Source organism: Salinispora mooreana (genome assembly GCF_000379065.1).
In the GTDB taxonomy this organism is placed as follows: Bacteria; Actinomycetota; Actinomycetes; order Mycobacteriales; family Micromonosporaceae; genus Micromonospora; species Micromonospora mooreana.
The window spans coordinates 2,607,354-2,663,805 of record NZ_KB900614.1; the positions used below are offsets into that span (position 1 = coordinate 2,607,354).

The 56,452-nt window shown below is 69.7% G+C and carries 53 protein-coding genes, 3 tRNA genes and 4 pseudogenes (2 of these 60 only partly in view); 23 read left to right on the plus strand and 37 right to left on the minus strand.

All coding sequences use genetic code 11. The features are described from left to right. Nucleotides 1-1,515, minus strand: the 5' portion of a protein-coding gene (gene recG, locus SALPAC6_RS0112300) for an ATP-dependent DNA helicase RecG (protein ID WP_018253713.1). It extends 687 nt beyond the left edge of the window; the window shows 1,515 of its 2,202 coding nt (coding positions 1-1,515); the start codon lies at nt 1,513-1,515; its stop codon lies off the left edge, out of view. Beyond that, the gene (locus SALPAC6_RS0112305) at nt 1,512-3,131 is read right to left on the minus strand and encodes a DAK2 domain-containing protein (protein WP_018253714.1); all 1,620 of its coding nucleotides are present in this window, start codon (nt 3,129-3,131) and stop codon (nt 1,512-1,514) included. Before SALPAC6_RS0112305 ends, recG begins: the two co-directional genes overlap by 4 nt. A gap of 206 nt (nt 3,132-3,337) precedes the next feature. On the opposite strand from SALPAC6_RS0112305, the gene rpmB reads away from it, so the two are divergent. Then, nucleotides 3,338-3,529: a 50S ribosomal protein L28 gene (gene rpmB / locus SALPAC6_RS0112310; RefSeq protein ID WP_011905179.1), complete on the plus strand. Its 192-nt coding sequence runs from the start codon at nt 3,338-3,340 to the stop codon at nt 3,527-3,529. Between the two features lie 121 nt (nt 3,530-3,650). Here the strand turns inward: rpmB and SALPAC6_RS0112315 are convergent, their stop codons facing one another. After that, a complete protein-coding gene (locus tag SALPAC6_RS0112315) occupies nt 3,651-4,118 on the minus strand; it encodes a GNAT family N-acetyltransferase (RefSeq protein WP_018253716.1) in 468 nt (155 codons plus the stop codon). A 29-nt stretch (nt 4,119-4,147) separates the two neighbouring features. Further along, nucleotides 4,148-5,101: a thiamine-phosphate kinase gene (locus SALPAC6_RS0112320; protein ID WP_018253717.1), complete on the minus strand. Its 954-nt coding sequence runs from the start codon at nt 5,099-5,101 to the stop codon at nt 4,148-4,150. A 96-nt stretch (nt 5,102-5,197) separates the two neighbouring features. Between SALPAC6_RS0112320 and SALPAC6_RS0112325 the strand changes: the two genes are divergently transcribed. Both SALPAC6_RS0112325 and SALPAC6_RS0112330 read left to right on the plus strand, forming a co-directional pair. After that, the gene (locus SALPAC6_RS0112325) at nt 5,198-5,431 is read left to right on the plus strand and encodes an Lrp/AsnC ligand binding domain-containing protein (protein ID WP_018253718.1); all 234 of its coding nucleotides are present in this window, start codon (nt 5,198-5,200) and stop codon (nt 5,429-5,431) included. Then, complete coding sequence (locus SALPAC6_RS0112330) at nt 5,432-6,103, plus strand: DUF3515 family protein (RefSeq protein WP_018253719.1); 672 nt, start codon at nt 5,432-5,434, stop codon at nt 6,101-6,103. Between the two features lie 75 nt (nt 6,104-6,178). Here SALPAC6_RS0112330 and SALPAC6_RS0112335 read toward each other — a convergent pair whose 3' ends face one another. Together SALPAC6_RS0112335 and SALPAC6_RS0112340 are read right to left on the minus strand one after the other, a co-directional pair. Next, nucleotides 6,179-7,285 carry a D-alanine--D-alanine ligase family protein gene (locus SALPAC6_RS0112335; RefSeq protein ID WP_018253720.1) on the minus strand — a complete coding sequence of 369 codons (1,107 nt, stop codon included), beginning with the start codon at nt 7,283-7,285 and terminating at the stop codon, nt 6,179-6,181. 224 nt (nt 7,286-7,509) lie between these two features. Beyond that, nucleotides 7,510-7,785 (minus strand): hypothetical protein, encoded by a 276-nt coding sequence (locus tag SALPAC6_RS0112340; RefSeq protein WP_018253721.1) that lies wholly within the window; start codon nt 7,783-7,785, stop codon nt 7,510-7,512. Between the two features lie 229 nt (nt 7,786-8,014). Between SALPAC6_RS0112340 and SALPAC6_RS0112345 the strand changes: the two genes are divergently transcribed. Both SALPAC6_RS0112345 and SALPAC6_RS0112350 read left to right on the plus strand, forming a co-directional pair. Beyond that, a complete protein-coding gene (locus SALPAC6_RS0112345) occupies nt 8,015-8,860 on the plus strand; it encodes a helix-turn-helix domain-containing protein (protein WP_018253722.1) in 846 nt (281 codons plus the stop codon). Nucleotides 8,861-8,864: 4 nt separating this feature from the next. Beyond that, the gene (locus SALPAC6_RS0112350) at nt 8,865-9,065 is read left to right on the plus strand and encodes a DUF397 domain-containing protein (protein ID WP_018253723.1); all 201 of its coding nucleotides are present in this window, start codon (nt 8,865-8,867) and stop codon (nt 9,063-9,065) included. Nucleotides 9,066-9,131: 66 nt separating this feature from the next. Here the strand turns inward: SALPAC6_RS0112350 and SALPAC6_RS0112355 are convergent, their stop codons facing one another. The 4 genes from SALPAC6_RS0112355 to SALPAC6_RS0112370 form a co-directional block, all read right to left on the minus strand. Continuing rightward, on the minus strand, nt 9,132-10,163 hold the full coding sequence (locus tag SALPAC6_RS0112355; protein ID WP_018253724.1) for an ROK family protein: 1,032 nt from the start codon (nt 10,161-10,163) through the stop codon (nt 9,132-9,134). Between the two features lie 78 nt (nt 10,164-10,241). Further along, a complete protein-coding gene (locus SALPAC6_RS0112360) occupies nt 10,242-11,357 on the minus strand; it encodes a cystathionine gamma-lyase (protein WP_018253725.1) in 1,116 nt (371 codons plus the stop codon). A 4-nt stretch (nt 11,358-11,361) separates the two neighbouring features. Further along, nucleotides 11,362-12,360, minus strand: coding sequence for an NAD(P)H-dependent glycerol-3-phosphate dehydrogenase (locus SALPAC6_RS0112365; RefSeq protein WP_018253726.1), 999 nt, complete (start codon nt 12,358-12,360; stop codon nt 11,362-11,364). Further along, complete coding sequence (locus SALPAC6_RS0112370) at nt 12,357-13,082, minus strand: lysophospholipid acyltransferase family protein (protein WP_018253727.1); 726 nt, start codon at nt 13,080-13,082, stop codon at nt 12,357-12,359. Before SALPAC6_RS0112370 ends, SALPAC6_RS0112365 begins: the two co-directional genes overlap by 4 nt. A gap of 143 nt (nt 13,083-13,225) precedes the next feature. Here SALPAC6_RS0112370 and cofC point away from each other — a divergent pair. The 3 genes and pseudogenes from cofC to SALPAC6_RS0112390 all read left to right on the plus strand — a co-directional run. Further along, a pseudogene (gene cofC, locus SALPAC6_RS25835) lies at nt 13,226-13,855 on the plus strand (2-phospho-L-lactate guanylyltransferase); the annotation flags it as partial. A 266-nt stretch (nt 13,856-14,121) separates the two neighbouring features. After that, nucleotides 14,122-16,443, plus strand: coding sequence for an RNA degradosome polyphosphate kinase (locus SALPAC6_RS0112385; protein WP_018253729.1), 2,322 nt, complete (start codon nt 14,122-14,124; stop codon nt 16,441-16,443). Between the two features lie 4 nt (nt 16,444-16,447). Continuing rightward, the gene (locus SALPAC6_RS0112390; RefSeq protein ID WP_026189604.1) at nt 16,448-17,317 is read left to right on the plus strand and encodes an NUDIX hydrolase; all 870 of its coding nucleotides are present in this window, start codon (nt 16,448-16,450) and stop codon (nt 17,315-17,317) included. 50 nt (nt 17,318-17,367) lie between these two features. On the opposite strand, the gene SALPAC6_RS0112395 is transcribed toward SALPAC6_RS0112390, so the two are convergent. The 3 genes from SALPAC6_RS0112395 to leuC all read right to left on the minus strand — a co-directional run bounded on the left by SALPAC6_RS0112395 (nt 17,368) and on the right by leuC (nt 20,256). Beyond that, on the minus strand, nt 17,368-18,036 hold the full coding sequence (locus SALPAC6_RS0112395; RefSeq protein WP_018253731.1) for an HU family DNA-binding protein: 669 nt from the start codon (nt 18,034-18,036) through the stop codon (nt 17,368-17,370). A 171-nt stretch (nt 18,037-18,207) separates the two neighbouring features. Beyond that, nucleotides 18,208-18,795: a 3-isopropylmalate dehydratase small subunit gene (gene leuD, locus SALPAC6_RS0112400; RefSeq protein WP_018253732.1), complete on the minus strand. Its 588-nt coding sequence runs from the start codon at nt 18,793-18,795 to the stop codon at nt 18,208-18,210. Nucleotides 18,796-18,810: 15 nt separating this feature from the next. Beyond that, a complete protein-coding gene (gene leuC, locus SALPAC6_RS0112405) occupies nt 18,811-20,256 on the minus strand; it encodes a 3-isopropylmalate dehydratase large subunit (protein WP_018253733.1) in 1,446 nt (481 codons plus the stop codon). Nucleotides 20,257-20,305: 49 nt separating this feature from the next. On the opposite strand from leuC, the gene SALPAC6_RS0112410 reads away from it, so the two are divergent. Then, nucleotides 20,306-20,992: an IclR family transcriptional regulator gene (locus SALPAC6_RS0112410; protein ID WP_018253734.1), complete on the plus strand. Its 687-nt coding sequence runs from the start codon at nt 20,306-20,308 to the stop codon at nt 20,990-20,992. Nucleotides 20,993-21,061: 69 nt separating this feature from the next. On the opposite strand, the gene SALPAC6_RS0112415 is transcribed toward SALPAC6_RS0112410, so the two are convergent. From SALPAC6_RS0112415 to SALPAC6_RS0112430, 4 genes are all read right to left on the minus strand, one after another. After that, a tRNA-Glu gene (locus tag SALPAC6_RS0112415) sits at nt 21,062-21,134 on the minus strand. 241 nt (nt 21,135-21,375) lie between these two features. Then, nucleotides 21,376-21,448, minus strand: a tRNA-Glu gene (locus tag SALPAC6_RS0112420). A 100-nt stretch (nt 21,449-21,548) separates the two neighbouring features. After that, nucleotides 21,549-21,620, minus strand: a tRNA-Gln gene (locus tag SALPAC6_RS0112425). Between the two features lie 102 nt (nt 21,621-21,722). After that, nucleotides 21,723-22,526 (minus strand): fumarylacetoacetate hydrolase family protein, encoded by an 804-nt coding sequence (locus tag SALPAC6_RS0112430; protein ID WP_080636036.1) that lies wholly within the window; start codon nt 22,524-22,526, stop codon nt 21,723-21,725. 164 nt (nt 22,527-22,690) lie between these two features. Between SALPAC6_RS0112430 and SALPAC6_RS0112435 the strand changes: the two genes are divergently transcribed. Then, entirely contained in the window at nt 22,691-24,010 is a 1,320-nt protein-coding gene (locus SALPAC6_RS0112435) for a hypothetical protein (RefSeq protein ID WP_026189605.1), read from the plus strand. 122 nt (nt 24,011-24,132) lie between these two features. Here SALPAC6_RS0112435 and SALPAC6_RS0112440 read toward each other — a convergent pair whose 3' ends face one another. From SALPAC6_RS0112440 to SALPAC6_RS0112450, 3 genes are all read right to left on the minus strand, one after another. After that, nucleotides 24,133-24,636 carry a hypothetical protein gene (locus SALPAC6_RS0112440; protein ID WP_033666350.1) on the minus strand — a complete coding sequence of 168 codons (504 nt, stop codon included), beginning with the start codon at nt 24,634-24,636 and terminating at the stop codon, nt 24,133-24,135. A gap of 95 nt (nt 24,637-24,731) precedes the next feature. Then, nucleotides 24,732-25,898, minus strand: coding sequence for an FAD-dependent monooxygenase (locus SALPAC6_RS0112445; RefSeq protein ID WP_018253737.1), 1,167 nt, complete (start codon nt 25,896-25,898; stop codon nt 24,732-24,734). A 2-nt stretch (nt 25,899-25,900) separates the two neighbouring features. Continuing rightward, complete coding sequence (locus SALPAC6_RS0112450; protein ID WP_018253738.1) at nt 25,901-26,503, minus strand: TetR/AcrR family transcriptional regulator; 603 nt, start codon at nt 26,501-26,503, stop codon at nt 25,901-25,903. 193 nt (nt 26,504-26,696) lie between these two features. Here SALPAC6_RS0112450 and SALPAC6_RS25840 point away from each other — a divergent pair. Further along, nucleotides 26,697-27,323, plus strand: a pseudogene (locus tag SALPAC6_RS25840) (3-methyladenine DNA glycosylase); the annotation flags it as partial. 19 nt (nt 27,324-27,342) lie between these two features. Here the strand turns inward: SALPAC6_RS25840 and SALPAC6_RS27665 are convergent. Then, nucleotides 27,343-28,917 carry a recombinase family protein gene (locus tag SALPAC6_RS27665; protein WP_080636037.1) on the minus strand — a complete coding sequence of 525 codons (1,575 nt, stop codon included), beginning with the start codon at nt 28,915-28,917 and terminating at the stop codon, nt 27,343-27,345. Between the two features lie 280 nt (nt 28,918-29,197). Between SALPAC6_RS27665 and SALPAC6_RS0112460 the strand changes: the two genes are divergently transcribed. From SALPAC6_RS0112460 to SALPAC6_RS30760, 4 genes are all read left to right on the plus strand, one after another. Beyond that, nucleotides 29,198-29,584: a hypothetical protein gene (locus SALPAC6_RS0112460; RefSeq protein ID WP_018253740.1), complete on the plus strand. Its 387-nt coding sequence runs from the start codon at nt 29,198-29,200 to the stop codon at nt 29,582-29,584. Between the two features lie 1,722 nt (nt 29,585-31,306). Continuing rightward, on the plus strand, nt 31,307-32,560 hold the full coding sequence (locus SALPAC6_RS0112475) for a phage major capsid protein (RefSeq protein WP_080636038.1): 1,254 nt from the start codon (nt 31,307-31,309) through the stop codon (nt 32,558-32,560). Nucleotides 32,561-32,725: 165 nt separating this feature from the next. Next, a complete protein-coding gene (locus tag SALPAC6_RS30755; protein ID WP_018253744.1) occupies nt 32,726-33,298 on the plus strand; it encodes a phage portal protein in 573 nt (190 codons plus the stop codon). Continuing rightward, complete coding sequence (locus SALPAC6_RS30760; RefSeq protein WP_162561510.1) at nt 33,274-33,798, plus strand: phage portal protein; 525 nt, start codon at nt 33,274-33,276, stop codon at nt 33,796-33,798. The genes SALPAC6_RS30755 and SALPAC6_RS30760 overlap by 25 nt, the downstream gene beginning before the upstream one ends. 134 nt (nt 33,799-33,932) lie before the next feature. Here the strand turns inward: SALPAC6_RS30760 and SALPAC6_RS0112490 are convergent, their stop codons facing one another. From SALPAC6_RS0112490 to SALPAC6_RS31215, 3 genes are all read right to left on the minus strand, one after another. Then, complete coding sequence (locus SALPAC6_RS0112490) at nt 33,933-34,097, minus strand: DUF397 domain-containing protein (RefSeq protein WP_080636040.1); 165 nt, start codon at nt 34,095-34,097, stop codon at nt 33,933-33,935. Between the two features lie 258 nt (nt 34,098-34,355). Continuing rightward, on the minus strand, nt 34,356-34,547 hold the full coding sequence (locus tag SALPAC6_RS0112495; RefSeq protein WP_026189608.1) for a hypothetical protein: 192 nt from the start codon (nt 34,545-34,547) through the stop codon (nt 34,356-34,358). Then, complete coding sequence (locus tag SALPAC6_RS31215; protein WP_080636158.1) at nt 34,547-34,765, minus strand: hypothetical protein; 219 nt, start codon at nt 34,763-34,765, stop codon at nt 34,547-34,549. Before SALPAC6_RS31215 ends, SALPAC6_RS0112495 begins: the two co-directional genes overlap by 1 nt. 204 nt (nt 34,766-34,969) lie before the next feature. Between SALPAC6_RS31215 and SALPAC6_RS31220 the strand changes: the two are divergent. The 3 genes and pseudogenes from SALPAC6_RS31220 to SALPAC6_RS0112505 form a co-directional block, all read left to right on the plus strand. Further along, nucleotides 34,970-35,125 (plus strand): annotated as a pseudogene (locus tag SALPAC6_RS31220) (helix-turn-helix domain-containing protein); the annotation flags it as partial. 441 nt (nt 35,126-35,566) lie between these two features. Next, complete coding sequence (locus tag SALPAC6_RS30150; RefSeq protein WP_223874470.1) at nt 35,567-36,055, plus strand: hypothetical protein; 489 nt, start codon at nt 35,567-35,569, stop codon at nt 36,053-36,055. 160 nt (nt 36,056-36,215) lie between these two features. Next, nucleotides 36,216-36,491 (plus strand): annotated as a pseudogene (locus SALPAC6_RS0112505) (3-methyladenine DNA glycosylase); the annotation flags it as partial. Nucleotides 36,492-36,500: 9 nt separating this feature from the next. Here SALPAC6_RS0112505 and arfB read toward each other — a convergent pair. The 5 genes from arfB to SALPAC6_RS0112530 all read right to left on the minus strand — a co-directional run bounded on the left by arfB (nt 36,501) and on the right by SALPAC6_RS0112530 (nt 40,930). Next, complete coding sequence (gene arfB, locus SALPAC6_RS0112510; protein WP_018253750.1) at nt 36,501-36,926, minus strand: alternative ribosome rescue aminoacyl-tRNA hydrolase ArfB; 426 nt, start codon at nt 36,924-36,926, stop codon at nt 36,501-36,503. A gap of 73 nt (nt 36,927-36,999) precedes the next feature. Beyond that, complete coding sequence (locus SALPAC6_RS0112515) at nt 37,000-37,863, minus strand: S1C family serine protease (RefSeq protein ID WP_018253751.1); 864 nt, start codon at nt 37,861-37,863, stop codon at nt 37,000-37,002. A 51-nt stretch (nt 37,864-37,914) separates the two neighbouring features. Then, nucleotides 37,915-38,874 carry a VWA domain-containing protein gene (locus SALPAC6_RS0112520; RefSeq protein WP_018253752.1) on the minus strand — a complete coding sequence of 320 codons (960 nt, stop codon included), beginning with the start codon at nt 38,872-38,874 and terminating at the stop codon, nt 37,915-37,917. Further along, on the minus strand, nt 38,871-39,857 hold the full coding sequence (locus tag SALPAC6_RS0112525; RefSeq protein WP_018253753.1) for a DUF58 domain-containing protein: 987 nt from the start codon (nt 39,855-39,857) through the stop codon (nt 38,871-38,873). Before SALPAC6_RS0112525 ends, SALPAC6_RS0112520 begins: the two co-directional genes overlap by 4 nt. A 26-nt stretch (nt 39,858-39,883) precedes the next feature. Continuing rightward, nucleotides 39,884-40,930, minus strand: coding sequence for an AAA family ATPase (locus SALPAC6_RS0112530; RefSeq protein WP_018253754.1), 1,047 nt, complete (start codon nt 40,928-40,930; stop codon nt 39,884-39,886). A gap of 212 nt (nt 40,931-41,142) precedes the next feature. On the opposite strand from SALPAC6_RS0112530, the gene SALPAC6_RS0112535 reads away from it, so the two are divergent. Further along, nucleotides 41,143-42,084 carry an endonuclease/exonuclease/phosphatase family protein gene (locus tag SALPAC6_RS0112535; protein ID WP_397539746.1) on the plus strand — a complete coding sequence of 314 codons (942 nt, stop codon included), beginning with the start codon at nt 41,143-41,145 and terminating at the stop codon, nt 42,082-42,084. A 1-nt stretch (nt 42,085) separates the two neighbouring features. On the opposite strand, the gene cimA is transcribed toward SALPAC6_RS0112535, so the two are convergent. Continuing rightward, complete coding sequence (gene cimA, locus SALPAC6_RS0112540; protein ID WP_018253756.1) at nt 42,086-43,678, minus strand: citramalate synthase; 1,593 nt, start codon at nt 43,676-43,678, stop codon at nt 42,086-42,088. A gap of 356 nt (nt 43,679-44,034) precedes the next feature. Here cimA and SALPAC6_RS0112545 point away from each other — a divergent pair, with 356 nt between their 5' ends. Both SALPAC6_RS0112545 and SALPAC6_RS0112550 read left to right on the plus strand, forming a co-directional pair. Further along, entirely contained in the window at nt 44,035-44,499 is a 465-nt protein-coding gene (locus SALPAC6_RS0112545; RefSeq protein WP_018253757.1) for a hypothetical protein, read from the plus strand. A gap of 43 nt (nt 44,500-44,542) precedes the next feature. Further along, complete coding sequence (locus SALPAC6_RS0112550) at nt 44,543-45,271, plus strand: tyrosine-protein phosphatase (protein ID WP_188115264.1); 729 nt, start codon at nt 44,543-44,545, stop codon at nt 45,269-45,271. A 9-nt stretch (nt 45,272-45,280) separates the two neighbouring features. Here SALPAC6_RS0112550 and SALPAC6_RS0112555 read toward each other — a convergent pair whose 3' ends face one another. After that, on the minus strand, nt 45,281-46,378 hold the full coding sequence (locus SALPAC6_RS0112555; RefSeq protein WP_018253759.1) for a branched-chain amino acid aminotransferase: 1,098 nt from the start codon (nt 46,376-46,378) through the stop codon (nt 45,281-45,283). Between the two features lie 241 nt (nt 46,379-46,619). Further along, complete coding sequence (locus SALPAC6_RS0112560) at nt 46,620-47,651, minus strand: 3-isopropylmalate dehydrogenase (RefSeq protein ID WP_026189611.1); 1,032 nt, start codon at nt 47,649-47,651, stop codon at nt 46,620-46,622. A 212-nt stretch (nt 47,652-47,863) separates the two neighbouring features. Here SALPAC6_RS0112560 and SALPAC6_RS0112565 point away from each other — a divergent pair, with 212 nt between their 5' ends. Continuing rightward, complete coding sequence (locus tag SALPAC6_RS0112565; protein ID WP_026189612.1) at nt 47,864-48,718, plus strand: FAD:protein FMN transferase; 855 nt, start codon at nt 47,864-47,866, stop codon at nt 48,716-48,718. 328 nt (nt 48,719-49,046) lie between these two features. After that, nucleotides 49,047-49,403: a hypothetical protein gene (locus SALPAC6_RS0112570; protein ID WP_109746717.1), complete on the plus strand. Its 357-nt coding sequence runs from the start codon at nt 49,047-49,049 to the stop codon at nt 49,401-49,403. A 94-nt stretch (nt 49,404-49,497) separates the two neighbouring features. On the opposite strand, the gene serA is transcribed toward SALPAC6_RS0112570, so the two are convergent. The 5 genes from serA to SALPAC6_RS0112595 all read right to left on the minus strand — a co-directional run. Further along, complete coding sequence (gene serA, locus SALPAC6_RS0112575; RefSeq protein WP_020493579.1) at nt 49,498-51,093, minus strand: phosphoglycerate dehydrogenase; 1,596 nt, start codon at nt 51,091-51,093, stop codon at nt 49,498-49,500. Between the two features lie 319 nt (nt 51,094-51,412). Then, nucleotides 51,413-52,426 carry a ketol-acid reductoisomerase gene (gene ilvC / locus SALPAC6_RS0112580; protein WP_018253765.1) on the minus strand — a complete coding sequence of 338 codons (1,014 nt, stop codon included), beginning with the start codon at nt 52,424-52,426 and terminating at the stop codon, nt 51,413-51,415. 59 nt (nt 52,427-52,485) lie between these two features. After that, nucleotides 52,486-53,001 (minus strand): acetolactate synthase small subunit, encoded by a 516-nt coding sequence (gene ilvN, locus SALPAC6_RS0112585; protein ID WP_018253766.1) that lies wholly within the window; start codon nt 52,999-53,001, stop codon nt 52,486-52,488. A gap of 61 nt (nt 53,002-53,062) precedes the next feature. Continuing rightward, the gene (locus SALPAC6_RS0112590; protein WP_018253767.1) at nt 53,063-54,946 is read right to left on the minus strand and encodes an acetolactate synthase large subunit; all 1,884 of its coding nucleotides are present in this window, start codon (nt 54,944-54,946) and stop codon (nt 53,063-53,065) included. Nucleotides 54,947-55,224: 278 nt separating this feature from the next. After that, nucleotides 55,225-56,452, minus strand: partial view of a putative bifunctional diguanylate cyclase/phosphodiesterase gene (locus tag SALPAC6_RS0112595; RefSeq protein ID WP_026189613.1) — the 3' portion only. 1,076 nt of this gene lie beyond the right edge of the window; only the last 1,228 of its 2,304 coding nucleotides appear in the window; the start codon falls outside the window, past its right edge; it ends in the stop codon at nt 55,225-55,227.

Below are 56,452 nucleotides of genomic sequence, written 5' to 3' on the forward strand. Positions count from 1 at the left end.
ATACGCCTGGTGGCCGGCGGTGACCTCCTCCCGCAGCCGACGCCACGCCCGGTCCAGGAACGCCGGCTTCTCCGCGGCTGGAACCACGTGCGACGCGATCGGCGAGCGCCCCCGCGGTAGCTGCGACAGGGTGGAGACCTCCAGGTCTCCATAGACGGTCATGGCCACCGTACGCGGAATCGGGGTGGCCGTCATGACCAGCACGTGCGGCGGCTGCTCCGCCTTCGCCCGCAGCGCGTCCCGCTGCTCGACGCCGAAGCGGTGCTGCTCGTCCACCACCACCAGACCGAGATCGGCGAAGTCGACGCCCTCGTACAGCAGGGCGTGCGTGCCCAGCACGATCCCGGCGGCGCCGCTGCGCACCTCGCCCAGCGCCCGGCGGCGGGCCGCGGCACCCAACGATCCGGTGACCAGCTCCACCCGAGTGGCGTGCTCGGCGGCGTCCAGCTCGCCCGCCCGCCCCAGCGACCCAAGCAGGTCGAGGATGCCGCGGTAGTGCTGGGCGGCGAGCACCTCGGTCGGGGCCAGCAGCGCGGCCTGGCCACCGGCATCCACCACCTGCAGCATCGCACGCAGCGCGACCACCGTCTTGCCGGAACCGACCTCGCCCTGAAGTAGCCGGTGCATCGGATGGGCGGCGGCCAGGTCCGTGGCGATCTCGGTGCCGACCTCCCGTTGGCCGTCGGTCAGCTGGTAGGGCAGGCGGGCGTCGAAGGCGTCTCGCAGGCCACCGTCCACCCCGGGCCGTGGTCGGGCTGGACGGTCGGCCGCCTGCCGCTTGCGCCGCACCAGGGTGAGCTGCACCGCGAAGGCCTCATCCCACTTGAGCCGGCGGCGGGCCCGGTAGAGCGCCTCCTTACTGGAGGGCCGGTGCACCTCGCGCAGGGCGACGCCGAGGCCGACCAGGTTACGAGCGCTCCGCACGGTAGCCGGTACCGGATCCGCCGGTGGGTCGACAGTGTCCAGTACGACCCGCACGCACCGGGCGATCACCCACGTCGGCACCGCCGCGGCGGCCGGGTAGACCGGGATCAACGCACCCGCGAACTCCTCGACCTCCTCGCTGGCCGCCACCTCACCCTCGTCGCCGGCGCCGAGGAGCACGTACTCCGGGCCGTTGAGCTGCCGGCGGCCCCGAAACTCGGTGACCTTGCCGGCGAACAGTCCCCACCGGCCGGGGCGCAGATCCCGCTCGCGCCAGACCTGGTTGCCGAAGAAGGTCAGGGACAACGTGCCTCCCGAGCCGTCGCCGACCGTCACCTCCAGCAGATTTCCGCGGCGCTGGCGCATCGGACGTACGGCGGTGCGCTGCACCTGGGCCAGCACGGTGACCTGCTCACCGACCTCAAGCGACCGAATGTCGGTGTGCTCACCGCGCTCGTCGTACCGGCGGGGGACGTGGTAGAGCAGGTCACCCGCCGTGTGCAGGTCGAGATGGGTGGCGAGCGCCTTGGCCGTCTTCGCCCCGACCAGCTTGCCCAACGGAGTGTCGACGGTGGCCTGGTCGGCGGTCATTCGACCCCCACCAGGAGCGGGTGGTGCGGCTGCCCGCCCTGGTACACCTGCACCTCGACGAACGGCCAGGAGTGGACCACGTGCTCGCGGACCGCCTCGGTCAGGCCGGCGGGGGCGTCCGCCCCGACCAACAGGGTCACCAGCTCGCCACCGCCGCCGAGCATCCGGTCGACCACGGCGGTGCAGGTGTCGAGCAGGTCCACCCCGATGAGGTGCACCTCGCCGTCAACCAGGGCGAGCACGTCCCCCGGGCGGCAGGGGCCGGCGACGGTCAGGGCCGCCCGGCTGGCACGGCAGACCTCCGCGTACCGGCAGGCGCCGGCGGCCTCGGCCATCGCGATCACGTCGTCCTCGAAGCGCCGACCCGGATCCCGGACGGCGAGCGCGGCGAGCGCCTGCACCGGCGACCGGGTCGGGACCACGCTGACCTTGACGCCGAGCAGCGATGCCGCCCGGGCCGCGTCGTTCGCCATCGCCTGGGTGTCCGGGTCGTTGGGCAGCACCACGACGTGGGCAGCGCCGGTGGCACGGACGGCGGTCAACAGCTCATCGGCGGAGGAGATGTCCTCCAGCACCGTCGCCTCCGCCGCGGTGCAGAGCTCGACGATGCCAACCCCGGTGGCCACCACCACCGCCGCCCGGCGGTCCGGGGCCGGGTCGGGCCCGGGCGACGCGGGCGGCCGGGGCAGGTCGGCGAAGCGGGTCACCACGATCCGGTGCGGACGACCGGCGACCACTCCCGCCTCGATTGCCGCGCCGACATCGTCAACGTGCACGTGCACGTTCCAGGTGCCGACCGCGCCGTCGCCGACGACCGCCAGCGAGTCGCCCAGGGCACCGAGCTCCTCGCGCAGCCGGGCCACCGCCGCCGGTTCGGCGTCGAGCAGGTACTGCACCTCGTAGGCGTACGTTGACCACCTGCTCTCGCGGGCGTCGTCGGCCGGCGGGTGGGACGACCGGCCGGTGAGCTCCGGACGCGCCGGACGCTCCCCGGTGACCACCTCGACCAGGGCGTCGAGCAGCAGGCAGAGGCCCCGCCCACCGGCATCAACCACACGGGCGCGGGCCAACGCCGGTAGCTGCTGGGGCGTTCGGCCGAGGGCTTGGGCGGCCTCGTCGGCCGCGGCCCGGGCCACCGTGCCCAGCTCGTCCCGGCCGGCCCGCTCGGCGGCGCGCGCTGCGGCGGTGGCCACGCTGAGCAGCGTCCCCTCGACCGGAGCGGCGACGGCGGCGTAGGCGGCGCTGGCGGCGGCGCGCAGGGCGGCGGCCAGCGCCCGGCCCCGCACCACCGGGACCGCGGCCAGCGCGTCAGCAAAGCCGCGCAGGATCTGCGCCAGGATCACGCCCGAGTTGCCCCGGGCGCCGAGCAGCGCGCCCCGGGCCATCAGCCGGAGCGCCCGCCCGTGCGGGGTGGGCCCGTCCTCGGGGAGCGGGTCCAGCTCCATCGCCAACGCCTGCTGCGCCGAGGTAAGGGTGAGTACCAGGTTGGTGCCGGTATCACCGTCGGGTACCGGGTAGACATTGAGGTGGTCGATCTCGCCCTGGTGGCGCTTCAACGCGACCAGCCCACCTGCGCACCAACGGCGGACCGCGGCGGCATCGAGGGTGTCCAGCACGGGGAGTAGCCTACTGGCGCGCTCCGACCCGCGTCTGGCCCGGCGACACGTGCCGGGCGTGTCCGCGCGAGGCCAACTGGTTCGTGCCGAGCCGGGTGGGTCGGAGGGGGGTTGGGCGCCGCCAGCAGGCATCGGGTAACCTGGCCGGGTTGCCCGGGCAGCGCCTGGTGACGACCTCATGAACGGATCAATCCCAGGAGTATCCCGTGGCTAGCGTGTGCGACGTCTGTGGTAAGGGGCCGGGCTTCGGCCACAACGTGTCCCACTCGCACCGGCGGACCAACCGCCGCTGGAACCCGAACATCCAGTCGGTGCGCACCCCGGCCGGTGGCGGCAACACCAAGAAGCTGAAGGTCTGCACGTCCTGCATCAAGGCCGGCAAGGTTACCCGCGCCTGACGCGGTAACCCAGCCGGACCGCGCCGGCGGACCCCGACGGGTCCGCCGGTTTCGCGTTACCGGGGCCGGGCGTCTCCGCACGCGGAGCCGGGGCCGGACACCTTCCGAGCAGGGCGCGGAGTCAGAGAGCACGGCCGAACGAGACGCAGCCCGGGGCATCCTTGTAGAAGCCGAAGTTCGGGATCTGCGCGTAGCCGGATGAACGGTACAGTGCGAGCGCCTCGGGTTGCCGATCGCCGCACTCCAGAACGATCCGCTGCCGGCCCTGCTCGCGCGCGGACTGTTCCACCGCCGCCAGGACGGCTCGGGCCACGCCCCGCCCCCGGGCGTGTGGTGCCACGTACATCCGCTTCAGCTCGGCGGTCTCGACCGACCCACCGTGGCTGCGCCAGCCGCCACAGGCCACCGACTCGCCGTCGAGGTGGGCGATGAGGAAGGTCCCGGCGGGCGGCTCGAACTCGACCGCGTCCACCGGGGTCTCGTCGCCGCTGCCGCCGTATCGCACGCCCAGATCGGCGAGGGCCGCCTTGATCAGCCGCTGCGCCGTCGGCGAGTCGAATCGGGTGGGGTAGATCCGCAGGTTCCGCACCAGTGCAGGGTACGACCCGTCCGGTGCGCCTACCGGAAGTGGTCCCAGCCGGCGGGCCCCTCCCACTGCCGACGGTCAACGGTCACCCCGGAGCCAGCGGTGACCGCACCGATCGGCTGCCAACCCGCCGGCAGCACCGCCGTCGGGGGGAAGGTCGCCACGAGGGCGTGGTCGTCCCCGCCGGTCAACAGCCAGGTGTACGGGTCAACGCCGAGCGCCTGGGCCGCGTCGCGCATCTGCCGGGGCACCGCGAAGGCGTCCCGCCGCACATCCACCGCCACCCCGCTCGCCTGGGCCACATGCCCCAGGTCGGCGAGGAGCCCGTCCGAAACATCGATCATTGCGGTCGCCCCGGCCCCGGCCGCCGTCGGTCCGGCCTGGTACGGCACCTCGGGTCGTCGGTACGCCTCGACCAGCAGCCGCGGTGTCCGGAAGCCTCGGGACAGGACGGTGAGGCCAGCCGCCGCGTACCCGGTCCGACCGGCGAGCGCCACGACGTCACCGGGCTGGGCCCCGGCCCGGGTCACCGGCGCCCGGCCGCCGAGATCACCGAGTGCGGTCACCGCGATGGTCAGGGTGGGACTCGCCGACATGTCCCCGCCCACCACGCTGGCCCCCACGACGGCGGCCTCCGCGGCCAGGCCGTCGGCGGTCTCCTCCGCCCACTCGGACGGCAGCTCCGGTGGCATGCAGAGGGCGACCAGCAGGGCGGTCGTGCGCGCACCCATCGCCGCGATGTCGGCGAGGTTCGCCGCGGCTGCCCGGTGCCCAATGTCCCGCGCTGCGGACCAGTCCCGGCGGAAGTGCCGCCCCTCCACCAACACGTCGGTGGAGGCGACAACCCGGGCGTCCGCGGCGGCCACCACCGCCGCATCGTCTCCGGGGCCGAGCAGGACGGTCGGTCCGTACGACAACCGAGCGGTAACCCGGTCGATCAGACCGAACTCGCCCAGCCCCACGACACCGTTGCCGCGTTCGCTCACCGCTTCTCCTTCTCCGCCGATCGGAATCCGGCCTGGTCGGTAGGGTATTTTCTCCCTTCGGGCCGCTCATCCGGCGGCGATGGAGGGAGGTCGAACGTGGTACAGGCGTACATACTCATCCAGACAGAGGTCGGCCAGGCGCGTGACGTGGCCGGTCAGATCGCGAAGATTACCGGCGTTGTCCGCGTCGACGCCGTCACCGGGCCCTATGACGTGGTGCTGCTCTGCGAAGCGAAGACCGTGGACGAGCTCGGCGACCTCATCGTCAGCAAGGTGCAGATGGTGCCCGGAATCACCCGCACCCTCACCTGTTCGGTGGTGCGTCTCTAAGTGAGCAGGCTGCCCGACGAATCCGATACCACCACCGCCCACCACGACGCACCCGTCCCGGAGGACGACACCGCTACCGACGGCGCCGAAGGGTCCCCGCAGGGCGGCCGGGACCGCTCCAACCGCGGCGCGGCCCTGATCGCGACGGCGGTCGCGCTCCCGGCGACCGTGCTGGCCGGCGTCGTGGCGTTCACCCAGTTCGCCCCGGATCAGCCGGAGCCCGGGTCGAATTCGGCGACCACCCCCGCGCCGCTGTCGACCGCCGCGGTGGAGATGGCCGCTCCGGCCCTGGCCGAGCGCCCCGCCACCGTCTGCCGTGCCCTGCTCTCCCAGCTTCCGCCGGCGATCCGGGAACTGCCGCAGCGTCCGGTCACCGCCGGCCCCGAGCAGAACGCCGCGTACGGTGACCCAGCCCTCACCGTGGCCTGCGGCGGCGCGGCACCGACCTTCGCCGACACCGACAAGCTCTGGTTGGTCAACCGGGTCTGCTGGTACGGCAGTGAAGCGGAGGGCAGCACCGTGCTGAGCACCGTCGACCGGGAGACGACGGTCACGGTCCGGGTGCCCGACGGCTACGACCAGCCGCTCCAGTGGGTCTCCCCCGTCTCGGAAACGATCATCTCTACGGTCCCCTCCATTGACGATGCCCCGACCGGCTGCCGCCCCGGGTAGACCCCGTCAACGGGCCGCCGCCACGGCGACCGGACCTGCCGGAACGGCAACCCTGGCGCGCGGCGGCGGGGCGGGTCAACGCAGGCCGCCCCCACGGTGCAGTGCGGTCCGGATGAGGCGGTTGATCAGCTTCGGGTACTCCAGACCGGCGGCCGCCCACATCCGCGGGAACATCGACGACGGGGTGAAGCCGGGCATCGTGTTCACCTCGTTGAGGTAGACATCCAGCTCGGGGGTGACGAAGAAGTCAGCCCGCGCCAGTCCGGCGCAGTCGAGCGCGGTGAAGGCGCGGACCGCGTACTCCTGTACCTGGCGGGTCACCCGCTCCGGCAGGTTGGCGGGGATGTCGTACTCAGAGGCGAGATCGGCGTCGATATACTTCGCCTCGAAGTCGTAGAAGTCGTGCTCCCCGACCACCCGGATCTCGGCGAGCACGGACGCTTCCGGTGCCCCACCGGCCTCGCCCTCCAGCACCCCGCACTCGATCTCGCGGCCGACGACCGCGCCCTCGACGAGGACCTTGGAATCGATCTCCCGGGCAGTGGCGACCGCGTCGTCCAGGGCCGCCCAGTCGCTGATCTTGGTGATCCCGAAGGACGAACCGGCCCGGGAGGGCTTGATGAAGACCGGCAGGCCGAGGCGCTGCTTGTCCTGCTCGGTCAAGGTCATGCCGCTGCGCAGCACCACGTAGGGGCCAACCGGAATCCCCTCGGCGGCGCAGAGTTTCTTGGTGAACTCCTTGTCCATGGCGGCGGCGGAGGCGAAGACGTTCGCCCCGACGTACGGGATGCCGGCCATTTCCAGCATCCCCTGGATGCTGCCGTCCTCCCCGTAAGCTCCGTGCAGGACCGGAAACACCACGTCCACGTCGGCGAGGGCGCGGGGCCCCGCGGTCGCGTCGAGTACCAGCAGCCCACTGTTGCTCGGGTCAGCGTTCAGCATGACGGCGTCCCCGGACTCCGCGGTGATCTCCGGCAACCGCCGGGCACTGATCGCGAGCTGGTCCGGATCACCTCCGGTCAACACCCACTGGCCGGCGCGGCTGATCCCTACCGGCACGATGTCGTACTCGTCGGGGTCGAGCGCCGCCAACACGCTGCCGGCACTGACACAGGAAATGCCGTGTTCCGGGCTGCGTCCGCCGAACACGACCGCCACGCGGGTCTTGCCTGGGGTGGTCACTGGCCCTCACCTCTTTGTCGGCTCGTCGCATCTGCCGGGGCGCTCACCTTGGTGACCTTACTGTGCGTGGCGAACGTCGGCGGGCGATACCCCGTTGAGAGCCCGCGGGCCGAGCAACTAGCCGCCCCACAATACGGTGGGTAACCGAATTGTGGGGATGTATCGGTTTAGCTGGGTAGGAAGGAGACGATCCACCGACTTCCGGCAGCATGCCCGGCCGTCGGCTACCGGCGACTGCGCCGCCGGCCGATCGCAATGAGCTTGACCCGCTGCCGCCCCGCCCGCACCATGCCCAGCGCCATGAAGGCTCCCGCGATGCGCTCGGCCGCCTCGCGGCTACTCGCGCCCACCACCTGCCGGCGCCGCTCCGGGCTGGCCTGTTCGTCCCGGCCACAGTCCTGGGCGCGCACATCGGTGAGCACCACCAGGAACCGGGTCAGCGCCACCGGGCCGGGCTCGATGGCGCCACCGCGCTGTCGGGGCAACTGGGCAGTTCGCATGTCGAGTCCCTCCGGACGGCGAGCCATCGGGACGGCGCGCGGCAACCGGGTCCGGGGGAGGTTACCCGACCACCGCGCGCCTCATCCCTCCGAGTCGCTCGCCGCCACCGTCGCCACGACAACCGTCAGCGAGGACCTGACAACAGAGTGACACTGCGACAGTCGTGAATGCAACTCTCACCCACGTTCTCTCATTTACCGCCTCCCAAATATGTGCAAGGATCGATACATGGCCCCGAAAACCGCCCGTGCCCGCCGGCTGGGCATCGCCCTGCGCACGCACCGGGAGGCCGCCGGCCTGACCCTGGAGTCCGCTGCGGACGAAATCAGCAGCACCCGCAGCACCCTGTCCCGCTACGAGAACGCGCAGACGCTGGTGAGCCCGGCGGTCGTCCGCGCGCTCCTGACCCTCTACGGTGTCGGACCAGACGAGATCACGGCCGCAACACAGCTCGCCAAGGACGCCCGCAAGCCCGGCTGGTGGGTCTCCTACTCATACCTTCTCGACCGGCGCACCATCGACTTCATCGCGCTGGAGGCCGAGGCCACCGCGATCGCCAACTTCGAGCCCTCCGTGGTGCCCGGCCTGCTCCAGACCGCCGACTACATCCGCGGAGTGATGCGGGGCGGTCCGCACACCCTGACTGACGACGAGGTCGAACAGCGGGTCCAGCTCCGGCTCGACCGGCAGCAGCGGCTCACCGCACCGCGCCCGCCGATCCTCGACGCCATCATCGACGAAGGCGCCCTACTCCGACCGGTGGGCGACCGGGCGGTGATGGCGGCGCAGCTCGGCCACCTCCTGAAGGCGAGCGAGCTGCCCAACGTCACCGTCCAGGTGATCCCACTGGCCGCCGGCTACCACCGCGGCACCCGCGGCTCGCTGCACATCCTGGAGTTCGCGGACCCCGAAGACCCCTTCATCGCCTCGGTGGAGACGGTCGCCGGCCAGATGGTCCTCGATCGCCCCGGCGACCTCCGCACCTGCACCAAGATCATGGATCATCTGCGGAGCGTGGCTCTCAGCCCGGCAGACAGCCGGAACCAGCTTCGGCACCTCATGGAGGGACGGTAGGACGATGACCCCGACGATCGACCCAGAGCTGACCCGGGCCCACTGGCGCACCAGCAGCCACAGCGGAGATGAGGGGGCGTGCGTCGAGATCGCGACGCTGCCGCGGGCGGTGGGGGTGCGCGACTCGAAGGACCGAGGCGGCCCGGTGCTGCTCTTCACACCCGCTGCCTGGATGGCCTTCGCCGCCACGCCACCACGTCGGTGACCGGTCGGGCGGCGGTACCGGTCCCACCGTCGCCCGACCACCGGAAGCCAACTCCGGCCGCCCCGGTCACCGCCCCGGTGCCGACGACACCCGCAACGCCGCGAGGGCCACCCCGCGCGCCCCGGCCATGTCCCGCTCCGGCACCAGCGCAAACCTCGCCACCGCCGCCTGTTCCTTCCGCAGCACGGTGTGCTCGCGGACGATGGCGAGGAACCAGTCGCGAAACTCCGGAGCCGCCTCCACCACGCCCCCACCGACGAAGTACGCATGCGGATCAGTCAGATTCGCCGCGAGGGTGAAGAGCCGGCCGATCGCCTTCGCCTGCTGAGTGAAGATCTCCCGGGCCAGCGGGTCGCCCCGCTCGCCCAGCCCGCGGACCAGCTTCGCCGCCCGCACCAGCGGCTCGGCGGCCAGCGGATGCCCGGGAAACCGGGTCAGCCAGTACGGCAGCAGGTTACGGGCGATCCCGGTCAGCGACGCGATGCTCTCCGCGTCGCCGACGAACCCACAGCCGCAGACCGGATCCGGTTGACCGGGGCCAAGCAGGCCGGTCAACGGCAGCCGCACATGCCCCAGCTCCCCCGCCATGCCGGCCGCACCGGCGATCACCCGCCCGCCTTCGACCAGCCCGCCACCGAGACCGGTACCGACCACCACGGAGACCGACGAGCGACGCGCCGCATCCGCGCCAAAGTGCGACTGGTGCGCGTACAGGGCGGCGGCGTTGCCATCGTTGAGATACACCACCGGCAGGCCGAGCCGCCGCTGAAGCGCACCCCGCACGTCGTAACCCCGCCACTGCGGCTGGGAGAAGTTGGTCGAACCACGCGAGGAGATCACCCCGGTGGCGCTGGCCGGACCGGGGGTGTCCAGCCCCACCGCCCGGACCAGATCCCGAGTCACACCGACCGATGCCAATGCCCCGGTGAAGGCACCCGCGAGGGCCTCGATCGCTGCCTGCGGACCGGCCTGGACCTCGCTCGGACTCTCGAGCAACCCGTCCACGAGAAAGCGTCCATCCACCGTCAGAACAGTGGCGTTGTTGCTGGTGCCGCCGTTGTCCAGACCAACGACCACCGGCGTTGCCGCGCTGCCCACGTTCCGCCCTCCCACTCCGGAGACGATGACGTGAGGTTAGTTCCCGCACCGGCGACCCGCCATGGGCAACCGGCAGGGTCAGCCGTCAACGACCCGCAGCGCGGCAGCCACGTCGGCGACCAGGTCGGCCGTGTCCTCGACGCCGCAGGAGAGCCGGACGAAGCCGGGCGGTGTGTCGTCACCCCATTGGGCCCGCCGGTCGACCGTGGTGTGCAGCCCACCAAACGAGGTGGCCGCCGACACCAGCCGGGCCGCGGCGACGAAGCGGGCGACGCGGTCGGCGTCGCCGAGATCACACGAGAGCACCCCCGGCATCCGGCGCAACTGCGCCACGGCCACTGGGTAGGCCGGGTCCTCCGGCCGACCCGGCCAGCGCAGCCCGGTCACTCCCGGTTGCGCCGCCAGCAACCCGGCGAGGGCCTCGGCGTTCGCGGTCTGCCGGGCCAGCCGCAGGTCGAGGGTGGCCAGGGACCGGTGCGCCAGCCAGGCGTCGAAGGCCCCCGGGACCGCCCCGGTGTGATCCCGCCACCGGGTCACCGCCGCGAGCAACTCGGCCGACCGGGTGCCGACATAGCCGAGCAGCAGGTCCGAGTGGCCGGTGAGCGCCTTCGTGCCGGAGGCCACCACCAGGTCGGCGCCGAGTTCCAACGGACACTGCCCAAGCGGGGTCGCGGTGGTGTTGTCCACTACCAGCAAGGCCCCGGCCGCCCGCGTCCGCGCCGCCAACGCGGGCAGGTCAACGACGTCGAGGCCCGGGTTCGCCGGGGTCTCCACCAACACCAGACGTACGCCGGCGAGGTCCGGATACGGCCCGGCGGTCGGCGCGAGGAGCACCCGTACCCCAACGCCGGCCAGGGTCTCGGTGGCGAACGCCCGCACCGAAAAGTAGCCGTCGGCGGGGAGCAGCACCGTGTCGCCGGGGCGCAACACACTCAGCAGCAGCCCGGTGATCGCCGCCTGGCCGCTGGCGAAGACCCGGCAGTCACCCCCCTCCAGCTCACCGATCGCCGCCTCCAACCGCCGCCGGGTCGGATTGTCCGACCGGCCGTAGCCGTTCGGCGTGCCTGCCGGCCCGGCCCACGGATCGAGGTGGTACGGCGCGGCAAAGACCGGGCCGGGCAGGAACGGCTCCCCGGGTGCGGGCTCCGGCAGCCCGGCGCGGACACAGCGGGTTCCATCGCGGTCGGCTGGCACCGTGTCACTCCGGCTTCGTCGTACGGCTCATCAGGGCCGCGACCGCACGCCGCGGATCCCCGCCCTCGTGGCAGATCACCTCGACCTGCTCGGTGATCGGCATCTCGATCTCGTGTGCCCGGGCCAGATCCCGGATCGCCAGCGCGCTCTTGACCCCCTCGGCGGTCTGCCGGGTGGCGATCCGGGCCTCCTCCAGGGTTGCCCCCCGGCCGAGGTGCTCGCCGAAGGTGCGGTTGCGGGCCGACGGGGAGGAGCAGGACGCCACCAGATCACCCATACCGGCGAGGCCGGCGAAGGTGAGTGGGTCGGCGCCGAGCGCTACCCCGAGCCGGGCGGTCTCGGCCAGCCCGCGGGTGACCAGCATCGCCCGGGTGTTGTGGCCGAAGCCCATCGCGGTGGCGATGCCGTACGCGAGGGCAATGACGTTCTTGACCGCGCCCCCCAGCTCGCAGCCGATCACGTCGTCGTTGGTGTACGGGCGGAAGTACGGGGTGGTGATCGCCCGCTGCACGAGGGTGGCCCGGTCCACATCGGGGCAGGCGACCACGGTGGCGGCAGGCTGCTCGGCGGCGATCTCGGGGGCCAGGTTCGGCCCGGAGACCACGACCACCCGCTCGGCGGGGACCTGGGCGGTCTCCATGACCACCTCGCTCATCCGCTTGGTGGTGCCGAGCTCGATCCCCTTCATCAGGGAGACCAGCGTGGCGTCGCGGTGCAGGTGGGGGAGCCACTCGGCGAGATTGCCGCGCAGCGTCTGGGACGGGACCGCGAGTACCACCAGCTCGGCACCCGTGATCGCCTCCCCGGCGTCACCGGTGGCCGTCACCCGCTCCGGCAGGACCAGACCCGGCAGGTACTCCGGGTTACTCCGCTCGGCCCGCAGTGCCGCCACGACCGACTGTCGCCGGGCCCAGAGGGTGACCTCCCGGCCCGCGTCACCGAGGATTTTGGCGAAGGAGGTCCCCCAGGACCCGGCCCCCAATACGGCCACGTGCCCGCTCACGCCGCCGCTCCCGGGTGTTCGGCGCGGTGGGGGCGTTCCCAGAGCGGGGGCGGCTCAGCCTGCCTGACCTCACCCAGCAGATCGCGCAGACGCAGCATGATGACCTCGGTCATCTCCTCAAGCACCGCCTTTGTTGGGGGGACACCGGCCCACCGGTCCAGATCGACCGGGGGCCCGGCGACGACGGTCACCGGGATCCGGGGACGCGGGTTCAGCCGGGAGGTCCGGGGATCGAACATCCGCTCGGGCCCCCACATCGCCACCGGAATGACCGGGGCGCCGGTGGCCAGGGCGAGCCGCGCCACACCGGTCTTGGCCTTCATCGGCCACAGCTCGGGTTCCCGGGTCGTGGTCCCCTCCGGGTAGATCACCACCGCACCGCCGCCGTTCACCACCTCGACCAGCAGGTCCAACGACTGGACCGCGGCCGCGGTACCGCGCTCGACCGGGATCTGCCAGCAGCGGCGCAGGATCCCGCCGACCAGCGGAATTCGGAACAGGCTGACCTTACCGAGAAACCGCGGCCAGCGCCCGGAGTCGTAGACGAAGTGCGCGGCGACCAGCGGATCGGCGTGCGAGATGTGGTTCGGCACGATGATCATTCCGCCGGGGCGACGGAGGTGTTCCATGCCGTGCCAACTCCGCCGCGTCCAGATCGTCATCACGGACTTGATCAGCACCACGGCGAACCGTGGCCAGAACCCGATCCTGCGCCGCGCCACCCGCGCCTCCTTCTACCGCCACTGTCCGGCCCGCCGGTACGCCGGTACGCCCACCCGGTTCAACGCCCGCGAGGTGAAATCATGCCTGCTCCCCCGGGGTCCGGCCAGTGAGGGTACCGGCACCGGGCTGGCAGGATTGCGGCGTGACCCAGGTATGGACCGTAGTGGTGCCGGTGAAGCGGCTGGACGCGGCGAAGAGCCGGCTCCGCGGCGCGCTGCCAGGCCACCCCCACGCGGCGTTGGCGCTGGCGTTGGCGGTCGACACGGTCGAGGCGGTACGGGCCTGCCCGGTGGTTGCCGAGGTGGTGGTGGTGACGGACGACCCGGCGGTGACGGCGGTGATCGACGCCCGGGTGGTACCGGACCGCCCCGCCGCCGGGCTCAACCCCGCCTTCCGGTACGGCGCGGCCGCCGCCGGGGCCGGCTGGGTCGCGGGCCTCACCGCGGACCTGCCCGCACTCCGCCCGATGGAGCTGGCGGCCGCCCTGTCGGCGGCGCAGTCCGGACCCACGACCCGCCGGTACGTGCCCGATGCCCCCGGCACCGGCACCGTGCTGCTGGCCGCGCCGCCCGGCGTGCCCCTGGATCCACGCTTCGGTGGCAGCTCCGCGGCCGCCCACGCGGCCAGTGGTGCGCTCCCCCTGCTCGGTGGCTGGCCGAGCCTGCGTCGGGATGTCGACACCGCCGCCGATCTCGCCGCGGCCGCCCGGCTCGGGCTGGGGGCGCGCACCGCATCACTGTGTGGCACGGCCACCCGACCGCCAGCCGGCCGGTGTAGCGTGCCGGTCATGCAGGGCACGGTGGCCACCTACGACGCGACGACCCGCAGCGGCGTACTCCTTCTCGACGACGGCACCGAGCTGGCGCTTCCAGCTCCGGCCTTCGACGCCTCCGGCCTGCGGCTACTCCGCCTCGGCCAACGGGTGCGGGTGGAGACCGACGGGGCGGGAACGGTGATTCGCGTGACGTTGCCGACGATGAGCTGAGCAACCCGGCCAAGTTCATCTGGCGTTAACCGGGCTCAGGTCAAGATGGGCGGGTGAGCACCCCTGGCGAGCACCCCGCTGACTCCGTCGCCGGCCGACCGGCGGTTCCATCCCACAACGGCTCCCGCCCCCGCGGGGCCGACGGCCGCTTCCTGTCCGCCCGGGGCACCGGCACCGCCGACTCCCCGGGCGAGCCGACCAGCGCCGACCCGGGCGAGCCGACGGGCGCCGACCCGGCCGACGGCGCAGCCGGTCTGGACGAGGTACTCGACCCGGTGCCGGACCAGCCGGCACCGCCCGCCGCGCAACCGCTGCCGGACGACCGGTTCCTCAATCGGGAGCTCTCCTGGCTGGACTTCAACGCGCGGGTCCTCGCGCTCGCCGAGGACCCGCGCACCCCGTTGCTGGAACGGGCGAAGTTCCTCGCCATCTTCGCCAGCAATCTCGACGAGTTCTACATGGTGCGGGTCGCCGGGCTGAAGCGACGGCTCTCCGCGGGGCTGCCGGTCCGCGGTGGTGACCGGATGCCGCTGCGCACCCAGCTCGAGCTGATCGCGGCGAAGACCGCCACCCTGGTTTCCCGGCAGGCCGCCTGCTTCGTTGACGACCTCCTGCCGAAGCTGGCCGCCACGGGTCTGCGCATCCTCCGCTGGGGCGACCTGACCGACGCCGAGCACACTCGGTTGCGCACCTACTTCGGGGAGCACATCTTCCCCGTACTCACCCCCCTTGCGGTTGACCCGGCACACCCGTTCCCGTACATCTCCGGGCGTTCCCTCAACCTGGCGGTCTCCGTCTGCGCCCCGGACGGCGGATCGGAGCTGTTCGCCCGGGTCAAGGTGCCCAACAACGTGCCCCGGTTCGTCCGCGTCCACCGCGACCAGCCCGGCGTCCAGGTGCTGCCGGTGGAGGATCTGATCTCGGTGCACCTGGGCCAGCTCTTCTCCGGGATGCAGGTGGTGGAGTGCCACCTTTTCCGGGTGACCCGCAACGCCGAAGTGGAGGTTGACGAGGACCGGGACGAGGACCTGCTGCAGGCCCTCGAACGGGAACTCGCCCGGCGTCGATTCGGCCCGTCGGTACGCCTGGAGGTGGCCGCCTCGATCTCCGAACACATGCTGGAGCTCCTCGTCCGCGAACTGGACATGGACGCCCAGGATGTCCAGCGGGTCAACGGCCTGCTCGACCTGTCGGCGCTGTGGCAGCTCTACGGCGAGGCGGATCGGCCGGACCTGAAGGATCCGCCCTTCGTACCGGCCACCCACCCGCGGCTCGCCGAGGGGGAGGTGCCGCGCAGCGTCTTCGCCACGCTGCGCGATGGTGACGTGCTGGTACACCACCCGTACCGCTCCTTCGCCACCAGCGTGCAGCGCTTCATCGAGCAGGCTGCCGCAGACCCGGATGTGCTGGCCATCAAGCAGACCCTCTACCGCACCAGCGGCGACTCCCCCATCGTGGACGCCCTGGTAGACGCGGCGGAGGCCGGCAAACAGGTGGTGGTGCTGGTCGAGTTGAAGGCCCGGTTCGACGAGATCGCCAACATCGGCTGGGCGCGGACGCTCGAACGCGCCGGGTGCCACGTCGTCTACGGCCTGGTGGGGCTCAAGACGCACTGCAAGACGGCGTTGGTGGTCCGGCAGGAAGGCAACCAGATCCGCCGCTACTGCCATATCGGCACCGGCAACTATCATCCCAAGACCGCCCGGCTCTACGAGGACTTCGGTCTACTCACCGCCGATCCGCAGATCGGCGCCGACCTGACCGACCTGTTCAACGTGCTGACCGGCTACAGCCGGCAGACGGCGTACCGGCAGCTGCTCGTGGCGCCGCAGGGAATCCGCAGCGGCCTGATCGAGCGGATCGAGCGGGAGATCTCACATGTTCGACTCGGCCTGTCGGGGCTGGTCCAGTTCAAGGTGAACTCGCTGGTTGACGAGGAGATCACCGACGCGCTCTACCGGGCTTCCCAGGCCGGCGTCCACGTGGACCTGCTGATCCGGGGGATGTGCACGCTCCGTCCCGGGGTACCAGGCCTGTCGGAGAACATCCGGGTCCGGTCGGTTCTCGGCCGATTCTTGGAGCATTCGCGAATCTTCCGGTTCGGCAACGACGGCGACGCCGAGTTCTGGATGGGCTCGGCCGATCTGATGCACCGCAATCTGGACCGGCGGGTCGAGGCGCTGGTCCGGGTCACCGACCCGGTGGCCCGAGCCGAGCTGGATCACGTGCTGACCGCCGCGTTCAGCCCCGACGTGGAGGCGTTCGAGCTGGACGCGGAGGGCATCTGGCACCGGCGTTCCGGCACCGGGGACGAACCCGGTGCACACCTGCAGGAGTTGCTGCTCTGCCGAGGTGGCGGCACGGCCGTACGCTGACCAGATGGCGAGCGGGATCCGAGCGGCCGGTGGGGTCCTCTGGCGGCCGGGCCAGGGCGGCATCGAGGTCTGCCTGGTGCACCGCCCCCGCTACGGCGACTGGTCGCTGCCGAAGGGAAAACTCGAGCCGGGCGAGCACCCGCTCCGCGCCGCCCTCCGGGAGGTCGCCGAGGAGACCGACGTGAGGGCGGTGCCGCAGGCCCGGCTGCCGAGCGTGCGTTACCGCAGCCAGGACCGGCCGAAGGTGGTCGACTACTGGTCGATGCGGGCGGTCACGACCGGCGGCTTTCAACCCGACACCGAGGTTGATGAGGTGCGCTGGCTCGCGGTGGACAAGGCGGTGCGGTTGGTCAGCTATCCGCACGACGCGGCGGTGGTCCGCGCGTTCGCGGCCCTGCCACCGGTGACCGCGACGGTCATGCTGGTGCGGCACGCGGACGCGGGTGGGCGGAGCGGCTGGGCCGGCTCCCCGCACGGCCGACCGCTCTCCGGTGCCGGCTGGGCCCAGGCACGAGAGCTGGCACCGCTGGTGGCCGTGGTTGCGCCGGTCCGCCTGCTCGCCGCGTCGGCCCGGCGCTGCGTTCAGACCCTCAGCCCGGTGGCGGACTTGCTCGACCTGCCCATCGCGGTAACCGGGGATCTGGACGAGCCGCGGGCGGGCCAGAGCCAGGACGAGTGCGCGTTGGCCGCTGCCGCCCGCCTGGCCGCCTTCGGCGCGGCCGCTATGCCGGCCGTGGTGTGCAGCCCGGGCTCGATGGTTTCGGGGGCGCTGGGGCGCCTCTCCGGCCGCGACGCGGACTTCACCACCCAGCCCGGGGGCGGTTGGCTGCTCGCCTTCTCCGGCGCGACTCTCCTCGCCCCGGATCCCTTGTAACGCGTCGGGGGCACCCACCGTGCTGGTGGACGCCCCCCGATGGTGCCGGCTCAGCGCTTGGTCGCCCGCTTCGCAGGTGCCTTCCGCACGGTGGCCTTCGTGGCGGCGGCACTCTTCCGGGCCGCCGTGGACGTCGCGGCCGGCGCCGCCTTCTTCGCCGCGGACTTCCGCGCCGCGGTGGCCTTCGTCACGGTGGCGCGCTTCGCCGGAGCTGCCTTGGCGGCGGTGGTCTTCTTCGCCGCGGTCTTCTTCGCCGCGGTGGCCTTGGCCGCGGTGGTCTTCTTCGCCGCGGTGGCCTTCGCGGCAGTCGTCTTCTTCGCCGCGGTGACCTTCGCGGCAGTCGTCTTCTTCGCGGCGGTGGTCTTCTTGGCCGCGGCGCCCGTGGTCCTGGCCCCGGCAGCCTTGGCGGCGGTGGTCTTCTTCACCGCCGTGGCCTTCGGCACCTTGCCGCTGGCCACCATCTCCTTGAACCCGGTACCCGGGCGGAACGTCGGGACGGAGGTCTTCTTGACCTTCACCGCCTCGCCGGTCCGTGGATTGCGCGCTGTTCGGGCTCCCCGGACACGCTTCTCGAACGCTCCGAAGCCGGTGATCGATACCTTCTCACCCTTGGTAACCGCAGCCTGGACCTCCGTGAGGACCGCGTCGAGCGCGGCCGTCGCCGTCTTCCGGTCCCCCAGGCGAACGGCGAGCGTCTCGATTAGCTCGGCCTTGTTCACGACTTCCTCCCGATTGTGCAACTGACTCGACGCGAGCCATTCTGCGCGCACGTTATGCCCTGTGCTGGCGCTACACAAACATTCGACAGAAAAAGACCCTTGTGTCGCAACAGATTAGCCCCACCAGCGACGCCGGTGGGGGCGACTTCCCCGCGCGGGACGGGCGGGCGGCTATGTGATGGTCGGCAGGAACGGCCGCCGAGATGCCTCGAAGGCACCGATCAGAGGTTCGTGCCGAAGCGTGAGTCCAATGTCGTCCAAACCCTCCATCAGCCGCCAGCGGCTGAACTCGTCCAGTGGGAACATCCAGGTCGCCTCCGCGACCTGGACCTGGCGGGCAGCGAGGTCGACGGTGATCGGCGTGCTGGGATCGGCCTCGACGCGATCCCAGATCTCTTCGACCACCTCCAATTCCAACTCCACCGGCAGCAGCCCTCCCTTGAGCGCGTTGCCCCGGAAGATGTCCCCGAAGCGCGGGGCCAGCACGACCCGAAACCCCCAGTCCCGCAAGGCCCAGACGGCATGCTCCCGGGAGGAGCCGGTGCCGAACTCGGGGCCAGCAACAAGAATCGAGGCACCGGAATATGATTCATTATTGAGAACAAACGCCTGATCCTCCCGCCACGCACTGAACAGGGCATCCGCGAAGCCTGTTCGCGTTACCCGCTTCAGATGCACGGCCGGAATAATCTGATCTGTGTCCACATTCGAATGACGTAGTGGCACGGCGGTGCCGGTGTGGATGGTGAACTTCTCCATCAGCGGTGTCCCTTGCTACAGATCGGCGGGAGCCGTCAGCCGGCCCGCCACCGCGGTGGCGGCGGCGACCGGCGGGGAGACCAGGTGAGTGCGCCCACCCCGGCCCTGGCGGCCCTCGAAGTTACGGTTCGAGGTCGAGGCGGCACGCTGGCCCGGCCGGAGCGTGTCCGGGTTCATCCCCAGACACATCGAGCAGCCCGCGAAGCGCCACTCAGCACCTGCCTCGGTGAAGACCTTGTCCAGCCCCTCCGCCTCGGCGCTCTCCCGCACCGCGGCGGAGCCCGGCACGACGAGCATCCGCACGCCCGGGGCCACCCGGCGCCCGCGCAGCACGTCGGCGGCCGCCCGCAGGTCCTCAATCCGGCCGTTGGTGCAGGAGCCGACGAAGACCACGTCAACGGTGAGATCTCGGAGCGGAGTGCCCACGGCGAGGTCCATGTACTCCAGGGCCCGACGGGCGGCGGCCCGCTCCGGCTCGGTGGTGAACTCCTCCGGGTGTGGCACCCGCGCGTCCAGCGGCGCGCCCTGCCCTGGGTTGGTGCCCCAGGTCACGAACGGCGTGATCCGGCTCGCGTCCAGGGTCACCTCGGAGTCGAACGTCGCGCCCGCGTCAGTGGGTAGCGTCCGCCAGTACGCGACCGCCGCCTCCCAGTCGGCGCCGGAGGGTGCGTTCGGCCGCCCCTTGAGGTAGTCGAACGTCGTCTCGTCAGGGGCGATCAACCCGGCCTTGGCGCCCCACTCGATGGACATGTTGGCGACGGTCATCCGCCCCTCCATGGACAGCTTCCTGATCGCCTCGCCCCGGTACTCCACGACGTGCCCGCGGCCACCACCCGTACCGACCTGGGCGATCAGCGCGAGCACCACGTCCTTCGCGGTAACGCCCGGCGCGAGTTCACCGACGACGTTCACCGCCATCGTCTTCGGTCGGGTCTGCGGCAGCGTCTGGGTGGCGAGCACGTGCTCGACCTCACTGGTGCCGATTCCGAAGGCCAGCGCGCCGAAGGCCCCGTGCGTGGCGGTGTGTGAGTCACCGCAGACGATCGTCATCCCAGGTTGGGTCAGGCCCAGCTGCGGGCCGATGACGTGGACGATTCCCTGGTTCCGGTCACCCAACGGGTGCAGCCGGACACCGAACTCGGCGCAGTTGCGGCGCAACGTCTCGATCTGCGTCCGAGAGGTGGGATCGGCGATCGTCAACAGGTCACCGCGGCGGGACTGGTACGACGGGTCCGCGTACCCGGTGGGGGTGTTGTGATCCTCGGTCGCGATCGTCAGATCGGTGCGGCGGACCCGGCGGCCGGCGAGGCGCAGCCCGTCGAAGGCTTGCGGGCTGGTCACCTCGTGGAGCAGGTGCAGGTCGATGAAGAGCAGGTCGGGCTCGCCCTCGGCGGAACGGACGACGTGCGAGGCCCAGACCTTCTCGGCCAGGGTCCTCGGCTCAGGAGTGACTCCCACCATCTGGACATCCTAAATTCTGGGAGGTAGGTTTCGGTTTGTGGGACACAGTATGAGCGGTGTCGGCGTTCTCGACAAGGCGGTGGGCATCCTGGCTGCCTGCGTGGACGGCGCCAGCCTGGCCGAACTCGTTGAACGCACGAAGCTGCCCCGGGCAACAGCACATCGGTTGGCGCAGGCATTGGAGATCCACCGAATGCTGGTACGCGACACCCAGGGACGGTGGCGTCCCGGTCCCCGCCTGGGGGAGCTGGCCAACGCCGCGCCCGACGTGCTGCTGACCGCGGCCGAGCCCCTGCTCTGCGCGCTCCGAGACGCCACCGGGGAGAGCGCCCAGCTCTACCTACGCCGGGCCGACGAGCGGGTCTGCGTAGCCGCCGCCGAGCGGGCCAGCGGGCTGCGGGACACCGTGCCGGTGGGCTCGGTGCTACCCATGACCGCCGGCTCCGCGGCGCAGATCCTGCTGGCCTGGGAGCCACCGGAGGCGGTCATGCCGCTCCTGCCCCGCTCGAAGTTCACCGGCCGAGCACTCGCCGAGGTCCGGCGCCGTGGCTGGGCGCAGAGCGTGGCGGAACGGGAGGCGGGGGTGGCGAGCGTCTCCGCACCGATCCGAGATCGCACCGGACGAGTCATCGCCGCCGTCAGCGTCAGCGGTCCCATCGAACGGCTCGGCCGCCGCCCCGGCGAGCGCCACGCGATGGCGGTCGTCCGGGCCGGCCAGCGGCTCTCCGGCCTGTAGTCCACTGCCCCGGTGACCGAAACCAACAGGCCCGTCTCGCGGTGGCGAGACGGGCCTGTTGCGGAGAAGTAGCCCCGACCGGATTCGAACCGGCGCTACCGCCTTGAGAGGGCGGCGTCCTGGGCCGCTAGACGACGGGGCCAGGAAATTTCCCAAACGACCGCCCAGGCTGAGCGGTACGGAGATAGTCTACCGGCACCGGCCGGATGACCCACGCCGGGGGCCGGCAACCCGGCTGGGCAGCCACCCTGAGGCGAGCCGGCGCACCCACGCTGGGCACACCCCGGACCGGGGCCACAGCAGCCCGGGGGGTGCACGGCGAACGTGCTCCGGGAAAGCGGAAAAGCCCGCCCCGACGACGGGACGGGCTCACACCGCTTCTGTAGCCCCGACCGGATTCGAACCGGCGCTACCGCCTTGAGAGGGCGGCGTCCTGGGCCGCTAGACGACGGGGCCAGAACCTACTGCTTCCCACCCAGCGGGTGGGAGGCATCTCACCGGAGGCGACACCTCCGCTGAGATCCAGCGGTCACGACTCAACCGAGTCGGGACAGCGCTGGGGTACCAGGACTCGAACCTAGACTAACTGAACCAGAATCAGTCGGGCTGCCAATTACCCCATACCCCATCGGCGCCTCGCAGCGCCGGGCACAAACATTACCCTCCTCCCGCCGCAGGGCCAAATCGCCCCCGACAGAACGCCCTTGAGCTGCGGAAACCTCGCACTGGATCAGCTGGCCGGCAGCACCGGGTTGGTCAGCTCACCGACCCCCTCGATCCGCACGGTGACCGTATCCCCATCCACGAGCGGACTAACCCCGGCCGGCGTGCCGGTCAGGATCACATCACCGGGAAGCAACGTCATCACATGTGAGACGTACGACACCAGGGCCGGCACGTCGAAGACCATGTCCCGGGTCCGGCCCAGCTGGCGGACCTCCATCTCCTCCGGATCGCGACCCACCTCACACCGGATCTCCAGGTCGGCGACGTCGAGGCCGGTGGTGATCCAGGGACCGATCGGGCAGAACGAGTCGAAGCCCTTCGCCCGGGTCCACTGTCCGTCCGCCCGTTGCAGATCCCGCGCCGTGACATCGTTGGCGCAGGTGTAGCCGAAGACCGCGCGCGCAGCGGCGGCCCGGTCGGCCCGTCGGGCACCGGGCGCCCCAATCACCACGGCCAACTCGGCCTCATGCTCGACCTGCTTCGACAGCGCCGGCAGCCGGATCGCGTCCCGGGGCCCGATCACCGAGGTGGAGGGCTTGAGGAAGAGCAACGGCTCCTGCGGCACCTCGGCACCGTGTTCCGCCGCGTGCTCGGCATAGTTACGGCCGACGCAGACAACCTTGCTCGGCAGGATCGGCGAGAGCAGACGAACGTCGGAGAGGGCCCAGCGCGCGCCGGAGAAGGTGATCCGTCCAAACGGATGCCCCTCGACCTCAGCGACGGTCAGCCCCTGCGGACCCGCCTCCGGCTCCCCCTCGACGACTCCGAACGACATTCCCTTGGTATGAGCGAAACGAGCGATACGCACCGGGCCAATCTATCCCCGGCCTGGTGCGCGGGCGCAGCCGCAGGCCGGATGCCGCGTGGCGCGCCGCGCAGCCTACGCCATCAGCACCCGGCGAGGGCCGGCTTCGCCACTTCCTACCGCCCGGCGTGACACCGCCCTAACGTCGACTCCGGAGGTTCGTTCGTATGCCTGCATCGACACGACACCACAGGGCCCTCGCAGTGCTCATCCACTGCCTCGGCATGCTCGCCGCCGTGCCGGCGCTACCCGGCCCGGCCGCCGCACAGCCGCCGGCTGCCCGACCGCCGGTCCCGCCCGCGGCAGCCACGGCACCCGCCGGCCAGCCGTCCGCCGAGGCCTCCGCGGAGCCGGGCCGACCATCCGCGCCGCCGGCACTGCCGAGCCCGACCCGGGCGGCGGTCCCACCACCGAAGCCGCCGGTCACCGTACAGGTAGCGCCGGAGAACACCGCCGCGCCGCGGTACCGGATCCAGGTCCGCAACGACGGGAACCGGCCAATCGCCACCACCGTCCGGCAGGAGCTCCCGCCGGGCACGTCGGCGACCTCGATCACCGACGGCGGCCGACCCAGCCACCCCGGCGGCACAGCCGGCACAGAGGTCACCTGGGACCTGCGGCTACCCGCCCGGAGTACCACCACGCTCGGCACCGAGCTCTCCGCGCCACCGGGTGCGCCCCTGACCGCGCCCGCCTGCGCCTTCGCTGCCGGCGGTGAGCGCCCGTACGACTGCGCGACCGCCACCTGGCAGGCCGCACCGGCGCCAGCGGCGGCCGAGCCGGAACCACCGGTGTGGCAGCGGCCGGAGGCCCTCCTCACCGGCCTCGGTGGACTCGCCGCGCTCGCCGTCGGCGGCTGGTGGACCTGGCAGCGGCGGCGGCGCCCGACGCAGCTCCCGCCGCCCCACCAGGGGGGTCGCGGGACGATCTATCCGCGACCGGCGGCACCGGCCACTCCGGCGCGCCGCCGCCGGCCCTCGACCTGGCTGCTCGTCCCGGTCGCCGCGGTGGTACTGGCCGGCACCGTGGGCACAGCGACCTGGACGGCCACCCGGAAGGCCGCTGCCGTCGACACCGACTCCCATCCCACCAGCGGCGCCTGGGTCGGCACCGGAGCCGCCGGGGCGATCGGGGAGCCGCTCCGCGAGGCGGCGTTCGAGTTCACCGTCTACCGGATCAGCTGCCAACCGATCTCGGCGGCACACACCTGCGCCGCGACCGTCGGGGTGCACAACCGCACCCCGGAACAGCAGAGCTGGCACGGTCCACTCCAGCGGGCGTACCTCGCCGACGGCAACTTCGTCAGTACCGACGAGCCGGCGACCCGCCGGGCGAACCAGGGCCGGGACATGTTCGCCAAGCCACTGGCCGGCGGGAGCCGGATGGTCCTTCCGCTGGTCTTCACCGTGCACGGCCAGCAGCCGCCGACCCAACTCGAGCTACGCAGTGGGGTGTTCTCCGCCGGGGTACGGGTGGACGTGCCCTGACCCGCTACCCGACAGTGGCCGCGGGTTCACGGAACCGTTCGGCCTTGCGGCACAGCCGCGGGTAGCGGGCCCGGCTTCGACCCCGTGCGAGGCGATCGTCATCAGCCCGCGCTGATCGGGAGTCAACTGGCCGCGGCCGATGGTTCCGGCAGGTACGCCTCGTACTTATTTCTGATCAACGAATTGTAGGCGAAACCCCAGACCCGGGTACCCCGGAAGGTCCAGACCTTGCCCGCCTTGACGTCCACGATGGCAGGCTGGGTCATGACCGCGAAGCCGGCCCGTTTGAGCCGGTACGCCTTCTGGGTCAGTGCCGTAGCGGCGGGATCCGCCGCCTCGGTCACGAGCACAGGCAGCACAATGATGCCCGAGTGCACGCCGAGCCATCGGCTTTTTCGTTCCAGTCCCAGCCCTACCACATCGCTGACAAAGGCCCGCAGATCTCCCTCGACAACCCGATTCACACTCGTGACGACCGTGAAGAGGTGAATCCTGGTCAACGCCCGAAACTGAGCCCGGTAACCAACCACCACGGAGTCGGCACCAAGGCGCTCATCGGTCACCGCACACCCGTCGGCCACCAGTCGTTGCCGAACTATTTCCACGTAATCTGCTGGCGCTACCATTTCGCGTCGCCCTCCTCACTCCTCGCCACCGACCGAGCATAGAAGGTTGACACCCGGCGGACCGATATCCGCCTCACTTCGGGAACCCACAGTTCCTATCTCGCGAGTTCGGCAATGTTTCGGTGGCTCTTCGGGAACAGCGTGCCGACCAGGAGTCGATCGAGGCCCGGCACGCGCATCGCCCTGAATCCCCAGCGCCGGGCCAGGAGCTTGGCCGACGACGTCGGCAGGAACCACTCGGTGACCCGATCTCGGGCCGCCTGCTGCGTGGTGCGGATGATCGGCCTCCAGCGGCGCTCGTAGTCGGCCAGTCCCTCCTGGACCGACCCGGTGGCATGCAGCCGCTCGGCCAGCAGGTAGGCGCCGGCGATTCCCAGTGAGGCGCCCTGCCCGGCGATCAGGGACACCGCGTGCGCGGCGTCACCGACCAGCGCGACCCGCCCATCGGTCCAGCGCGAAGCGTCGATCTGGGCGACCTGGTCGTAGTAGACCGCCTCCGGCGGTGGGCAGTTGGCCACGGCCCGCTCCACCAGGTCACCCATGCCGGTGTAGGTCTGATACAACGCCTCGCGTGGGTCCTCGGGTAGGCGGGCGTCATCCATTCGGTGCAGGGCGAACACCGCGACCCGGCCATCGGCGAGCCCGTAGAGGCCCAGCTGACGGTTGAGGGTCTCGGTGAGCACGAACTGACCCCGAACCTGCTCGAACACCACGGGATCCTCGAAGACGTACGCCGCCGTATGCATGCCGAGGTAGCGGAGGTAGTTGCGCTCGGGGCCGAAGACGAGCGAGCGGACGTGGGAGTGGATGCCGTCGGCGCCCACGATCACGTCCGCCTCGACAGCAGTGCCGTCGGAAAGCTCTGCCCGGTTACCGCTGATCCGGTCGATCGTGACGCCGTAGCGGATGTCGACCTGGTCGTTGAGCGATTCGTGGAGCATGCGTTCGATGGCAGGCCGCATGATGCTGGCGAATTCGCCGTCGAGGGCCCGGGCGAAGAACGTGTAGTCAACGCTGACAGTCGTCCGGCCGCGGGAGTCGATGTAGCGGAAGGAGTCGACCGAACTGGCGAACCTCCGAAGGTTCGGCCGTAGACCCATCGCTGTCAGCGCCTCGTACCCCGGGCCAAAGAAATCGATCATGTACCCCTGTTCGCGCGGCCCTGGAGCGTGGTCGACGACCTGGACCTCCCAACCGTGGTGGTGCAGGCGGTGGGCGAGGGCCAGCCCGGCGATGCCGGCGCCGCAGATGAAGGCTTTCATCGCTATTCTCCGTCCTCTTCGGTGTTGGTGATGCGACTCTCTTCGGTGTTGGTGATTCGGCGCAGTAGCGGGGCGATGTGCTCCGCGGACAGGCCCTGGTCGAGGCCCTTGTGCAGGACAAAGCCGTCGAAAAATGCCAATATCATGCTCGCGGCGGCCTGCGGTCTGGGGTGTCCGGATCGGGTGAGCGCCTCGGTCAGCGAGCGACGGAAGTCGGCGACCAACGCACTCATCCCCTGGCGCAGCTCATGGTCGCGGGTTGCGGCGAGATAGGTCTCGACGAACAGCAGGGAAGCCGGATCAGAGCCGTTGTACTGGTCGAGGTCGAACAACATCCGCTCGATGTCGTCGCTCGGGCTCGTGGCCCCGGCAAGGAGCGCACTGGTGCCCTCGAGCATCCGTTGGACCTCATCGAGGGCGGCATGACGCAGCAGCGCCTGCAACGAATCGAAGTGGTAGTGCACCAGCCCGGAACGGACGCCAGCCCGCTCGGCCAGCGTCCGGGTACTGACCGCGTTCCAACCGAGCTCGCCGATCAACTCCCGGGCGGCCGTCAACAGGCGCGCTCGCGCACTCCGGCCCCGTTCGATGCTGGTTTCACCCACGATGGCCTCCTTGGACGATCGCCTTGGACGTTTGACCAAATACTATCCGCGGCGTGCAAGGGCAGCAACCCTCGCCGCCCCAGCAACCGGGTGTGTGGACACACCTGGCCCGGTAGCGGCAGCGTGCGGCGTGGTCGCACCGCGGGGTAGACACACTCGGCCCCAACAGCGGGGACGGCCGTACCCTGGGCAGGTGACAGCCGCCCTCCCCGCACTCGGCACCGTGCTCGAACCGGCGACCTGGCAGGCCCGACGCCGGGCGCACCAGGAGCGGATCGAGACGTGGCTGGCCCCACACCTGGCCCGCCGCCGCCGGGGCGAGAAGCACCCGGTACAGGACTTCCTCTTCACCTACTACTCGTACCGGCCGGCTCGGCTCCGCCGCTGGCACCCCGGGGCGGGGGTGGTGCTGCGCGACGCGGACCCGGCCGACTTCGGGCCGGACTACCGCGCCAGCGCCGCCGGCGCCACCCTCGACACCCCGGCGGTACGCGCCCGGCGAGCCGAGTCGATCACCTGGATCCGGACCCTGTTGAGCGCCACGGCGGGCCGACCGGCACAGTACGGCTGCTTCGGCATGCACGAGTGGGCGATGGTCTACCGGCAGACCCAGGAGGAGGTCCGGCACAACGCCTGGCCGCTGCGGTTGAGCCCGGCGCAGGTCGCCACGGTCGTCGAGGAGCGGGGAGTGCGGTGCAGCCACTTCGACGCGTACCGCTTCTTCACCGCGCCGGCCCGGCCGCTGAACCTGCTCCAGCCGACCCGGGACAGGCAGCACGACCTGGAGCAGCCCGGCTGCCTGCACGCCAACATGGACATACTCATCGACAGAGATTCGATCAAGTTGGATTGCCCGAAGCGGGCCCTACTTGGTGCCGCGCCTCCACGAGGGCACGAGCGCTATTCAACTGCCGGTTCTGCGACCACTCATGCAACCACGTAGGCCACTCACGGCCCGCACGGTCAATCATCCGCACGTGGTACTCAGGATTGAACGCACGACCTTTACCAGGGGCGCGAATGATAACCTTCGGGTAGATGTCCGCTACGAGCTGCCGCCGCTGCGTTAGATCGGCATCCTCCAAGGCTCGATCTACTTCCTCAAACGACATGAGCCGCACGATTCTGGACTTCTCCGCATTGATTACGGAAAGCCTGTCGTCAAGATCAGTGATCTCGGCTTCAAGGCGGCGGCTGGTGCGCTCAAAAACGCTGATGCTTACCCGCTTGCCCGCATACGCCTCCTCCAACTGGTCAAGTTGCTTCTGCGCTTCCTTCCGCTGCTGATCAAGCGCAGCCGCATCAACGGCACTACTGGTGCCGAAAGACGCCTCAAAGATGTCCCGATCAACCAGGGCCCGGCGGACCATCTCCAAAATGAACGCGTCCAGGTTCTGGCCTGGCACGTTGAGGTGCGACTTTTCCCGGCACCGATACATCAACTCACCACCGCGACGAGCACTCTTTAGCGTGGTTCCGTCGTCGCAAAGTCCGCACAAATAGATACCGGACCCAAGGTGACGCTTCCTATTTCCTGCTTTTTGGCGGGTACTGGTGAGAACCGTCCGGAGATCCCGCCATTCCTGACCTGAAAGGATGCTGTCGTCTTTCCAGTTGCCGGGAATAAAATCGCACTCCCACGGAACTTTGCGCGCTTCCCCAATAGTGAGAACCGACGTGGGTTGGTAGTAGCGAAATCCACCGACGGCCGGATTCAGTACGGCCTGCTTTACGCCAAGCCAAGACCAATTGCGACCCACTTTACCGTGGGCCGTGGTGAAGCCTCGGCCCGTCCATTCTCGGGCAACACCTGCAAGCGTGCCACCGCTCATAACGTAATCGAACGCCCATCGGATTGCTTCCGCCTCCGGGCCAACCTGAGTGAAGGTCAGGGTGCCGTCAGACTTGTTCGCGAAGGTGTACCCAAAGGGACGATTGCCCTTTCGGGGGACTCCCCTGCGGGCACGTTCTTCGGCAGATGACTTCATGCGCTCCGACATGCGCTCCACCTCGCCCCGGGCGATTGATGCCTTGATGCGGGCGGTTTCCCTGCCGCCTGCTGTGGACAGGTCATAGTCAGAGTCCCGCGTAAAATAGACCGGCACATGCCGGGGCGACAGAACATCGATAATGCTTTCTAGCTCACGCGGACGGCGCACAAAGCGGTCAGAGGAACGGGAAATGATGACCTTAACCTTGCCGGCCTTCACATCCGCCATTAACTGATCGAAAGCGGGCCGGGGCTTCCGCTCGTCACTCGCGGTGCGGTCAACATCCACATACCACACAGGTTCGGAAAGCCCTCTGCGGGCAGCCTCGGCGTTGCATTCCGATTTCTGCGCTTCGTCACTGACAGCACCGGGCAGGAATAGCGAGACGCGGGCATAGCCCGCCGGGGGTGTCTGCTTACTCATAGCCAGGGATCATACCACCTTGCTCATCTACAGACGAGAAATACACCACCGGCAAATTGCGAAGTGTTTAGACGTTGCTGCGATGCACGGCTGACAGCCGGTGGCGGTCGCCCCCTATTGGGGTCCGTACACTATTTCCGCCACGGCCGCTGCAAAGGGTTTCACCAGCGACCAAAGTTAAGGTGTTGCAGCCGCTGCTAAGGTGTACGGCAGTTGCCGCCTAGCCACAACTTTCTGCCACGGCAACAATCACAGTATTGGGAAGGGGAGATACGTCTGCATGAGCTTCTTGTTTGCTGGCCCGTACGGGGCCGTGCATCAAACAGAGCTGCGGAGGATCAGCCGTAACCCCGAGGTCGGACCGGCGCACGTACGGCTGTTCATGCTGGCAATGGCTGAGGCTAACCAGATTGGGCACGCTGAGTTCCGCGCCGGGGCGCTACGGAAATTCCTCGGCCGACCAGACCGGGCGACCGGGCGTGTCACGCCCAGCTCTGCTGCTACGGTCAGCGACGCTATCGCGAAGGCGAAGCGGCTAGGGATGCTGCACGCCGATTCGTGCGCTCGGTGCCTGGTGCTGTCGTCGTACCTGTTCCAGAAGGCCGGGAGGGGCACCATGTCGTGTAGCTTCCACAACGTTCGCAAGGCCCGGATCGAGGCTGCTTAGCCGCAGCGGCTAAAGCTCTTAGCCGTGAGCGCTAAGCGATGTGCGGTGTGACCTGCGCGAACACAAACCGCTCTCACTATAAATTAGGTGTGTTCCCTGTGCTGGTTGACTTCCCCTCACCCGTAGAGTGACGCAAGTCACTCGTAGAGGCATACGGGTTTCAACGTGGTTATTAAGGGTGAGGGGGTTGATTGGCAGTTGGCAGCTTTCGGGCTGCCAACCAGTGAGTAGTCACCTAGACCAAGCCACCCCTGGGCAGCCTCGGGGCCGCCCAGGCAGCAATTCACACCTTCCCTTCGCGAAGGAGTGACCCAGGTCACAGCGGAATCCACCTACAGGCATACGGGTTTGTAGGTGGTTATTAATAGTGAGGGGGTTTTACGGGAGGGAGGGGAGGGAGCGAAGGCGACCGACCCGACCGACCCAACAGTGACCTACCAGTGAGGGCAGCCCCTAGGCTGCCCAACAGTCACTACTGACTAACAGTCACAGGGCAGCCCCCTAGGGCTGCCAACACTAGTCACTACTGACTACTACTAACCAGGTTGGCAGCCCTTCGGCTGCCAACAACAGAACCAACCACTACGGCAGCCCCCGAGGGCTGCCAACACTGACTAAACAACAGCAGTAACAGTAACTACTGTTGGCAGCCCCTTCGGCTGCCAACCAACAGTAACTACTAAACAGTTCTACTCTAACCAAATGGGCAGCCCCCTCGGGCTGCCTAGTAGTAACAACTAACCACTACAGCGGCAGCCCCAAAGGGCTGCCTACAGTAACAAACCATAGCTTCTAACTAGCTACTACAGTTGGCATTCCCCAAAGAATGCCAACCAACAGAAACAACCACTGTCCCGCAAAGGCAATGAGTTACAACACCTGCACAATCTGCAAACAACTCACACCCCACGGCACCAGCAGGTGCCCAACACACCAGCCGAAACCGTTCGCCACCGCCCCCAGGGCGGAGGCGCACAACCGCACCCACCCCCCGATCTGGTATTCCGCGAAGGCGGCCCGCGCGAAACGCGCGTTCCTCACCGACCATCCGGTGTGCTGGGAATGTGGAGCCCTCTCAACACACGTAGACCACATCATCCCCACGTCCACCCCGGAAGGCCGAGCACTACTCATGGAACCCTCGCTGTGGCGCGCCCACTGCGCCACCTGCTCTAACCGGCAGGGGGCCCGGTTAGGGGCCCAGCGAAGAAATGAGAACCGTGCGACCCCGTCCGGTGAAAGAGCCCCTGGGCTCTGACACAACAGTCTAGCTAGGCGGGGGTTCGTGCACTACGGTCTGCATTCCATACAGAAAAACTCACAAGACAGTCTGCTCAGGAAATGCAAACCCACAACCCCCGACCCCCGACAGGGGGAAAGGGGCAGAAAAACTTTCCCACAAACTTTACCCACTCCCGCTGCTTTAGGCTCGTTTTTGTGTCTGCACATTTTCCCGGGTTTGTGGGAATTCGAGGGAAACCTTAAATTGTTTCAGTACCTTCAACGAGAGTAAGGAAATTTCATGACTGACCTATCTTCCGAATTCCGTAAGCTGACCTCTACCGAGCTTGGCAACATAGTGGAGTATTTCTTCCGGCTTTTCGAGTTGGCACTTAGGGATGGTAGGGACGATTCAGTGATGGCGTACGCGAAGATCTGCGTAACCGTGATCGACGTCCTAAATTCACCGTAGCATCAAATTTTGACAATGATTTTTAGTGGGTGCCGCCCCTGCGTGGGGCGGCATTCTCGTTTGTTCTGATTGGAGATTCTGTTTTGACTACTGAACCTGAGCTTGAGCTTGAGCTAGAAGAAAAGCGCGCCAAGTTGGGGAACCTCTTGAGAGTGACCCGCAACGAGCTTCTTCCGGTGGAGACGCGTATCCGCGCCATTGACAGTCTCGGCCCGGAAGGCGGTTGGGGTGAACCGGGGCGGCAGACCGCTGAGGGTGCGGCGGGTGAGTCGCGGGCGACTGTCGAGGCGGAGCAGCGTCGCGCTATCGCCGCTAGCCCGGCTGGTGTTCCTGGTGCCCGCGCCGAGGTGCGCGCCGGGGAGTTGCTGTCGGCTGAGGTGCGGGCCCTCACGGGTGCGTCCGGGATGGGTGCGGCGTTCACCCCGGCCGAGCAGGCCGGGTATGTGCTGGACTTCCTGGGCACCTCTAGTGTCATTGTCCGTAGTGGTGTTCAGGTCATCCGCACCAGCGGTGACAGCATCGTGATTCCTCACATGACCAGTGACGGGGTTGCTGGTGCTGTGGGGGAGGCGGCTGATGTGCCGCTGAGCGACCCGAACGCGGAGTCGTTGACGGCGGTGCCCCGGAAGTTCATGCAGGGCACCCGGGTACCCAATGAGGTTGTCAGCGACGCTAAGCCGTCCGCTCTTGAGCAGCTTTCGAAGTCGCTGATCCGTTCTGTGGGTTTGGCCTACGACCTGAGCTGTTTCGAGGGCGACGGTACCGCCCCGAACGTGCGGGGACTGAAGCATGTTGCTGGTATCCAGACGCTTTCGGCGGGTACTAACGGTGCCGCGTTGGCGAACCTGGATGTTGTCGCTGACGCCCTGGGCTTGCTCGCGGAGGCGAACGCCGACGAGGAATCCGCTGTCATCGTTTTGCCGCCTCGGACGTGGCGGCAGATTCTGAAGCTGAAGGAGGCGACCGGTTCCAACAAGTCGCTTATTCAGGACAGCGCCGGCAGCGCGTCGGGTGGTGTGTCTCGTCGCCTGTTCGGTCGTGCCGTGTACCTGTCCGGGAACCTGTCTCTTACCGAGGCTGAGGGCACGTCGGGGAACGTGTGTAACAGCATCTACGTGTATGTGCCCTCCGAGGTGTACGCGGTGGTTCGGGAGGACACTGTTTTTGATGTCAACCCGTACGTCTACGGTGCGACTGACGAAACGCTGGTGACGGCGAAGATGCGCGCTGATCTGCTGGTGCCGAACCCGGCGGCTGTCGTCCGGGTGACCGGCGTCAAGTAGCCCACGAAACCGTCCGGGCCCGCCCCCAACCGGGGGCGGGCTTTTTTCGTCTTTGGAGGTGGCCTGTTGGGTTTGTGGGATCGGATCAGGGAACGTCGGGCGGCACCGGCACCTTCTGATGGTGTTCTTGCCGCTCTCGGCGGTCAGGGCCCGACGTGGGCCGGAGTGAACGTCAGCCAGGACACAGCCCTCAATCTGTCGGCGGTGTACACGTGCGTGTCGTTGATCGCTGACGCCGTAGCGGCCCTACCTGTTGATGTGGTGCGGACGGTCGGGAAGGTGAGGGAGCCGGTCCCGGGCCCGGCGTGGTTGAGTCAGCCGAACCCGTTCGACACGGCGTTTGACTTTTGGCACAAGGTGATGACGAGTCTCCTCACGGACGGGAACGCTTTTATCCGTGTCTTCCGGGGCGGCAACGGCAGGGTTATCGCTGTTCTTCCTCTTGATCCGCGTACGGTTCGGATCGAGCTGACCGATGATGGCAGCGGGGTTGTTTACATGGTCGGTGACTTGACGGTGCCCAGCCGGGAGGTTGTTCACGTTAAGGGATTCGCTGCCGCGAACAGTCTACGGGGCTTGTCTCCTTTGGAGAACGCGAGGCAGACGATCGGGGCGGGGTTGGCTACCGAGGAATACGCCGCCCGGTTCTTCAGCCAAGGGGCCACCGTTTCCGGGATTGTGGAACACATCCCGGTAGCCCCAAGCCGGGTGAGGTGGCAGTGCTGGCGCGGATGCTGAAGCGTAGCCACCAGGGCGTTAAGAACAGTCACGCGATCGGTGTGCTCACCGGCGGTGCATCGTGGAAGCAGATTTCCGTGACCCCTGAGCAAGCGCAGTTCTTGGAAACTCAACGGTTTAACCGGTTGGCCATCGCCGGGGTTTTCCGGGTGCCCGCCTACATGCTTGATCCGACTACGGCTAGTTCGTGGGGTTCCGGTGTCGAAGAGCAACACAACTGGTTTGTCACCCAGACTCTTATGCCGTGGCTGATCCGGATAGAGCAGGCGTTTTCTCACGTGTTGCCGGCCGGGCAGTCCGTGCGGTTCAACGTGAACGCGAGACTTCGCGTGAAGACCGTGGAGCGGTACCAGGCCTACCGCACCGGCATCGAGGCTGGTTTCCTGTCCGTAGACGAAGTGCGGGCCCTGGAGGACCGGAAACCACTACCAGACGGGGAAGGCCAAGCGTTCCTGACGCCGCCAGCCAAAGACCGCAGCGGAGACGAACTCAGCAACTAGGACGCCCCGGACCCCTTGCCAGGGGTCCGGGGCCCTTTTTCGTTGGGCGGTTCACACGATCCTCGGAGGCGGCACCTGGACCGCTGACTGCCCGCTACGGCCAGCCCTCAACGGCCGGCCCCAGGACGGGCGCGTCAGAAACGCTGTCCGCCGCGAACACTGCCCTCGAACGCGTCCCACTCCTCCGAGGTGAAGGCCAGGACCGGCCCGTTCGGGTTCTTGCTGTCACGGACAAACCGCTCGCCATTGTCACCGGACGCAACCTCGACACAGTTGGGCGAACTGTTGTCACACCTCATCGGCTTCTTCCAGCTCAACTTCTCCACGAGAATCTTCCTCTCTCTTTTCCTCACCGGCCGCTGATTGCGGCCGGACATCCTTGGGGGGTGGTGTCCGTGGGTCAAGCAAGTCATGGGCCAGCAACTCCGCGAACGCCTCACCCCACAACCGGCACCGGCCGGGAGTGCCGCACTCCGGACAGTGACCATCAACCGTTTGATGATTGCGGAGGGTCTTCCGCCACCGGGCAACCGTTGCCGAGCATGGCGGCCGGTCCGTCACCGGAGTGCGCCGATCACCACGGCGGCAACAACGATCACCACCACCAGTAGAGCGGTCAGCTTCTGCCGAGCCGTCGGAGGGGCGAGGTTCGGCGGTGGCTCACCGTGCACCTGGTCGCCGTCCGGCAACGGGGGCGTCCCGTATGGATCACGGTTGCGGTGCGGCGGAGGTCTACTATCGTCTGCCATCACAACCGCCTGAGCCCGTCTAGCACAGCTTCAAGCACGTCTACGCCCGGGTGGGTCGTGTAGTACACCCGCGCCCGTCCAACTGCGCGCCCGCCAGACAGCAGCCGCGCAAGCTCCCCTTCGGACACTCGTTCACTCACCGCCCGATGCTCGGTTTTGATCGCGCCAGCCAGCGCTACCCGGCGCTGTCGCTGCGGTAATTGCTCGACCTTCACAATCCGACTCCCGTTGGGTCTGCGGCGCTCTTGGGGAGGTGCGGCTATGGCCGCGTGGCCAGCGAAGCGAGCCACTACACCTCGGGCACCAGTGGCCCGCATTTGCCCGCATTGGGGGAGCTCTACGCCGTCCATGTCCGGTAGCCTGGCGGTTGCCGGCTGCATGATGCAGCGGGTGGAGGTATTCAGGGGTATTCAGTCGTGGACGTGGGGCGGTTACTGAGGGCGGCTCGTGAGGACGCCGGGGTGAGCCTGTCGGTAATGGCTGCCCGTACCCACTTCACCAAGGGTCACCTTGGCAACGTGGAAGCCGGTAGGCGTGCCGCTAAGCCGGAAGTTGCCGGCGCTTACGAACAGGTCCTAGGGGTGCAGATTCAGAGCCCCACTGTGGAGTTGGGGCAGCTACTGGACGGCCTCGCTGCCGCGCCTCGGCCGACCCGAGCCGGCATGGCGGACGTTAGCGCCCTGGAGGCCGCTACCAACATGTTGACGGCGCTAGACCTAGACCAGGGCGGCGGTCTGGCCTGCGAGATGGGCAAAGGTCAACTCAGGTGGGCAGTTGGGTTGCTCGGGGCCAGCATGAGTGACCCTGTGCGAAAACGGTTGTCCGCCGTCATCGCCATGCTGGCGAACCGAACCGGGTTCAGCATGTTTGACGCTGGCGAAACCACCTCGGCCGGTCGGTTGTCACGACTTGCGTTGAAGGCAAGCGAGGGTGCCAACGATGCTGATCTTTCGGCGCATATTCTTGCTGATACGGCTTCCCAAATGATCCACCTCGGGCACCCTGCGGGTGCACTACGGATGATCGACATCCCTGATGGCGGGCTAGCCCCGGTTACCCGGTTTGTCCTTTGCGGGATGCGGGCACAGGCGTACGGCACCGTAGGGGACGCCTCGGCCACCTGGCGGCACGTGCGGCTAGCCGAGCGGGCATATGACGCTATCGACTTGAGCGAAATACCGGCGTGCGTCCGGCCGTTCGCTGACGGGCACGCTGCGCACGCCGATCGGGACGTGGGTAACGCACTCTTTGCCTTGTCTAGCAAGGGTTCCGGGAAGGCGAGAAGGGAAGCGCGGGAGCGGTTGAATGCGGCTATCCGTAGCTTCGGCCACGGGCGTACGCGAGCCGTCGTCCGTTCACAGGTTCGGTTGGCTCTGCTGCTGGACGCCGAGGGGGAGCAGGAGCAGGCGCGGGCGGTAGCACGGAAGGCGTTCACTGCCGGCTGCCGCCTACGGTCTGCTCGGGTCGCTGCCGACCTGGCGAAGCTGCGCCGCCTGCTGGCCGCCTGAGGCACGAGAAGCCCCGACACCCCCACTTCCTGGGGGTTGGGGCTTCTCGCGCCTCCTGAGGCCGCTACACGGCCCGCCACATGCTGTTACGGGTGAGACGTCGAGGGTCTACGTCGCTGATCTTCATCAGTCACCTCTACCGGCACGGCCACTTTTTTCTTTATCGCTGAGCAATGATCTCTACAAGTGGGCGTACAAACTCTCCCCGCTGGTTCCGTCCGAGCTGGTGGCGGAGTGCTTCGAGTTGGCGGGGCAGATCCGCACCCTCGACATGCGCGCCTCGCCGTACGACCTCGCCGCCCTGGGCTACTCCCCGGTTAAGGTCGAGACCCCACCGGGACGGGTGGAGTACGCGGCCGCCCAGCGCGGTTTCGCCGAACAGGCCGCCCGGCTGCGCACCCGGTTACTCGACGCGATGGACAGGTGCGACACGTAGGTAGTCCGGTCAGTCGCCGTCAACGCGGCGGTCCCGCTTGCGCTGGGACCGCCGCTTCTTCTCGGCCAGTCGACGTTCCTTGGCGGCGCGGGAGGGCCGGGTCGGGCGACGCCGCTTCGGCGGCGGTGCGATCGCCGCGCGGAGCAGCGCGGCCATCCGCTCCCGGGCCGCCTCCCGGTTCGCGAGTTGGGCGCGGTGCTCGCTGGCGGTCACGGTGAGGACGCCGTTGACGAGTCGCCCGGCGAGGCGGTCGAGGGCCCGGGCGCGCAGCGGCTCCGGGAGCCCCGGTGTGGCAGCCAGATCGAAGCTCAGCTCCACCCGGGAGTCGGTCGTGTTGACCCCCTGGCCGCCGGGCCCGGACGACCGGGAGAAGCGTTCCCGCAGCTCGACCTCGGGCACCACCCACCGATCGTGCACCCGCAGCCCACTGTCCACGTTTCCGAGGCTAGCGCCTGGGGCCCGGTGCGCACCGGGCAGGCGGGGTCGTTCGCGGTCCGGCCCGCAGATTTCAGCCCCCCTTACCGATGATCGTGTCGGCGGTCTGCTGAACCTGCTCGATGGGGATGGCGAAACCGATCCCGATCGAGCCGTTGCCGTCGATCGTGGCGATCGCCGTGTTCACCCCGACCACCTCGCCACGGGAGTTCACCAACGGTCCGCCGGAGTTCCCCGGGTTGATCGAGGCATCGGTCTGCACCGCCGTGTGCCGGTTGTCACCGAGGCGCACCTGCCGGTCCACGGCGCTCACGATGCCGGCGGTCACCGTGCCGGCGAGGCCGAGGGGCGAGCCCACCGCCAGCACCGGCTCACCGACCCGGGTCGTCCCCGGCTTGGCCAGCGGCAACGCCGTCAGCCCCGCGGACGACGGCACCCGCAACACCGCGAGGTCGCTGCGGGGCTCCCGGCCCGCCACCTCGGCGGTGAACCGTCGCCCGTCCGGCAACTCCACCGTCACCGAACCACTTCCCCCCTTGGTCAGGATGTGGTCGTTGGTGATGATGTGCTGCTGGTCGTCAACCGCGAAGCCGGAGCCGGTCGCGGAGGCGCCATCGGCGCCGGCGGCCAGCACCGAGACCACACCCGGGACGGTCTGCTCGGCGGCGCTCACCAGCTCCGCCGGCACCGGCGCGGCCGAGGCGGAGGCTGTCCCCGGCGCCCCGTCCTGGCTCGCCACCAGACCACCGGCCGCGGCGCCGGAGACACTGGAGATGGCCACCAGCGCCAACCCGAGCAGCAGCCGGTGGTGCCAGCGGTGCGCCCCGCCTGCCCGCGCCGATCCGGAGTCCGCTGGCCGGGGCCGCCCGTCCGGGCCCAGCTCGGGCGAGATGAACCAGGGGCCACGCGGTTCGCCCAGCCCGCTCTGCACTGCCATACGTACGCTCCTCGTGTCGATCGGCCACCTGCACCCAGCCACCCGGCGGGCTCAGGGCAGGCGGGAGAACCAACGCATTGAGCCGGCCGCCGCGCCCAGCGCGAAGACCAGGCTGAGGCCGATGAACCGGGCTGAGACGTCCTGTCGCTTGGTGCGGTACCCCACCGAGCTGCCGATGTCGTCGTACACCGCGCGCAACTCCTCGGCGCTGACCGCCTCGTGGAACTGTCCGCCGGTCTCCCGGGCGACCGCGTCGAGGGTCTGCCCGTCCACCGGCACCTGGATCGGCCGACCGCCCCGGTCCACATAGCCGGAGGCGGTGCCGAAGGCGATGGCGTGGACGGGGACCTCCATCTCCACCGCGTCGGCCGCCGCCTCCATCGGGTCCATACCGGAGGTGTTGGCCCCGTCGGAGAGCAGCACGATCCGGGCCGGCGGCGGGTCCGTCGCCGCCTCACCGTCCAACGCCTTCACCGCTCCGAGCGAGGTGTTGATCGCCTCTCCGATCGCGGTGCCCTGCACCCCGGTCGCCCCCTCGACCAGCCGGTCGATTCCCTCGTCCAGCGCCTCCCGGTCGGTGTCGGGCGGCACCAGGACAGCGGCGCTGCCGGCGAAGGCGACCAGGCCCACGTTGAACTCGTCGGGGAGACCGTCCACGAAGCGACGGGCCGACTCCTTGGCGGCGGTGAGCCGGTCCGGCTCCACGTCCCCGGCGAGCATCGAGGTGGAGACATCCACCGCCACCATCACGGTCGCCCGTTCCCGGGGGACCCGCACCTCGGCGGTGGGCCGAGCGAAGCCGACCACCAGCAACGCCAGCATCGCCAGGAAGAGCCCGGCGGGCACGTGCCGGCGCCAGACCGGTCGCTGTGGTGCCACCCGGTCCAGCAGCCGCAGGTTCGTGAACCGCACCGCGTACTGGCTCCGGCGGCGCTGTAGCAGGACGTAGCCGGCGGCCAGTCCGAGCACGACGAGTAGCAGCCACAGCCGGGCCGGCGAGAGCCAGATCACCCGCCACCTCCCCTCCCGGCCGGGACCGGAGCGGTCGCCAGCCGGCGTTGTTGGTGCACGTGCCGCACGATGTCGGCGACCCAGTCCCGGTCGGTCCGCAGCGGCAGGTGCGCCGCACCGCCACGGCGTATCGCCTGGCGTACCTGATCCCGCTGGGCGGCGGCCGCCGCGGCGTACCGCTGGCGTAGCCGGGGGTCACCGGTCCAGACCTCCCGCCGTCGGCCGCTCTCCGGGTCAACCAGGGTGACCAGGCCGACGTCGGGTAGCTCCCACTCCCGCGGGTCGGTCACCTCCACGGCGAGCACCTGGTGCGCAACGGCGAGCCGCCGCAGCTGCTGTTCCCAGGGGGCGGGCCGCCCGGGCGATTCGGGCAGGCCATCCAGGAAGTCCGAGACCACCACCACGAGCCCGCGGCGGGTGGCCACCCGGCGGAGGCCGTCCAGCGCGGTGGCCAGGTCAGGGGGCGCGAGCGGTGCGGTGTCCCGGTCGAAGCCGCCGTGCCGGGGGGCCGCCAGCAGCGTTCGGAGCAGCCCGAACAGATGGGTACGGCCGCTGCCCGGCGCGTGTCGGCGGAGCCCGGTCGGGGTGAGCACCGACGCGCCGAGCCGGTTGCCCACTCCGGCGGTGAGGAAGCCCACCGCCGCGACCGCGGCTACCGCGAGTTCCCGCTTGTCCAGCTCGGCCGTGCCGTACTCCATGCTGACGCTGGCGTCGACCAGGAGCCAGGTGGTGAGTTCCCGGTCGGCGTCGAGCTGACGCACGTGCGGCACGGTGGTCCGCGCGGTCACCGCCCAGTCCATCCGGCGGACCTCGTCCTCACCGGGCCGGTACTCCCGACTGCCGGCCGGTTCACTGCCCGGCCCGGGGAGCAGCCCTTGGTATCGGCCGTGCAGCAGACCGTCGAGCCGTCGGGTCACGGCCAGCTCGAGCCGGCGTAGCCGCCGGTCTCCGGCCAGGTCGGCCAGGCCGGGGTCCGGCGACACCGGGCCAGCGGCCCGGCCGCGCCACCTCACGCCGCCGCCAGGTTGGGCACGGGTTCGGTTACCCCGGCGACCCGAGGCGGCGGTACCGCGTTGACCAGCCGCCGGATGACCGACTCGGCAGACACCCCGTCGGCGACCGCGTCGAAGGAGAGGACCAGCCGGTGGGCGAGCACATCGGCCGCCAACTCGCGGACATCCTCGGGCAGCACGTACTCCCGGCCGCGCAGCAGGGCCTGGGCTCGGGCGGCGGCGACCAGGCCAAGGGTGGCGCGCGGGCTCGCCCCGTAGGCGAGCAGCGGGGCGACGTCGGGCAGGCCGAACCGGCCCGGGTCACGGGTGGCCAGGATCAGCCGGACCACGTACTCGGCGAGCGCGTGGTGCACGAAGACCCGGCTCGCCCGGGCCTGGAGGTCGAGCAGCCGTTGCGGGTCGAGCACCTGCTCGGGCGTCGGCCGGTCGCTGCTCATCCGGTAGAGGATCGCGAGTTCGTCGGCGTCGCTCGGGTAGTCCACCACCACCTTCATCAGGAACCGGTCCCGCTGCGCCTCCGGCAGCTGGTAGACCCCCTCGGACTCGATCGGGTTCTGGGTGGCCAACACCAGGAACGGCGCCGGGACCTCCCAGCTCCGCCCGCCGATCGAGACCTGACGTTCGGCCATCGCCTCCAGCAGCGCGGACTGCACCTTCGCCGGAGCCCGATTGATCTCGTCGGCGAGGACCAGGTTGGCCATGACCGGACCCAGCTCGACATCGAAGGTCTCCCGGGAGGCCCGATAGACGCGGGTGCCGACGATGTCGGAGGGAACCAGGTCGGGGGTGAACTGGATGCGGGAGAAGCTGCCGCCGACGACGGTGGCGAGGGTCTGCGCGGCGAGGGTCTTCGCGACGCCGGGCACCCCTTCCAGGAGGCAGTGTCCGTCGGCGATAAGTGCGGTGAGCAGGCGTTCCACGAGCCGGTCCTGCCCAACGATCACGCGCCGGACCTCGGCGAGAGTCTGTCGTAACTCGGTGCCGGCTGCGTCGGGATCGACCGGGCTGGGCTCGGGGGCCAAGGTGTCCGAGATGTCCGTCACGGTGCTTGCTTCCCGCGCCGACCGTCGGCAAACGTCGGACTTACCGCACCAGGCAGCCCACTACCGATGATTCCCCTCAGTACTGACCACACAACTCGTTGGCCGCTGACGGCCTCCGGCAGCATCGGCGAAGGGTTGGGCAGACCGGCGTGCCCTAGGCTGCGGTCGTGGCGGAGACAGGTAACCCTCGTCGGCGACCGGCGGCACCAACCGTGGCTTGTTGGTTGGCCGTCACCCCGGGTGCCGCCTGGGCGGGCGTCCGCCTGCTCGGTCTCGACCACGGGCCCCTCGTCCAGCTCCTGGCCTTCACCCCGTACGCCGCCGCGGGCAGCCTGCTGCCCCTGATCCTGCTCCTCGGGTTGCGACGCTGGCGGCCGGCGGTGGTGGCGGCGGTGACGACGGTGGCTCTGGTCGCCGTGGTGGCACCGCGGACGTTCGAGTCGACCCCGCCGGCCGTCACCGGCCCGCCGGTACGGCTGCTGACGGCCAACCTGCTGGCCGGCTCCGCCGACGCCGAGGCGCTGGTTGACCTCGTCCGCCGGCACTCGGTGGAGGTCTTGGCCGTACAGGAGTTCACCCCGGCGATCGCGGCCGAGTTGGACCGGTTGGGGCTGGACCAGCTCCTGCCGTACCGGGAACTACACCCCGTCGAGGGGACCCCCGGCTCCGGGCTGTACGCGCGCCACCCGATCAGCGCGGGCGGCGTCCGGCACAACAGCAGTGCCTGGGGCTTCCTCCAGGCGTACGGAACCGTTGCCGTCCCGGCGGCGCCGCCGGTCCAGGTCGAGTCGGTGCACCCCGCCGCCCCCTACGCGCTCGACCAGGTGGGTAACTGGCGCCGGGACCTCGCCGCCCAGCCTCCCGCCACCCCGGACGGGCAGCTCCGCATCCTCGCCGGCGACTTCAACGCCACCCTCGACCACGCCCCGCTGCGCGCCCTGCTGGACACCGGGTACGTGGACGCGGCGGACGCTGCCGGGACCGGGCTCACCGGCACCTGGGGGCCGTACGACGGGGACCTGATTCCGCCGGTGACCATCGACCACGTGCTGGTGGACCGGCGGATCGCGGTCCGGGCCGCCGCGGTGTACGCGATCCCGGGCAGCGACCACCGCGCGGTCTTCACCGAACTCCGCCTCCCGCCGGCCGGTTGAGTCAGGACCGTCCGCCCCGGGCCTGGTCCAGCCCGTAGGTCAGCGCGTCAACCAACGCGTCCCAACTCGCCTCCACCACGTTGGGGTGCACCCCCACCGTGGTCCAGTCCCGACCGGCGCGGTCCGATGTCTCCACCAGCACCCGGGTCACCGCCCCGGTGCCGTGGCTGCCAGCCAGAATCCCCACCTTGTAGTCGGCCAACTCGAAGTCGCGCAGCTCGGGGTAGTGCCTGACCAGACCGGAGCGTAGCGCCTCGTCGAGGGCGTTGACCGGACCGTTCCCCTCCGCGGTGGCGATCACCCGCTCGCCGCGTACCCGGACCTTGACGGTCGCCTCGGAGACCACCGCGCCGTCCTCGCGATGCTCGACCAGGATCCGGTAGGACTCGAGCGTGAACGGTCGGGGCGGCGCCGCGTCCGGCAGCTCGGAGCGGACCAGCAGCTCGAACGAGGCGTCAGCGGCCTCGAACGACCAGCCCTCGGCCTCCAGCTCCTTGACCCGCTTGGCGACCCGGTTCAGGGTCTCCGGGTGGTCGGCCAGGTCGAGGCCCAGCTCCCGGCTCTTGAGTTCGATGCTGGCCCGGCCGGCCATCTCGGTGACGAGGATGCGCATCCGGTTCCCCACCCGCTGCGGGTCGATGTGGTTGTAGAACAACGGATCCACCTTGATCGCACTCGCGTGCAACCCCGCCTTGTGGGCGAAGGCGGCGGCCCCGACATACGCCTGGTGGTCGTTGGGGGCGATGGTGGCGAGTTCGGCGATGCCGCGGGACACCCGCACCATCTGCGCCAGACAGCCCTCGGGTAGGACCGGCAGCCCGAGCTTGAGTTGCAGGTTCGCCACCACGGCGAAGAGGTCGGCGTTGCCGGGTCGCTCGCCGTACCCGTTGGCGGTGCCCTGCACGTGCCGCACGCCCGCCTCCACCGCGGCGATGGTGTTGGCGACCGCGCAGGCGGTGTCGTCCTGGGTGTGGATGCCGAGTTGCTCGGGTGCCACACCGAGCCGGGCGGTGAGGTCGCCGATCACGGCGGTGACCTGGGAGGGGAGCATGCCACCGTTGGTGTCACAGAGCACGAACCGCTCGGCGCCGGCGGCGAGTGCGGCCTCGGCCACCGACGAGGTGAACCCGGGGTCGTCGCGATAGCCGTCGAAGAAGTGCTCCCCGTCGACGAAGACCCGCCGCCCCTGCGCCACCAGGTAGGTCACGGTGTCGTGGACCATCGCCAGGTTCTCGTCGGCAGAGGTACGCAGCGCCCGCTGCACGTGCCGCAGGTCGGCCTTGGCGACCAGCGTGACGGCGGGGGTCTCGGCGGCGAGCAGGCTGCGCACCTGCGGGTCGTCGTCAACCGGGCGGCCGGCGTGCCGGGTGGCGCCGAAGGCCACCAGCACCGCATGGCGCAGGTCGAGCTCGGTACGGGCCCGGCGGAAGAACTCGGTGTCCTTCGGTACCGCGCCCGGCCACCCGCCCTCGATGAAGCCCACCCCGAACTCGTCGAGGAGCCGGGCCACCGCGAGTTTGTCGACCACCGAATAGCTGAGCCCCTCGCGCTGGGCGCCGTCGCGCAAGGTCGTGTCGTAGACCTGGAAGGTCATCAGGATCCTCTCTGCGGCAACAAAAAGACCCCCCACGGACGTGGGAGGTCTGCGCGCTCGGCGAACGGAAGCCGGCGCGCTAGCGGCGAATAATCATGAAAGTGCGGTGCACAGCGCTCACTCTGCCAGCCACGGGCCCGGCGGGGCAGCCAAATCCGCATTTCGGGACGGCTTTCGGAAGCCGCCGGCGTCGACCTACACGAACCACGCGCTGCGCACGAACGGCCTCCCCCGCCGGCTCCGCGGAGCGGACCTCCCGCCGTGGTGGTGATGGCGGTGTACCCAGCGCGACACCGGGTACCACCTCGCGGTGGCCCGACGCCGACCCGGCCCGCCCAGAGGTGGAAGGAGACGCCATGGCACGGCGTGACCCACATCCGGCCCGTCCGACGCCGAGCCCACTCGGCACCGGCGATCCGAGCAGCGACCGCGACGGCCCGCCCGGTAGCGACGGCGACCCGTGGCGATACCGCGCCGACACCACCGTGACCGAAATCGACCTGGCGGGCTATCAGGTCGAGGCGAGTGACGGTGGCATCGGGAAGGTGGACCAGGCCAGCCACGCGGTCAACTCCAGCTACCTCGTGGTGGACACCGGCCCGTGGCTATTCGGTCGCCGGGTCATGCTCCCTGCCGGCACGGTCAACCACGTTGACCACAACAAACGAAAAGTCCACATCGACCGGAGCAAGGACCAGATCAAGGCCGCGCCGGAGTACGACGAGACGGCGGACACCGACCCGGCATACCGGGACAAGCTCGGTGGCTACTACGGCGACACGTACTCAGCTATCCCACCGGGCACCGCGCGAGAACGATGATCGGTAGGACCACGTGCGACGGGTCTGCCGCTACCGTGTCAGAGTGGACCCGATTGAACTAACCCAATTCGACACTCTGTTCAACTTCCGCGACGTCGGCGGGCCCGCCGGCCACGACGGGCGCGTTGTCCGAAGTGGTCGGCTCTTCCGCTCGGACACCCCGCACCGCCTGACTGGTGCCGACCGGACGGCGTTCGCCGCGTTCGGCGTCCGCACCGTGCTCGACCTACGCCGGCCGCACGAAGTGGACCGGGATGGCCGAATCCCGGACTTTGCGGGGCTGACCTGGCGGCACATCCACCCGGAGCATGCCGAATGGGCCACCACCCCGTACCAACCCGGTGCCGACCTCGCCCGCTACCTCGCCGACCGGTACGCCGACCTGGCCTCGACCGGCACCGCCGGCCTGGCCGCCGCGATCGGGCTGATCGCGGACGAGTCCAATGCCCCGCTCCTGGTGCACTGCGTCGCCGGCAAGGATCGCACCGGCATCGTCTGCGGTCTCACCCTGGCCATGCTGGGCGTCTCCGACGCTGACATCGCCACGGACTACGCGTTGAGCACCGCAGCCGGCGAGCGCTTCCGGGCCTGGTTCGCCACGACGGGCAGGACGTTGCACCCGTCGCTGCCGCCACTGAGCTGCCCTGAGGAGGCGATGCTGCTGTTCCTCGCCGAACTGCGCGACCGCTACGGCACGGTCGAGGGCTACCTGCGCCACGCCGGCGTCACCGACGCCCAGGTGGCCGCGCTCCGCGACCACCTGCTGGAGTAGCCGCAACCCTCAGAGCACGTGGTGGACCCAGTTCTGCGGATCCGCGGCCTTGCCCCGCTGGATGTCGACGAGTTGCTGGCGCAGGGTCATGGTGACCGGGCCGGGTTCACCGCCGCCGATACGGAACTCACCGTCGGGAGAGCGGACCGTGCCGACCGGATTGATCACCGCGGCGGTGCCGCAGGCGAAGACCTCGCGCAGTCGACCACTCGCCGCGTCGGCCTGCCAGTCGGCGAACGAGATCGGCTGCTCCGCCACCTGGTGACCGGCGGCGGCAGCGATCGTGAGCACCGACTCCCGGGTGATGCCGGGCAGGATGGTCCCGGTCAGCGGCGGGGTGACCAGGGTGCCGTCGTCGTAGACGAAGAAGAGGTTCATGCCGCCCAGCTCGTCAACGAAGCGGCGCTCCACGGCGTCCAGGAAGACGACCTGGTCGCAGCCATGGTCGATCGCCTCTGCCTGGGCGACCAGCGAGCTGGCGTAGTTGCCGCCACACTTGGCCGCGCCGGTACCCCCGGGCGCGGCCCGGGTGTACTCCGGCGAGACCCAGACGGTCACCGGCTTCACCCCACCAGAGAAGTACGCACCGACCGGGGACGCGATCACCGCGTAGAGGTATTCGTTGGCGGGACGCACACCGAGGAAGACCTCGCTGGCGAACATGAACGGCCGCAGGTAGAGGCTGCCGTCCTCACCCTCGGGAATCCAGTCCCGGTCCACCTCGATCAGCCGGTGCAGCGAGTCGACGAAGGTCTGCTCGGGCAGGATGGGCATCGCCAACCGCCGGGCGGACGCGGCGAACCGGGCGGCGTTGGCGTACGGCCGGAACATCGTCACGCCACCGCTGGCGGTGCGGTACGCCTTCATGCCCTCGAAGATCTCCTGGGCGTAGTGCAGGACCGCGGCGGCCGGGTCCATCGGGATCGGCGCCCGCGCCTCGACCCGGGCGTCGTACCAGCCCTTCCCGGCGGCGTAGCGGACAGTAACCATGTGGTCGGTGAAGACCCGCCCGAAGCCGGGGTTGGCCAGCAGCGCGGCCCGGTCCGCTACGGATACCGGCGCAGAATTCGGACGGATCTCGAACTCGAGCTTGTCACCACCGCTCATCGCGCTGACCTCCCTGGAATGGATGACGGCATGCGGCCCCGCGTGCCGAGCTGGTGCGAGCAAACTTACCCCGAACGGTCGTTCAGCGGGTAGCGGCACCCGGGGACGCCCGCTCCGGCTGGATACCGGCCGCAGGACCGCCACCCGGGTGGCTCGTCCCGGCTACCCACGCAGCGACGACTGGGTTGTCGACCGCCTACCCACCGTGACTGAAGGTGGGGCCACAGCGGCGGCTCACGGTTCAGCCGGCCGCGTGGCTTGCCAGCCGATCGCCGACCTCTGCGGTGCGGATCGGCGCGCCCGGCCTCCGCCCCGCCAGCTCCGCGGCCACGGCAGCGGTGATCCGGGCAGCCGGCTCGACGTGACCAAGTTGGTCAAGCAGGAGCGCGGCGGAGAGTACGGTTGCCACCGGGTCGGCGAGACCGCGACCGGCGATGTCCGGCGCGGAGCCGTGCACCGGCTCGAACATCGACGGGTACGCACGCTCCGGGTTGATACTGCCGCTGGCCGCGAGCCCGATTCCGCCGGTGACGGCGGCGGCGATGTCGGTGAGGATGTCACCGAAGAGGTTGTCGGTGACCAGCACGTCGTACCGCTGGGGCTGGGTCACCAGGAACATCGCGGCGGCGTCAACGTGCTGGTATTCGGTGGTCACGTCCGGGTGCTCGGCGGCGACGTCCGCGAAGGTACGGGCCCAGAGCGAGCCGGCATGGGTGAGCACGTTGGTCTTGTGCACGAAGGTGACCTTGCGCCGTTCCCGCCGTTCCGCCCGGTTGAACGCGTCTCGGATCACCCGCTCGACCCCGTGCCGGGTGTTCAGGCTCTCCTCGGTGGCGATCTCGGCCGCGGTACCGCGGTGCAGTGCGCCGCCGGCGCCGGCATACAGCCCTTCGGTGCCTTCGCGGACCACCACCAGGTCGACCTCGCCGGGTTTGACGCCGCCGAGGGGACTGCTCGTGCCGGCCCAGAGCCGGGCGGGGCGCAGGTTGACGTACTGGTCGAAGGCGAACCGTAGCCGCAGCAGCAGACCCCGCTCCAGCACGCCGGGCGGGACGCTCGGGTCACCGACCGCACCCAGCAGAATGGCGTCGTGCTCGGCCAGTTCCGCGAGGACCGAGTCGGGCAGCACCTCGCCGGTGCGGTGGTACCGCGCGGCACCCAGGTCATACTCGGTGGCCTGCACCTTCGGGACCACCGCATCGATGACCTTGCGTGCCTGCGCGACCACCTCGGGGCCGATTCCGTCCCCAGCGACCACCGCGATTCGTGCCACGTCGACTCCCTTGCCTCGCTCGCTCGGCTCCGAGCGTACGCCCTGGTCCCGAACACCGATACGGCTCTTCCACCATGCGGGAAACCGGATGTACAGGAGGCTTCCAGGTGACATTCATTCAGCGGTGATCTCCGCTGCCTATCCTGATCAGCAGCGGGGCCACGGGCCACACCAACGCCACGACGCAACGGGGCCGTCGGCCGGAAGGCGGGATGAGAATGAGGATCGACGAACAGCAGCGCAGCCGCTGGAGCGGCTCGTCGCTACTCCGCCCACAGCCGCGTCCGGACCTGCGCCTCGGTGGCCAGCAGCGGCGGGTCGGCGGAGCGGGTCCGGCAACCGGGGAACGCATCGCCGTCCGGCACACCGTCCGCACCACCATCGCCGAGTACACCCTGCTGTTCAACGCACCGGACTGGCTTGGCCGCCGGGGCGTCAGCGCGGCGCTCCGGGACGCGGTCGCGGAGCTCCGCGCAATCGACCTGGCCTACGGACCAAACCGGCCGGAGAGCCTGGTGTCCCGGTTACGGCGAGGGGAGATCGGCCCCGAGTCGTACCCGCCACTGACCGACCTGGTGAACCGCTGCACCGCGATGCGGGCCGCGACCGACGGTTGGTTCGACGCCTGGGCGGTGCCCGGCGGCTTCGACCCGGGAGGACTCCTGGGTGGGTGGGCGGTAGAACGGGCCGCAGCCCGGTTACGGGCCGCCGGCGTCCACGACTATGCCGTGCTCACCGGCGCCGACCTCGTCGTACGTGGGCACGCCGCGCACGGGGGACCGTGGCGGGTCGCCGTTCACCACCCCACCGACCGGCGCCACGCACCGTGGGTGTTGGAGATGACCGCCGGGGGGATCGGTACCTCCGGGGTGACCGGACGACGGGGGCACGTGGTGGATCCGCACACCGGGGAACCCGCCGACCAGTTCATCGCCGCCACCGTCGTCGGGCCGGACCTCGCCGTCGCCGACGCCTACGCCACCGCGCTCTACGCGGCGGGTCCGGCCGGACTGTCCTGGTTCCACAGTGAGACGGACTACCGGGTCCTGCACGCCCACCGCCGCTGATCGGCGCTGCGCCGCGACACCCGCGCCCATCCTGGCCGGGCTCACGATCGGCCCCCACGGTCTCGGCAACTACCGTGAGGGCCGGTCAGCGACGATTGCGCGTGGCTCGCGCACCCGAGGGGTGCGGACCGGCCAGGGCCGGACGTCAACCCCGTCACCCGAAGACAGGCCCACGTCACGGACTCAGCCAGTAGCCGCATCAGTACGCTAGCGAATTGACACAACTCCACGCAAGAGGATCCACTGCAGACCCTCCTGACAGGAGTATGGACTGGTTGGGGGTGGGGCGACTTCGGCATGGCGAACGACGAATGGCACGCTGTCCGCCGTGAGTTTCGATCTAAGCGTGTGGGCCCTGGCGCCCGGGGCAACGCCCGAGGACGTACGAACAGCCGTACGGCGGTGCCGAGCAGGCCAGCACACCGATCGTCAGCCCGACCCCCGGGTCGTCGGATTCTATCGGGCGATCACCGCCGCGTACCCAGAGCGGCCGGGCGGGGCGGACGCCCCCTGGGCGGTGACGCCACTACACACCGCCGGCGACCACGTCGAGCTGAACCTGCATCCGACCTGCGCGGACCAGGTGCTACTGGACATCGAGCGACTGGCCGGCGAACACCGGCTGATGCTCTTTGACGTCCAGGACGGCTCGGTGTACCCACCGCCCCAGCACACCGGCGGCTGACCGTCCCCGCGACCAGCCCGGCGCGCAGCCCGCGCCCGGAACCGCCTACGCCACGGAGGGCCCACCGGGCGGGCCGGCCCTCCGTGGCTCGCGGTCACTCCTCCCGCAGGTCGGCAGCGCTGGCCGAGGTCGCACCGACCGATTCGGCGACCGAGGTGAGGAGATCGGCGCCGAGTGCCTGGTCAACGGTGAGGGTCATCAGGGTCTCCCCGCCGGCCTCCCGACGGGCCACCTGCATCGCGGCGATATTGACGCCGGCCTCGCCGAACAGGGTGCCGACCGCGCCGACCACACCGGGCCGGTCGGCGTAACGGAGGAAGACGAGAATGCCCTCCGCCCCGATCTCCACGTCGAAGCCGTCCACCTCGGTCAGCTTGTTGACCTCCCGGACGCCGGTGATGCTGGTGCCGGAGACGCTCACCGTCCGGCCGTCCGGCAGGGCGCCCCGGATGGTGACCAGCAGCGCCTCCTCGGCCGTCTCGGGCCTGGTGACCAGCGACACCTCGACCCCTCGCTCGGCCGCCAGGTGCGGGGCGTTGACGTAGGTGACCTGCTCCTCCACCACCGAGCTGAACAGCCCCTTGGTCGCCGCGAGCTTGAGCACCGAGACATCGTTGCTGACCACCTCGCCCCGCACGTCAACGGTCACGCTCGCGGCGATCCCGCCGGCCACCGCGGTGAAGGCCCGGCCGAGCTTCTCGGCCAGCGGCAGCAGCGGCCGGACATCCTCGGCGACCACGCCGCCGGTCTGCACGTTCACCGCGTCCGGCACGAACTCACCCTGCAACGCCAGCTTCACGCTGCGGGCCACGGCGAGGCCCGCCTTGTCTTGCGCCTCGTGCGTGGAGGCACCCAGGTGTGGGGTCGCCACCACGTTGTCGAAGGCGAACAGCGGTGATGAGGTGCAGGGCTCCTTGGCGTACACGTCAACGCCGGCCCCGGCGACCCGCCCCTCGGCGATGGCATCCGCGAGGGCCTGCTCGTCCACGAGGCCACCCCGGGCGGCGTTGATGATCCGCACCCCGGGCTTGACGATCGCCAGCTCCTTCTCCCCGATCAGACCCACCGTCTCCGACGTCTTCGGCAGGTGGATGGAGATGAAGTCGCTCTGGCGCAGCAGCTCATCCAGGCCGACGAGGCGGACGCCGAGCTGCGCCGCCCGCGCCGGCTGGATGTAGGGGTCGTAGGCGATCAGCCGAGTGCCGAACGCAGCGATCCGCTGCGCGAAGAGGACACCAATGCGCCCGAGGCCGACCACCCCGACGGTCTTGCCCTGTACCTCCACCCCGGTGTACTTCGACCGCTTCCACTCGCCCACCTTCAGCGCCGCGCTGGCGCTGGCGGTGTTCCGCGCGACCGCGAGCAGGAGGGCGACGGCCTGCTCGGCCGCGGAGACGATGTTGGAGGTGGGGGCGTTGACGACCATGACGCCGCGGGTGGTGGCCGCCGGCACCTCGACGTTGTCCAGGCCGACACCCGCCCGGGCGACCACCTTGAGTCGTGGTGCCGCGGCGATCGCCTCGGCGTCGATGTGGGTCGCACTGCGGACGATGACCGCGTCCGCCTCGGAGAGCGCCGAGAGTAGGGCCGGACGGTCGGTGCCATCCACATGTCGGACGTCGAAGTCGTGGGCGAGCACCTCGATGGCGGCGGGGGCGAGTTCTTCGGCGATCAGTACGACAGGATTCATTGGTCCTCGAAATGTCGTCTATAGCGGTCGGCCGGGCGGCGGAGGCAGCGCTGCACCCCGCTGGCGATCCGGCCATGGCCGTCAGGTGCCGGCTGCGCACCTAACAGGGATCGTAGGGGGACGACCGGGGCCGGCGCTCCGGCGATCAGGGTGAGTGCCCTCACAGCGACCGCCCGACCCGGCCGGGTACGCATCCGCCGTCAGTGCCGGAGCGCAACCGCCGGACACCCGTGACCCAACGCCGGGGAGGGAGAGCGTCAGGTCACGGGCGTCCGTGGTGCCCGGAAACCCTCGCCCAAGGGTGCCCGGAAGCCCCGAGTCAGGCGGTCTCGGTGATGGGCCGGTCAACCCAGCTCATCATGGCGCGCAGCTTGCCGCCGGTCTCCTCGATCGGGTGCGCCGCGCCCTCCGCCCGCCACTTGGCGAAGTTGGGGCGGCCGGCCTCGTCCTCGGCAACCCACTCCCGGGCGAACTCACCGGACCGGATCTCACTCAGGATCGCGCGCATCCGCTCCTTGACCCGGGAGTCGATGACCCGCGGGCCGCGGGAGAGGTCGCCGTACTCGGCCGTGTCCGAAATGCTGTACCGCATCCGAGCGATGCCGCCCTCGTACATGAGGTCCACGATGAGCTTCAGCTCGTGCAGGCACTCGAAGTAGGCCACCTCGGGGGCGTAGCCGGCCTCGGTGAGCACCTCGAAGCCGGTCTGCACCAGCGCCGCCGCACCGCCGCAGAGCACCGCCTGCTCGCCGAAGAGATCGGTCTCGGTCTCCTCGGTGAAGGTGGTTTTGATCGCGCCGGCCCGAGTGCCGCCGATGGCCTTGGCGTATGCCAGGGCCAAGCCGAACGCGCTACCGCTGGCGTCCTGCTCGACGGCGACCAGGCAGGGCACGCCCTTGCCGTCGACGTACTGCCGGCGGACCAGGTGGCCGGGGCCCTTCGGGGCGATCATCGCCACGTCCACCTCGGCCGGCGGCGTGATCAGCCCGTACCGGATGTTGAATCCGTGCCCGAACAGGAGCGCCTTGCCGGCGGTGAGGTGCGGCGCGATCGACTCGGTGTAGAGGGCGCGCTGGGCCGTGTCCGGCGCGAGGATCATGATGATGTCGGCCTCGGCCGCCGCCTCGGCCGGGGTCTGCACCCGTAGGCCCTGCTCCTCCGCCTTCGCCCGGCTCTTCGACCCGGCGGGCAGACCGATCACCACCGCAACACCAGAGTCGCGCAGCGACAGCGCGTGGGCGTGGCCCTGACTGCCGTAGCCGATCACGGCGACCGTGCGGCCCTGAATCAGACCCAGGTCGGCGTCGTCGTCGTAGAACACCTCAACGCTCATGAACTTCCCTTTCGTACGGCCGCGCCCGGCGGCCAATCGGAGATCTGACGGGGGAGGGATCAGGCGGCCCGAAGCGCCGGGCCGGCGGTGATGGAGCGGGACCCACGGCCGATGGCGACCGTGCCGGACTGCACCATCTCCTTGATGCCGAAGACCTCAAGGTCCCGAAGCAGGGCGGCCAGCTTGTCCGGGGTGCCGGTCGCTTCGATGGTCAGCGTCTCCGGGGCGACGTCAACGACCCGGGCGCGGAACACGTTCACCGTCTCCAGCACCTGACCGCGGGCGCTGCGGTCCGCGCGGACCTTTACCAGCAGCAGCTCCCGGGCCACCGACACCTGGGGATCCAGCTCAACAATCTTGATTACGTTCACTAACTTGTTGAGCTGCTTGGTGACCTGCTCCAGCGGAGAGGACTCGGCGTTGACCACGATGGTGATCCGGGAGACATCCGGGTTCTCGGTCTCCCCCACGGCCAGACTGCCGATGTTGAAGCCGCGCCGGGAGAAGAGCCCGGACACCCGGGCCAGGACCCCGGGCTTGTTCTCCACGAGCACGGAGAGCGTATGCATGGTCACAGTGGCGCCTTCCTCGTCTGATTCTCCCGGCCCCGGCGGTGCCCGGTGTGGTTGGTCATGACTACACCTCGTCCTCGTCGAAGACCGGCCGGACACCGCGGGCAAACATGATCTCGTCATTGCTGGTGCCGGCGGCGACCATCGGCCACACCATCGCGTCCTTGCCGACCACGAAGTCGATGACCACCGGGGCGTCGTTGATGGACATCGCGGCCTCGATTGTCTGGTCGACGTCCTCCGCTGTCTCACAGCGCAGTCCGACGCAACCGAGCGCCTCGGCGAGCTTGACGAAGTCCGGAATCCGATGTTTGTGGGTACCAAGATCCGTGTTGGAGTAACGCTCCCCGTAGAAGAGGGTCTGCCACTGCCGCACCATGCCGAGATTGCCGTTGTTGATCACAGCGATCTTGACCGGAATGCCCTCCAGCGCACAGGTCGCCAGCTCCTGGCTGGTCATCTGGAAGCAGCCGTCGCCGTCGATCCCCCAGACCACCGTCTCCGGCCGGCCAACCTTGGCACCCATCGCCGCCGGCACCGCGTACCCCATGGTGCCGAGGCCGCCGGAGTTCAACCAGGTACATGGCTTCTCGTAGGAGATGAACTGGGAAGCCCACATCTGGTGCTGGCCCACGCCCGCCACGTACACCGCCTCCGGACCGACGATCTCGCCGAGCCGGCTGAGCACGTACTGCGGGGAGAGCGTGCCGTCGGCCGGCTCGTCGTACCCCAGTGGGTAGCGCTTGCGCAGCTCCTGTAGCTGGGACCACCAGTCGTCGAGGTCGGGTCGGTGACCGGCCGACTGCTCGGTGGTGACCGCACCGACCAGTTCGTCGATGACATGCCGGGCATCCCCCACGATCGGCACGTCCGCATGCCGGTTCTTACCGATCTCGGCCGGGTCGATGTCGGCGTGCACCACGGACGCGTCGGGAGCGAAAGAGTCCAGCTTGCCGGTCACCCGGTCGTCGAACCTCGCCCCCAGCGCGATGATCAGATCCGCCTTCTGCAGACCGTAGACCGCTGCGACCGTTCCATGCATGCCGGTCATGCCCAGGTGCTGTGGGTGTGAATCGGGGAACGCTCCGAGCGCCATCAGGGTGGTGACCACCGGAATCCCGGTCAGCTCGGCGAGCCGCCGCAGCCCGTCGGTCGCACCGGCCTTGAGCACCCCGCCGCCGACGTAGAGCACCGGCCGACGGGCAATGGCCATCAGCCGGGCCGCCTCCCGGATCTGCTTTCCGTGCGGGTGCAGCGTCGGCCGATAGCCGGGTAGGTCGAGCGTCGGCGGCCAGGCGAAGACGGTTGACGCCTGGAGAACATCCTTCGGGATGTCCACCAGAACCGGGCCGGGCCGGCCGGTCGCGGCGAGGTGGAACGCCTCGGCGAGCACCCGGGGCAGCTCCTCGGCGCTCTGGACCAGGAAGTTGTGCTTCGTGATCGGCAGCGTGATGCCCTGGATGTCCGCCTCCTGGAAGGCGTCCGTCCCGATCGACGGCCGGGCGACCTGGCCGGTGATCGCCACCAGCGGCACCGAGTCCATGTGCGCGTCGGCGATCGGCGTCACCAGGTTGGTCGCACCGGGCCCGGAGGTGGCGACACAGACGCCGACCCGCCCGGTCGCCTGCGCGTACCCGGTGGCCGCGTGTCCGGCGCCCTGTTCGTGCCGGACCAGGATGTGCCGGACCGTGGAGTCGTACAACGGGTCGTACGCCGGCAGGATCGACCCGCCGGGAATGCCGAAGATGACCTCGACGCCGAGCGCTTCGAGGGATCGCACGAGGGAGCCGGCACCGGAGACGTGGGCTGGGGCGGGGGCAGGGGTGCGTACCGCCGGGACGGTCGGGGTGGCCGCCCCGCGGGGCCGGTCAACGTCGCGGAGCGGCTCGGCGGCCGCGCGGGCCCGCCGGGCGGAGTTGGCGAGGGTCTCGGGTGTGGGTCTCGTCATGGCGGTTCAGGCCTTCGGCTGGAGGGTGCGGTGAGTTCTGCGGTGGAACGCCGGCGGAGTGCCCGGCGGATCTGACAGCAACAAAAAAGCCCACGTGCGGGATGCACGGGGCCTGCGCACTCTCAGTGGGAGAGTGCGCTCAGGTAAGTACTCGCAGCGACCGGTACGACGACATGGGGACCAGCATGACGGATCTCAAGCAATGAGTCAACAAGTCCCACATTTTGGTTAACGGGTCTGTCGAATCTCCCGCCCAAGAAAACTGGCTCCGGCCCGGGCTACTCCGGCACCGGCTGCCCGGGCACGGGCAGGGGCGGCAGCCGCCGGGGCGGCGGCGGACCGGAGGCCAGCGCGGGCGGCGCCGACATGGCGACCGGCGGAGCGTGCGACGAGGTGGCGGCCTCCAACATCGCCTCCAGGTGCTCAGCCGGCACCCCCCAGCCGAGGAGGGCGCCCTGACCGAAGTGGCAGCCGGCGGCGACCACCTCGGCCAACTCGGTCGGCGTCGTCACACCCTCAGCGATAACCCCAAGACCCAACTGATGCCCCAGGCGCATGACGATGTCGACCATCGGGGCGAACGCCGGGCCGTCGGCGTCCACCGGACGAACCGGCTCATGCCCGGCGACGAGACTGTGGTCGATCTTGAGGATGTCGAGGGGAAGCCGACGAAGCTGGCCGAGGGAGGAGTAGCCGGCGCCGAAGTCGTCCAGCGCGATCCGAACCCCGGTACGGCGCAACGCGGTCAACCTCCGGATCAGCTCGTCCAGGTCGGTGGCGACGGCGTGCTCGGTGACCTCCAGCACCAGGCGCTGCGGCGGAACCCGGTGTACGCGCAACGCGTCAGCGACCTGCCCGACATAGGCCGGGGCGTGTAGCTCTCGAGGCGAGACATTGACCGACACCCATACATCGTGTCCGTCGGCGAGCCAACGGGAGAGCTGGTGGCAGGCCTGGTCCAGCACCCACGCCCCCAGCTTGGCGATCATGCCGCACTCCTCGGCGAGCGGAATGAACTCATCCGGGCGGACCGCGCCCAGCTTCGGATGCCGCCACCGGAGCAGGGCCTCGGCACCGACCGGGCGCACCGACGGCAGCGACGCCACCGGTTGGAACACCAGCCGCAGCTCGTCGCGTTCGATCGCCCCCCGCAGCTCGTGCTCCAGCGTGGCCCGCCGGCGCAACAGCTGGTCGTAGGCGACGTCGTACCGCTCGATCCGATTCTTGCCACGCTGCTTGGCGTAGCGCAGGGCCAGGTCGGCGTGGTGCAGCAGCAGCTCGACATCGGGTTGGCGGGCCCAACCGGCGATGCCGATGCTCGCCGAGAGGAAGACTGGCCCCTCGGGCAGTTCGTACGCGGCCCCCAGCGCCCCAAGGAGTCGCTCCCCCGCCTGGTCGATGGTGGCCGGCGGGCCGGGCAGCAGGACAGCGAACTCGTCCCCGCCGAGCCGGGCCGCCAGATCGCCGGAGCTGAGGGGGCCGCGCAGCCGCCGGCCCACCTCGGCC

Excerpts from the sequence above, each read along its gene's own strand:
- serA (WP_020493579.1), bottom strand. The coding sequence starts at position 51,093 with ATGAATCCTGTCGTACTGATCGCCGAAGAACTCGCCCCCGCCGCCATC.
- SALPAC6_RS0112340 (WP_018253721.1), bottom strand. The coding sequence starts at position 7,785 with ATGCGAACTGCCCAGTTGCCCCGACAGCGCGGTGGCGCCATCGAGCCC.
- SALPAC6_RS0112490 (WP_080636040.1), bottom strand. The coding sequence starts at position 34,097 with ATGAGGTGTGACAACAGTTCGCCCAACTGTGTCGAGGTTGCGTCCGGT.
- SALPAC6_RS0112555 (WP_018253759.1), bottom strand. The coding sequence starts at position 46,378 with ATGAGCGGTGGTGACAAGCTCGAGTTCGAGATCCGTCCGAATTCTGCG.
- SALPAC6_RS0112515 (WP_018253751.1), bottom strand. The coding sequence starts at position 37,863 with ATGGCAGTGCAGAGCGGGCTGGGCGAACCGCGTGGCCCCTGGTTCATC.
- SALPAC6_RS0112460 (WP_018253740.1), top strand. The coding sequence starts at position 29,198 with ATGAGCTTCTTGTTTGCTGGCCCGTACGGGGCCGTGCATCAAACAGAG.
- SALPAC6_RS0112545 (WP_018253757.1), top strand. The coding sequence starts at position 44,035 with ATGGCACGGCGTGACCCACATCCGGCCCGTCCGACGCCGAGCCCACTC.
- SALPAC6_RS0112565 (WP_026189612.1), top strand. The coding sequence starts at position 47,864 with ATGAGAATGAGGATCGACGAACAGCAGCGCAGCCGCTGGAGCGGCTCG.
- SALPAC6_RS0112345 (WP_018253722.1), top strand. The coding sequence starts at position 8,015 with ATGGCCCCGAAAACCGCCCGTGCCCGCCGGCTGGGCATCGCCCTGCGC.
- SALPAC6_RS0112390 (WP_026189604.1), top strand. The coding sequence starts at position 16,448 with ATGGCGAGCGGGATCCGAGCGGCCGGTGGGGTCCTCTGGCGGCCGGGC.
- ilvC (WP_018253765.1), bottom strand. The coding sequence starts at position 52,426 with ATGAGCGTTGAGGTGTTCTACGACGACGACGCCGACCTGGGTCTGATT.
- leuD (WP_018253732.1), bottom strand. The coding sequence starts at position 18,795 with ATGGAGAAGTTCACCATCCACACCGGCACCGCCGTGCCACTACGTCAT.
- SALPAC6_RS0112495 (WP_026189608.1), bottom strand. The coding sequence starts at position 34,547 with ATGGCAGACGATAGTAGACCTCCGCCGCACCGCAACCGTGATCCATAC.
- SALPAC6_RS0112590 (WP_018253767.1), bottom strand. The coding sequence starts at position 54,946 with ATGACGAGACCCACACCCGAGACCCTCGCCAACTCCGCCCGGCGGGCC.
- cimA (WP_018253756.1), bottom strand. The coding sequence starts at position 43,678 with ATGACCTTCCAGGTCTACGACACGACCTTGCGCGACGGCGCCCAGCGC.
- SALPAC6_RS0112435 (WP_026189605.1), top strand. The coding sequence starts at position 22,691 with ATGCCTGCATCGACACGACACCACAGGGCCCTCGCAGTGCTCATCCAC.
- SALPAC6_RS0112350 (WP_018253723.1), top strand. The coding sequence starts at position 8,865 with ATGACCCCGACGATCGACCCAGAGCTGACCCGGGCCCACTGGCGCACC.
- SALPAC6_RS0112440 (WP_033666350.1), bottom strand. The coding sequence starts at position 24,636 with ATGGTAGCGCCAGCAGATTACGTGGAAATAGTTCGGCAACGACTGGTG.
- SALPAC6_RS30150 (WP_223874470.1), top strand. The coding sequence starts at position 35,567 with ATGATCGACATCCCTGATGGCGGGCTAGCCCCGGTTACCCGGTTTGTC.
- SALPAC6_RS27665 (WP_080636037.1), bottom strand. The coding sequence starts at position 28,917 with ATGAGTAAGCAGACACCCCCGGCGGGCTATGCCCGCGTCTCGCTATTC.
- SALPAC6_RS0112410 (WP_018253734.1), top strand. The coding sequence starts at position 20,306 with ATGAGCGGTGTCGGCGTTCTCGACAAGGCGGTGGGCATCCTGGCTGCC.
- leuC (WP_018253733.1), bottom strand. The coding sequence starts at position 20,256 with ATGGTGGGAGTCACTCCTGAGCCGAGGACCCTGGCCGAGAAGGTCTGG.
- SALPAC6_RS0112445 (WP_018253737.1), bottom strand. The coding sequence starts at position 25,898 with ATGAAAGCCTTCATCTGCGGCGCCGGCATCGCCGGGCTGGCCCTCGCC.